General features: G+C 45.0%; 59 protein-coding genes, 1 tRNA gene and 1 rRNA gene (1 of these 61 running past the window's edge). 57 read left to right on the top strand and 4 right to left on the bottom strand.

What is annotated here, in order from left to right:
- The first annotated feature begins 37 nt into the window (after positions 1-37).
- A 5S ribosomal RNA gene (rrf, locus tag MHZ92_RS19065) occupies positions 38-154 on the top strand.
- 275 nt (positions 155-429) lie between these two features.
- Here the strand turns inward: rrf and MHZ92_RS19070 are convergent.
- Positions 430-930: a hypothetical protein gene (locus MHZ92_RS19070; protein ID WP_239433303.1), complete on the bottom strand. Its 501-nt coding sequence runs from the start codon at positions 928-930 to the stop codon at positions 430-432.
- A 424-nt stretch (positions 931-1,354) separates the two neighbouring features.
- On the opposite strand from MHZ92_RS19070, the gene MHZ92_RS19075 reads away from it, so the two are divergent.
- From MHZ92_RS19075 to rsmI, 15 genes are all read left to right on the top strand, one after another.
- The gene (locus MHZ92_RS19075) at positions 1,355-2,563 is read left to right on the top strand and encodes a sensor histidine kinase (RefSeq protein ID WP_239433304.1); all 1,209 of its coding nucleotides are present in this window, start codon (positions 1,355-1,357) and stop codon (positions 2,561-2,563) included.
- A complete protein-coding gene (locus MHZ92_RS19080; protein WP_239433305.1) occupies positions 2,560-3,213 on the top strand; it encodes a response regulator in 654 nt (217 codons plus the stop codon). The genes MHZ92_RS19075 and MHZ92_RS19080 overlap by 4 nt, the downstream gene beginning before the upstream one ends.
- Positions 3,214-3,344: 131 nt before the next feature.
- Positions 3,345-4,277 carry an ABC transporter ATP-binding protein gene (locus MHZ92_RS19085; RefSeq protein WP_239433306.1) on the top strand — a complete coding sequence of 311 codons (933 nt, stop codon included), beginning with the start codon at positions 3,345-3,347 and terminating at the stop codon, positions 4,275-4,277.
- An 11-nt stretch (positions 4,278-4,288) separates the two neighbouring features.
- Positions 4,289-5,476 (top strand): ABC transporter permease, encoded by a 1,188-nt coding sequence (locus tag MHZ92_RS19090; protein ID WP_239433307.1) that lies wholly within the window; start codon positions 4,289-4,291, stop codon positions 5,474-5,476.
- Positions 5,477-5,488: 12 nt separating this feature from the next.
- On the top strand, positions 5,489-6,637 hold the full coding sequence (locus MHZ92_RS19095) for an ABC transporter permease (RefSeq protein ID WP_239433308.1): 1,149 nt from the start codon (positions 5,489-5,491) through the stop codon (positions 6,635-6,637).
- Positions 6,638-6,750: 113 nt separating this feature from the next.
- A complete protein-coding gene (locus MHZ92_RS19100) occupies positions 6,751-8,148 on the top strand; it encodes an aminotransferase class I/II-fold pyridoxal phosphate-dependent enzyme (RefSeq protein WP_370644788.1) in 1,398 nt (465 codons plus the stop codon).
- Between the two features lie 18 nt (positions 8,149-8,166).
- The gene (gene tmk / locus MHZ92_RS19105) at positions 8,167-8,811 is read left to right on the top strand and encodes a dTMP kinase (protein ID WP_239433310.1); all 645 of its coding nucleotides are present in this window, start codon (positions 8,167-8,169) and stop codon (positions 8,809-8,811) included.
- Positions 8,812-9,157: 346 nt separating this feature from the next.
- Positions 9,158-9,487 (top strand): cyclic-di-AMP receptor, encoded by a 330-nt coding sequence (locus MHZ92_RS19110; protein ID WP_060206001.1) that lies wholly within the window; start codon positions 9,158-9,160, stop codon positions 9,485-9,487.
- Positions 9,488-9,508: 21 nt separating this feature from the next.
- Positions 9,509-9,949 (top strand): YaaR family protein, encoded by a 441-nt coding sequence (locus MHZ92_RS19115; RefSeq protein ID WP_239433311.1) that lies wholly within the window; start codon positions 9,509-9,511, stop codon positions 9,947-9,949.
- A 49-nt stretch (positions 9,950-9,998) separates the two neighbouring features.
- On the top strand, positions 9,999-11,003 hold the full coding sequence (gene holB, locus MHZ92_RS19120; protein ID WP_239433312.1) for a DNA polymerase III subunit delta': 1,005 nt from the start codon (positions 9,999-10,001) through the stop codon (positions 11,001-11,003).
- Entirely contained in the window at positions 10,996-11,823 is an 828-nt protein-coding gene (locus tag MHZ92_RS19125; RefSeq protein WP_239433313.1) for a PSP1 domain-containing protein, read from the top strand. The genes holB and MHZ92_RS19125 overlap by 8 nt, the downstream gene beginning before the upstream one ends.
- 13 nt (positions 11,824-11,836) lie before the next feature.
- A complete protein-coding gene (gene yabA / locus MHZ92_RS19130; RefSeq protein WP_255723663.1) occupies positions 11,837-12,196 on the top strand; it encodes a DNA replication initiation control protein YabA in 360 nt (119 codons plus the stop codon).
- Positions 12,197-12,256: 60 nt separating this feature from the next.
- Positions 12,257-13,006 (top strand): tRNA1(Val) (adenine(37)-N6)-methyltransferase, encoded by a 750-nt coding sequence (locus MHZ92_RS19135; protein WP_239433314.1) that lies wholly within the window; start codon positions 12,257-12,259, stop codon positions 13,004-13,006.
- Entirely contained in the window at positions 12,990-13,277 is a 288-nt protein-coding gene (locus MHZ92_RS19140; protein ID WP_239433315.1) for a GIY-YIG nuclease family protein, read from the top strand. Before MHZ92_RS19135 ends, MHZ92_RS19140 begins: the two co-directional genes overlap by 17 nt.
- Positions 13,255-14,133 (top strand): 16S rRNA (cytidine(1402)-2'-O)-methyltransferase, encoded by an 879-nt coding sequence (gene rsmI, locus MHZ92_RS19145; protein ID WP_239433316.1) that lies wholly within the window; start codon positions 13,255-13,257, stop codon positions 14,131-14,133. Before MHZ92_RS19140 ends, rsmI begins: the two co-directional genes overlap by 23 nt.
- A 93-nt stretch (positions 14,134-14,226) precedes the next feature.
- On the opposite strand, the gene MHZ92_RS19150 is transcribed toward rsmI, so the two are convergent.
- Positions 14,227-14,502 carry an AbrB/MazE/SpoVT family DNA-binding domain-containing protein gene (locus MHZ92_RS19150; RefSeq protein ID WP_239433317.1) on the bottom strand — a complete coding sequence of 92 codons (276 nt, stop codon included), beginning with the start codon at positions 14,500-14,502 and terminating at the stop codon, positions 14,227-14,229.
- A 509-nt stretch (positions 14,503-15,011) separates the two neighbouring features.
- On the opposite strand from MHZ92_RS19150, the gene metG reads away from it, so the two are divergent.
- From metG to MHZ92_RS19250, 20 genes are all read left to right on the top strand, one after another.
- Positions 15,012-16,970 (top strand): methionine--tRNA ligase, encoded by a 1,959-nt coding sequence (metG, locus tag MHZ92_RS19155; protein WP_239433318.1) that lies wholly within the window; start codon positions 15,012-15,014, stop codon positions 16,968-16,970.
- A 121-nt stretch (positions 16,971-17,091) separates the two neighbouring features.
- Positions 17,092-17,862 carry a TatD family hydrolase gene (locus tag MHZ92_RS19160; protein ID WP_239433319.1) on the top strand — a complete coding sequence of 257 codons (771 nt, stop codon included), beginning with the start codon at positions 17,092-17,094 and terminating at the stop codon, positions 17,860-17,862.
- Between the two features lie 131 nt (positions 17,863-17,993).
- Positions 17,994-19,226 carry a G5 and 3D domain-containing protein gene (locus MHZ92_RS19165; RefSeq protein WP_239433320.1) on the top strand — a complete coding sequence of 411 codons (1,233 nt, stop codon included), beginning with the start codon at positions 17,994-17,996 and terminating at the stop codon, positions 19,224-19,226.
- 596 nt (positions 19,227-19,822) lie between these two features.
- Positions 19,823-20,383, top strand: coding sequence for a ribonuclease M5 (gene rnmV, locus MHZ92_RS19170; RefSeq protein ID WP_239433321.1), 561 nt, complete (start codon positions 19,823-19,825; stop codon positions 20,381-20,383).
- On the top strand, positions 20,376-21,260 hold the full coding sequence (gene rsmA, locus MHZ92_RS19175; RefSeq protein WP_239433322.1) for a 16S rRNA (adenine(1518)-N(6)/adenine(1519)-N(6))-dimethyltransferase RsmA: 885 nt from the start codon (positions 20,376-20,378) through the stop codon (positions 21,258-21,260). The genes rnmV and rsmA overlap by 8 nt, the downstream gene beginning before the upstream one ends.
- 142 nt (positions 21,261-21,402) lie before the next feature.
- The gene (veg, locus tag MHZ92_RS19180) at positions 21,403-21,669 is read left to right on the top strand and encodes a biofilm formation stimulator Veg (protein ID WP_239433323.1); all 267 of its coding nucleotides are present in this window, start codon (positions 21,403-21,405) and stop codon (positions 21,667-21,669) included.
- 125 nt (positions 21,670-21,794) lie between these two features.
- Positions 21,795-21,980 carry a small, acid-soluble spore protein, alpha/beta type gene (locus MHZ92_RS19185; RefSeq protein ID WP_239433324.1) on the top strand — a complete coding sequence of 62 codons (186 nt, stop codon included), beginning with the start codon at positions 21,795-21,797 and terminating at the stop codon, positions 21,978-21,980.
- A 414-nt stretch (positions 21,981-22,394) separates the two neighbouring features.
- Positions 22,395-23,261, top strand: coding sequence for a 4-(cytidine 5'-diphospho)-2-C-methyl-D-erythritol kinase (gene ispE, locus MHZ92_RS19190; protein ID WP_239433325.1), 867 nt, complete (start codon positions 22,395-22,397; stop codon positions 23,259-23,261).
- Between the two features lie 57 nt (positions 23,262-23,318).
- A complete protein-coding gene (gene purR, locus MHZ92_RS19195) occupies positions 23,319-24,152 on the top strand; it encodes a pur operon repressor (RefSeq protein WP_239433326.1) in 834 nt (277 codons plus the stop codon).
- The gene (locus tag MHZ92_RS19200) at positions 24,149-24,526 is read left to right on the top strand and encodes a RidA family protein (protein WP_239433327.1); all 378 of its coding nucleotides are present in this window, start codon (positions 24,149-24,151) and stop codon (positions 24,524-24,526) included. The genes purR and MHZ92_RS19200 overlap by 4 nt, the downstream gene beginning before the upstream one ends.
- Positions 24,527-24,726: 200 nt before the next feature.
- A complete protein-coding gene (gene spoVG / locus MHZ92_RS19205; protein WP_239433328.1) occupies positions 24,727-25,011 on the top strand; it encodes a septation regulator SpoVG in 285 nt (94 codons plus the stop codon).
- 190 nt (positions 25,012-25,201) lie between these two features.
- Positions 25,202-26,572 (top strand): bifunctional UDP-N-acetylglucosamine diphosphorylase/glucosamine-1-phosphate N-acetyltransferase GlmU, encoded by a 1,371-nt coding sequence (gene glmU / locus MHZ92_RS19210; protein ID WP_239433363.1) that lies wholly within the window; start codon positions 25,202-25,204, stop codon positions 26,570-26,572.
- A 14-nt stretch (positions 26,573-26,586) separates the two neighbouring features.
- The gene (locus tag MHZ92_RS19215) at positions 26,587-27,546 is read left to right on the top strand and encodes a ribose-phosphate diphosphokinase (protein ID WP_239433329.1); all 960 of its coding nucleotides are present in this window, start codon (positions 26,587-26,589) and stop codon (positions 27,544-27,546) included.
- A gap of 81 nt (positions 27,547-27,627) precedes the next feature.
- Positions 27,628-28,266, top strand: coding sequence for a 50S ribosomal protein L25/general stress protein Ctc (locus tag MHZ92_RS19220; RefSeq protein ID WP_239433330.1), 639 nt, complete (start codon positions 27,628-27,630; stop codon positions 28,264-28,266).
- Positions 28,267-28,341: 75 nt separating this feature from the next.
- Entirely contained in the window at positions 28,342-28,905 is a 564-nt protein-coding gene (pth, locus tag MHZ92_RS19225) for an aminoacyl-tRNA hydrolase (protein WP_239433331.1), read from the top strand.
- 56 nt (positions 28,906-28,961) lie between these two features.
- Positions 28,962-29,201 carry an anti-sigma-F factor Fin gene (locus MHZ92_RS19230; protein ID WP_239433332.1) on the top strand — a complete coding sequence of 80 codons (240 nt, stop codon included), beginning with the start codon at positions 28,962-28,964 and terminating at the stop codon, positions 29,199-29,201.
- A gap of 72 nt (positions 29,202-29,273) precedes the next feature.
- Positions 29,274-32,807: a transcription-repair coupling factor gene (gene mfd, locus MHZ92_RS19235; protein WP_239433333.1), complete on the top strand. Its 3,534-nt coding sequence runs from the start codon at positions 29,274-29,276 to the stop codon at positions 32,805-32,807.
- 88 nt (positions 32,808-32,895) lie between these two features.
- On the top strand, positions 32,896-33,432 hold the full coding sequence (gene spoVT / locus MHZ92_RS19240) for a stage V sporulation protein T (protein WP_239433334.1): 537 nt from the start codon (positions 32,896-32,898) through the stop codon (positions 33,430-33,432).
- Positions 33,433-33,481: 49 nt separating this feature from the next.
- On the top strand, positions 33,482-34,105 hold the full coding sequence (locus MHZ92_RS19245; protein WP_239433335.1) for an RNA polymerase sigma factor: 624 nt from the start codon (positions 33,482-33,484) through the stop codon (positions 34,103-34,105).
- Complete coding sequence (locus MHZ92_RS19250) at positions 34,098-35,282, top strand: hypothetical protein (RefSeq protein ID WP_239433336.1); 1,185 nt, start codon at positions 34,098-34,100, stop codon at positions 35,280-35,282. The genes MHZ92_RS19245 and MHZ92_RS19250 overlap by 8 nt, the downstream gene beginning before the upstream one ends.
- An 80-nt stretch (positions 35,283-35,362) precedes the next feature.
- On the opposite strand, the gene MHZ92_RS19255 is transcribed toward MHZ92_RS19250, so the two are convergent.
- A complete protein-coding gene (locus tag MHZ92_RS19255; RefSeq protein WP_239433337.1) occupies positions 35,363-36,610 on the bottom strand; it encodes an MFS transporter in 1,248 nt (415 codons plus the stop codon).
- 194 nt (positions 36,611-36,804) lie between these two features.
- On the opposite strand from MHZ92_RS19255, the gene MHZ92_RS19260 reads away from it, so the two are divergent.
- The 12 genes from MHZ92_RS19260 to MHZ92_RS19315 all read left to right on the top strand — a co-directional run bounded on the left by MHZ92_RS19260 (position 36,805) and on the right by MHZ92_RS19315 (position 45,244).
- Positions 36,805-38,028, top strand: coding sequence for a helix-turn-helix domain-containing protein (locus MHZ92_RS19260; protein WP_239433338.1), 1,224 nt, complete (start codon positions 36,805-36,807; stop codon positions 38,026-38,028).
- A gap of 9 nt (positions 38,029-38,037) precedes the next feature.
- Entirely contained in the window at positions 38,038-38,553 is a 516-nt protein-coding gene (mntA, locus tag MHZ92_RS19265) for a type VII toxin-antitoxin system MntA family adenylyltransferase antitoxin (protein WP_239433339.1), read from the top strand.
- Positions 38,554-38,578: 25 nt separating this feature from the next.
- Entirely contained in the window at positions 38,579-38,893 is a 315-nt protein-coding gene (hepT, locus tag MHZ92_RS19270; protein ID WP_239433364.1) for a type VII toxin-antitoxin system HepT family RNase toxin, read from the top strand.
- Between the two features lie 157 nt (positions 38,894-39,050).
- Complete coding sequence (locus tag MHZ92_RS19275) at positions 39,051-40,643, top strand: putative polysaccharide biosynthesis protein (protein WP_239433340.1); 1,593 nt, start codon at positions 39,051-39,053, stop codon at positions 40,641-40,643.
- Positions 40,644-40,647: 4 nt separating this feature from the next.
- Positions 40,648-42,105, top strand: coding sequence for a nucleoside triphosphate pyrophosphohydrolase (gene mazG / locus MHZ92_RS19280; RefSeq protein ID WP_239433341.1), 1,458 nt, complete (start codon positions 40,648-40,650; stop codon positions 42,103-42,105).
- Entirely contained in the window at positions 42,102-42,392 is a 291-nt protein-coding gene (locus MHZ92_RS19285) for an RNA-binding S4 domain-containing protein (RefSeq protein WP_239433342.1), read from the top strand. The genes mazG and MHZ92_RS19285 overlap by 4 nt, the downstream gene beginning before the upstream one ends.
- Positions 42,393-42,463: 71 nt before the next feature.
- Positions 42,464-42,706 (top strand): hypothetical protein, encoded by a 243-nt coding sequence (locus MHZ92_RS19290; RefSeq protein WP_239433343.1) that lies wholly within the window; start codon positions 42,464-42,466, stop codon positions 42,704-42,706.
- A gap of 142 nt (positions 42,707-42,848) precedes the next feature.
- A complete protein-coding gene (gene yabP / locus MHZ92_RS19295) occupies positions 42,849-43,145 on the top strand; it encodes a sporulation protein YabP (protein WP_239433344.1) in 297 nt (98 codons plus the stop codon).
- Complete coding sequence (yabQ, locus tag MHZ92_RS19300) at positions 43,142-43,609, top strand: spore cortex biosynthesis protein YabQ (RefSeq protein WP_370644789.1); 468 nt, start codon at positions 43,142-43,144, stop codon at positions 43,607-43,609. The genes yabP and yabQ overlap by 4 nt, the downstream gene beginning before the upstream one ends.
- Before the next feature lie 54 nt (positions 43,610-43,663).
- Complete coding sequence (locus tag MHZ92_RS19305) at positions 43,664-44,080, top strand: FtsB family cell division protein (RefSeq protein WP_239433346.1); 417 nt, start codon at positions 43,664-43,666, stop codon at positions 44,078-44,080.
- A gap of 126 nt (positions 44,081-44,206) precedes the next feature.
- Positions 44,207-44,626, top strand: coding sequence for a S1 domain-containing RNA-binding protein (locus MHZ92_RS19310; RefSeq protein ID WP_239433347.1), 420 nt, complete (start codon positions 44,207-44,209; stop codon positions 44,624-44,626).
- Positions 44,627-44,794: 168 nt separating this feature from the next.
- A complete protein-coding gene (locus MHZ92_RS19315) occupies positions 44,795-45,244 on the top strand; it encodes a DinB family protein (RefSeq protein ID WP_239433348.1) in 450 nt (149 codons plus the stop codon).
- 314 nt (positions 45,245-45,558) lie between these two features.
- Here MHZ92_RS19315 and MHZ92_RS19320 read toward each other — a convergent pair.
- Positions 45,559-45,632, bottom strand: a tRNA-Met gene (locus MHZ92_RS19320).
- A gap of 195 nt (positions 45,633-45,827) precedes the next feature.
- Between MHZ92_RS19320 and MHZ92_RS19325 the strand changes: the two genes are divergently transcribed.
- The 9 genes from MHZ92_RS19325 to MHZ92_RS19365 all read left to right on the top strand — a co-directional run.
- Positions 45,828-48,239 (top strand): SpoIIE family protein phosphatase, encoded by a 2,412-nt coding sequence (locus MHZ92_RS19325; RefSeq protein ID WP_239433349.1) that lies wholly within the window; start codon positions 45,828-45,830, stop codon positions 48,237-48,239.
- Between the two features lie 39 nt (positions 48,240-48,278).
- Positions 48,279-49,658 (top strand): tRNA lysidine(34) synthetase TilS, encoded by a 1,380-nt coding sequence (tilS, locus tag MHZ92_RS19330; RefSeq protein WP_239433350.1) that lies wholly within the window; start codon positions 48,279-48,281, stop codon positions 49,656-49,658.
- A 22-nt stretch (positions 49,659-49,680) separates the two neighbouring features.
- Positions 49,681-50,223: a hypoxanthine phosphoribosyltransferase gene (gene hpt, locus MHZ92_RS19335; RefSeq protein ID WP_239433351.1), complete on the top strand. Its 543-nt coding sequence runs from the start codon at positions 49,681-49,683 to the stop codon at positions 50,221-50,223.
- A gap of 225 nt (positions 50,224-50,448) precedes the next feature.
- Positions 50,449-52,473: an ATP-dependent zinc metalloprotease FtsH gene (ftsH, locus tag MHZ92_RS19340; RefSeq protein ID WP_239433352.1), complete on the top strand. Its 2,025-nt coding sequence runs from the start codon at positions 50,449-50,451 to the stop codon at positions 52,471-52,473.
- Positions 52,474-52,599: 126 nt separating this feature from the next.
- On the top strand, positions 52,600-53,364 hold the full coding sequence (locus tag MHZ92_RS19345) for a type III pantothenate kinase (protein ID WP_239433365.1): 765 nt from the start codon (positions 52,600-52,602) through the stop codon (positions 53,362-53,364).
- A gap of 14 nt (positions 53,365-53,378) precedes the next feature.
- A complete protein-coding gene (gene hslO / locus MHZ92_RS19350; RefSeq protein ID WP_239433353.1) occupies positions 53,379-54,266 on the top strand; it encodes an Hsp33 family molecular chaperone HslO in 888 nt (295 codons plus the stop codon).
- The gene (locus MHZ92_RS19355) at positions 54,244-55,167 is read left to right on the top strand and encodes a peptidyl-prolyl cis-trans isomerase (protein WP_239433354.1); all 924 of its coding nucleotides are present in this window, start codon (positions 54,244-54,246) and stop codon (positions 55,165-55,167) included. Before hslO ends, MHZ92_RS19355 begins: the two co-directional genes overlap by 23 nt.
- 179 nt (positions 55,168-55,346) lie before the next feature.
- A complete protein-coding gene (gene cysK / locus MHZ92_RS19360; protein WP_239433355.1) occupies positions 55,347-56,273 on the top strand; it encodes a cysteine synthase A in 927 nt (308 codons plus the stop codon).
- A 118-nt stretch (positions 56,274-56,391) separates the two neighbouring features.
- A protein-coding gene (locus MHZ92_RS19365) for an anthranilate synthase component I family protein (RefSeq protein WP_239433356.1) crosses the window boundary here: on the top strand, positions 56,392-57,671 show its 5' portion. Its footprint extends 145 nt past the window's final position; 1,280 of the gene's 1,425 nt are visible here — the first part of the coding sequence; its start codon is at positions 56,392-56,394; the stop codon falls past the right edge of the window.

The following is a 57,671-nucleotide window of genomic DNA, read 5'->3' on the forward strand; positions in this document are numbered from 1 at the left end:
TATCCGGTTTTGAACGAACAAGATCGTTCATACATAGTCTGGTGACGACGGCGAAGAGGTCACACCCGTTCCCATCCCGAACACGGAAGTTAAGCTCTTCAGCGCCGATGGTAGTAGGGGGGCTTCCTCCTGTGAGAGTAGGACGTCGCCGGGCAAAGACCATCTCCTGTGGGGGGTGGTTTTTTTTTATGTTTAAAAGGAAGTGCTTAAATTGTCAAATGCATTTGGCTCGATTCAGTTTAGGTGAGGTAAATCGGTATTTTTCTACGTTCCACGTTCAATAAGTAATGAATCGCGTCCAAAGAGTACTGTTCCGCGTCCAAAGCAATCCCATACGCTTACAAATAGCACCAATCCGTGTCCAAAGTAGCCACATCCCCGCTAAAGAAACCTCCAATTGACTTGAATAAATCCCCTCAAGCATACTCCTCATTCATTAATTTCATAGATCAAGACATCAAATAATTCTCCATCCGTATATAATAATATTGCCCATTCCCCTGCCTGAGGTATCTGTACATTCGAAGGTATGTGAGCATCTGCACCATTATTCGCTCCTCCAAGACCTGTCGTCCAACCTGTTGTCAAAATTGGATGGACAGTACCTGTGTCTCGGTGAAACCCAACGACGGTTAGATTGGTTGTTGCGGGATTTTCAATCCCCCAAAGATGCCACATCCACTTTTGTTTTGTCGTAATGCTTGGCATGTTAGCACCGATCACACCTGATTTGTTTTCATTACCGATGATATTGCGGTTGAATGTAACGGCTTTATTCTCCCAATCAATTTGTTCAAAATCACTTTCTGTAACGAAGTCTGGAATGTTTTCAGGAAATTGAAGATTACTTTCAACCGATTCATTTCTTGAGCAAGCACTGGCGAGAAGAAGTAAACCGAAAACAATAAAACTTAACGTTTTTACCTTCAAAAAAACACCTCCTATTTAGATAAAAGCCCTATCTCTATATCAATTATATCAACATTCAGACACTTTGGTTAACTAATATGCAGTCACTAAAAGGATTGTGCGGGATTCAGGCTGGTTCAACGAGTTACGCAGCCTGTAGAGAAAAAAGCCTGGATGGACTGCTCTATTTATCCGTGTTTATTTTAATTTATAAGCTTCTATATCCATTTATGCGTATTTGAAATGGCTTATGCGTGGTTGTTAGACTTTATGCGCTTGTGCACTGATTTATGCGCGAGTATTAGAATTTATGCGTATCTCTAGGTCAATGGCAGACATACAAGCAATTTTAATCCCAAATTACTCTTGGAAGTCAAAATACTAATCACTATTGCTTAAAAAATATGAGTAGTTCATGATTAGAATGATAGAACGGAGGAGTGGTATGAAAAGTTTCTCTTTGTTTTTATTTTCATTAGTACGCATAACTATGTTAGTCATTTTGAGCGTTTACTTTTTACAAAATGCGGATGGGATGGGTGATTCCCGAACGCTCTATATCATTGTTGCGATCCCTATATTTATTGCCAGTCATTTTATTCAAATGGGCAACGTCAGAGAGAAGAGCAGGATTCTTTGTTCATCGATCGATTTTCTTGTCGTTACCGGCTTCGGTTTTTTATTTCCGGAAAGCGGTTATTTGTATTTGATCTTTTTTGGTGTCCTGTCAACGACTGTTTTCATACTGTTTGGTCATAAGAGACTCCTTGGATTTTTCTCAGGGCTGTTCGTTGCCGTATGGATTATGACCAGCTTCTGGATCTATGCACAAACCGGTGAATATTCACTCTCAAACAATATTATAAATGCGATGTTCGTTTTTTATGGCGCTTTTGTCGGGAGTCTTATTCGTAATTTCCATAATGCGAAGGAGACGATATCTAATCAATATGGGCAATTAAATGAATCACACGACGCATTGCAGGCTGCGCATAGGCAGTTGCGTGAGTATGCAGAGCAAGTAGAGCAGTTGACGGTCATTCGGGAGCGGAATGAGATCGCGCGGGAAATTCACGATACGGTCGGACATAAAATGACGGCATTGATCGTCCAATTGCAGGTTGCACGTGAGATGGTCGAAAGGGACGCGGAAAAAGCGAAAGAGGTGATTGCCGTCTGTGCGCAGCTGACAAGGGATTCACTTCACGAGCTTCGGGTGTCTGTCAGAACGTTGAAAGAGGATGACCGGGGGTTGTCGTTCGTTGAGGTGTTGCAGGAGCTGCTGGATGAGTTTTCTGCCATGACGCAAATGCAAACAACTCTTTCCTTGGAGGGGGATTCATCCGCCATTCCTTCTTCCTTACAGCCGACAATTAAAAGGGTTGTCCAGGAAGGATTGACGAATGCGAAGAAGCATGGGAATGCCCGTACTTGCTTAGTGGAAATTCAGATAGGGGAAAAGGAGATCCTTCTGACGATCAAAGACGATGGCATGGGGCAGAAGAATATCCTTCCTAATTTCGGGTTGATTAACATGAAAGAACGTGTCGAGGAGCATGGAGGCTTATTTGAGATCCGAAGTGTTGAAGGAGAAGGCTTTGGAATCTATATTACCTTTCCATTTCAACAGAAATTGATGGAGGTGACAGTATGATAAAAATCATGATTGTTGACGACCAGCCATTGGTACGTGAAGGGCTTGGTACATTGTTAGGCTTACGGCAAGAAATCGAAGTCGTCGGTATGGCAGTGGATGGATCGGATGCATTAAACAAGGCGTTGCAGCTTCAACCGGATATTGTGTTAATGGATATAAGGATGCCGAAAACGAACGGTGTTGAAGGGACAAAGTTGATAAAAGAAAAATTGCCAGACGTGAAAGTATTGATATTGACGACATTCAATGACAGTTCATTTGTTTTCGACGCGCTCGAGGAAGGGGCGAGCGGCTATTTGTTAAAGGATATGCCGACGGACACGATTGCCCAAGCTATCCTGACCGTCCATCATGGTGGCGTCGTTCTACCGAAGGAATTCACGTCACAAGTATTACCTGAGCTAAGAATGAGAAATCATGATAGGCCTGCTGCTTTGCCGGAAGGGCTTGGGGAGTTATCAGAGCGTGAAAAGGAAGTACTCATGCATTTGGGGCAAGGGTTGAATAATAAGGAAATTGCGGACGCGTTGTTCATTACCGAAGGGACAGTTAAGAATCATGTATCGAACGTCATTCAGAAGCTTGGGCTTCGAGATCGTACGCAAGCTGCCATTTTTGCCGTACGCTACGGTGTTACGACTTTTTGACATTACTTTTTACATAGAGACCATGCATAACGGCACATCGGTGTCGTTTTTTTTATGTCCAAAAATCTATCGCGCGCTCGATGTAAGAAAGACGGCAGGAACGTAGGATGAGAGTAGAAGGAGGGGCTGTCATGCTTACAGTTACGGACGTGAAAAAGAGCTTTCAATCTAATGAGGTGATTAAAGGGGTTACGCTTACCGTCAAAAAAGGGGAGTCGTTCGGCTTGCTCGGTCCGAATGGCGCAGGGAAGTCGACGCTCATTTCCATGATATGCGGGCTCATTCCGTACGAAGGCGGGGAGATTCTCATTAATGGCAAGCTTGTCGGCAAACATCATAAGGAAACGAAACAGATGATAGGAGTCGTCCCGCAAGATATAGCACTCTATCCGACGATGTCTGCGTTGGATAATCTTCTGTTTTGGGGAAAGATGTACGGTCTATCGGGGAAAGCAGCTAAGACAAGAGCAAAGGAAGTGTTGGAGTTAGTGGGGTTAACTGGACGGGCGAAAGAACGTATCGAAACGTTTTCAGGCGGGATGAAGCGGCGGATCAATATCGGGGCCGCTCTTATGCATGAGCCACAGCTTCTCATTATGGATGAACCGACAGTCGGCATCGACCCCCAATCGAGGAATCATATTTTAGAGACGGTGAAATCATTGAATGAACAAGGAATGACCGTCATTTACACGAGTCACTACATGGAAGAAGTGGAGTACCTTTGCAGAAGGATTGCCATTATGGACGAGGGGAAATTAATTGCAAGCGGGACAAAGAAGGATTTAGCTAACAGATTGGCGGGCGGTACCGTATTAAAGATAGCCGTAGACACTGTACGCCCACAATTTATTGAGCAGTTGAAGGCAATGGACGGCGTTGAAAAAGTGATTGTCCTGCCAGAAAATGAGATCGATGTGCATATGGAGTCTAAAATGGAAACCGTCTCGGACGTCATCCTGCTCGCTAGCCGGTCAAGCGTGGCCATCCACAATATGCAATTGCAAGAAGCCAATTTGGAAACATTGTTTCTGCAATTGACAGGACGCTCTTTGCGTGAATAGGAGGGATTGCAATGAAAAGCCTTTTAATCGCCGTTAAAGACGCGAAAATCCATTTAACGGATCGAAAAGCCATCCTCATGATGATTCTCATGCCGATTCTGTTGACCGTCATTTTAGGGTCAGCCTTAAAAGGGGTCATGGGAGGAGGAAACATGCCGGAAACGATTGTAGGCGTCTACTCACCCGAATCGAACGTAATGACCGATAGTCTCCTCCAGACAATGGGAGAAGAAGGGCTTGCCATCACGGTCAAACGGGCAGAGTCGGGGAAACAGCTTACGGATTGGGTGGAGGACCGGGAAGTGCATGTAGGTGTACATTTTCCGGATGGATGGCATCCCGATACAGACAGAGCTGTCATTACGCCAATCTCCGGACAGGAAACGGCAGCGACCGTCATTCAACAGATGATCGAAACATTCGCTCAAACGTCTCTTGCGATTACAACTTCGACAACTGCAATTATGACGGAGGCGTCTGTATTGTCTGCTAATGGCGGCTCAATTGATATGGATGCCATCCAACATGAGCTTGCCTCATCCATTGAGACTGTCATGAATGAACAAAGGTCGTATATAAGTGAGTCGCCGGAAGAAGAAACGGTCAGTTCCATGCAGTACTATGCCGCGGCAATGGCAGCGATGTTCCTTTTATTCAACGCGATGGCAGGCGGAAAGTCTTTTCAACAGGAGAGGCGGAGTGAAACATTGTCACGATTGATGATGACACCAACTTCCGTCCGTTCGATCCTCGTTGGCAAATTCATCGGTGCATTTCTTTTTGCATGGATTCAATTTTTGATATTCATTGGAGCTACGCATTTCTTGTTGAAGGTGGACTGGGGGCCGTCCATCATGCAAATCCTCTTCATCACCTTCTTTTATATCTTTTCAGTAGCAGGATTGGCAATGGTTGTAGCTGCGTTTACGACAAATGAAAAAATGGCGGATATTGTTGGAAGTATGGGGGTTCAATTATTGGCATTGCTCGGCGGATCGATGTTGCCCCTTGCTTTATTCCCCGAAATCATGCGAAAAATTGCAATGGCGACGCCGAATTCATGGGCATTGACGAGCTACACATCCATCATGACAGGAGCTCCATGGTCCACGTTATGGCTGCCTGCAGGCGTTTTGCTCGGTATTGGGGTTGCGTCCATTTTCATCAGTTCCCTCCGGCTTAGACGCCGGATGACATAGGAGGTGTGCGGAATGAAGAAAATCTTATCCATTTGCCTTTTTGAAATTAAACGGACATTCAAGAAGAAATCTTCGATTGTCGTAATGCTCGGTATGCCGTTGCTATTCACTTTTCTATTCGGAACTGTTTTCGGATCAGACGCAGATGTAAGTTTCCGCATAGCGTTGGTCGACGAGGAGCAATCAACTCTATCCAAGTATATTGCTCAGCAACTGATGAAGGATGAAATGATTATCTATGAACTCGTCTCTGCAGATGTTGCGGAGGAGCAATTGAGCGGAAATGAAGTGCAAGGCACCATGACAATTGAAAAGGGAATCACTGAAAAGCTCAGGGACAATGAGCCAGTAATCCATTTTCAACCGACTGCAGGGCTTGCCACTGCCCCTCTCGTTGAACAACAAGTGAATCAGGCGATACAAGGCGTAGACATTTACGTTGCAGCAGCACAAGTAGGAAGCTCCTATTTAGATGAAAGTTGGGAGTCCGTCTTTGGCAGGCTTATTGAGAATGAAGTCAAGATCCAAGTATGGACTGAACAAAAAACAGGTATATCTACGGGAAATCCGATGATGGGCGTCTCTTATAGCTCCGCAGGATTCTCAATCATGTTCGTTATGATCATGATGCTTTCGATGACAGGTACGTTGATTGAAGCGAGGCAGGTCGGAATCTGGTCGAGATTGTTTACGACGCCCGTCACACGTTTCCAAGTGCTGCTAGGCTATTTCCTTTCGTTCTTCATTGTCGGATGGATTCAGTTCTTTCTTCTTATTTTGCTATCGTCTACCCTGTTTGGCGTCTACTGGGGGCCTCCGGGAGCATTGCTTCTTCTTATCACGTCCTTGCTCCTGTGTGTCGTAGGCCTCGGAATGGCGATTGCAAGCTTCGTGAAAACAGTTGAGCAGCAGAATGCGATTGGAACATTGGTGATCATTTCGACATGCATGCTCGGCGGCGTTTATTGGCCGATCAGTATGGTGCCGGACGTAATGCAGAAAATCGCCAACTTCGTACCGCAAACGTGGGCGATGGAAGGCTTCACGACGCTTATTACGGAAGGCGGCACTGCAGGGGATATTATGATGCCTCTCTTCGTATTATTAGGGTTTGCAGTTGTATTTCTTTCAATAGGATTATCAAGAATGAAATACGCGTGACACCATCACAACAGGTGTCACGCGTATTTCATTTCTTAGTTAACGCACTTCCTCTATAATAGAAATAGATAAAGGAAGTGTAACGTTAGATGAATCAAACTACTCGCCCGCTAGTGCAGGCATTACAATATTTTAAGGAACAAAATCCGGTTTCATTTCACGTGCCCGGACATAAGAATGGCCTACTTTCCAGCTTGCCAAGGGAAATGCAGGCTTCTCTGGCGTATGACTTCACCGAGCTTACGGGGTTAGATGACCTCCATGAAGCAGAAGGGGTTATACGGGAAGCTGAAAGACTGCTTTCCTCTCTTTATCAGTCGAGCAGGAGTTTTTTCCTCGTTAATGGCTCCACGGTTGGAAACTTGGCGATGATTTTTGCGACATGTAAAGCCGATGACATGATCATCGTACAGCGCAACGCCCATAAATCTGTTTTCAACGCAATCGAAATGACGGGAGCCCGTCCTGTATTGCTTTCCCCACCATGGGATGCGCATACACAGACACCGGGTGTACTGACGGCGGAGCTCGTAGAGGAGGCACTCGCTGCATACCCTGAAGCGAAAGCTGTCGTTCTAACGTACCCGACGTATTATGGAGTGGCGGGTGAAGGCCTTCAGGAGATTATTAATTTGTGCCATGCCCGCTCCATCCCTGTCCTTGTCGATGAAGCCCATGGTGCACATTTTATCGTCGGCGAGCCGTTTCCTCGATCCGCTATTGAGTTAGGGGCGGACGTTGTCGTTCATTCCGCCCACAAGACGTTGCCCGCAATGACGATGGGCTCGTTCTTGCATGTTCGGTCGGAATTAGTCTCCGAGCAGAAAATTGCGCATTTTTTACAAATGCTGCAGTCAAGCAGCCCATCATACATGATTATGGCGTCCCTCGATGATGCGAGAGCATATGTTGCTTCATACAAAGACAGCGATAAAAATCAATTCCTAGAGCTGCGCAATTCGTTCATCCGGGAACTGACGAGTATTCCTATCCTCAAAATTGTGGAGACGGATGATCCGTTAAAGCTGTTGATCCGTGCTGAAGGGCATACCGGCTTTGCCTTACAGGCATCTCTCGAATCAAAAGGATTTTACGCAGAGCTCGCAGATCCATACCAAGTGTTATTCGTGCTTCCGTTATGGAATGTACAATCTACCCCTCCCTTGCAAGCTTGGAATGAAAAAATTGTTGCGGCCATAACGACATTGGGTAAAGTAGAAGAGAACCCTATTTTGCCGGATATGGATGCTTGGCCCGCTGGAATTTCCATGCTCGCCTTCCCACCACCTTTGTTAACAGACGTGGAGACAGAATGGATCGCATTGGATGAAGCCGCGGGACGAGTCGCCGCCGGCTCAATTATCCCGTATCCTCCAGGCATTCCATTGCTGATCAAAGGAGAACAAATTACGGAAGGCCATATTCGGGCATTGTCGGCATTAATAAGAGCTGGCGCAAGATTTCAAGGCGCTGTTCAACTTGCCGAAAAGAAGTTGTATGTAATGAAATGAAGGTCGGAGGAATCAAGCATGCATAAAGGAATATTTATCACATTCGAAGGCCCTGAAGGTGCAGGAAAAACGACTGTGATTGCAGAAATATATAAGAGATTAGTGGCGGAAGGAAAAAAAGCGATCCTAACCCGTGAACCGGGAGGCATCCGCATTTCAGAAAAGATCCGTAATATCATCCTCGACAACGAGCACCAGGAAATGGACGGTAGGACGGAGGCGCTTCTATATGCAGCTGCCCGACGCCAACACCTCGTCGAGAAAATTATCCCGGCATTGGAAGAAGGAAATATCGTCCTTTGCGACCGATTCGTCGACAGCTCCCTCGCCTACCAAGGCTATGCACGCGGGCTAGGCATGGACGAAGTCATGTCCATCAACGCATTTGCAATCGACAATACGATGCCGGATAGGACCGTGTACTTCGATATCACGCCGGAAGAAGGGTTGCGAAGAATTTCAAAAAACGACGAACGCGAACAAAATCGATTGGACAATGAAACATTGCAATTCCATCATAAAGTTCACGAAGGCTACCAATTATTGATCGAAAAATTCCCAGATCGCATCGTCAGCACAGACGCCAGCCAGCCATTATCTGAAGTAACTGAAAATGTTTGGAAAATTATAAGTTCTCAACTCATTTCCAATAAGAATTCATGATATAATATATAAGAGGACTTATAGCCTCATGATTTGGTATATGTTCTGTTATTAATAGGTATGTTAAGTTGATTGAAACGTAGGGCGGCGACTCCAGCGAAAGCCGTCACGAAGAACGGCTTTTGCGAGTAAAAGCGCAGCGTTACGAGCAATGTGTTTTGCGACCTTAAGGGAGCAGGGATTAGTTAATGGCTGCCTTAATTTCTGCAAAAGGCGCAGAAATTAAGGCAAATCGAACCCTTCGCTGTTCGATTGGCTGAAGCCGTGCCCGCGGAAAGCGTCCGCCCGGAGTGGAAATCAACTGTATTCGCAATATCATATAAAAAAGCTAAAAGGAGAGGGTACCGTGAAATTGATTGTGGCAGTTGTACAGGACCAAGATAGCAACCGCTTATCTGCGGCTTTAACGAAAAATGATTTTCGCGCTACGAAACTAGCCAGTACTGGAGGGTTTCTGCGGTCGGGGAATACGACTTTCCTCATCGGAACGGATGACAGCCTCGTTCCGAAAGCTTTAGAATTGATTCGGGAAAATTGCCGATCTCGTGACCAAATGGTTGCGCCCGTATCACCAATGGGCGGCAATGCCGACTCCTACATCCCCTATCCGGTCGAGGTAGAAGTGGGCGGCGCAACAGTATTCGTCTTACCAATTGAACAATTTCATCATTTCTGATGAAATGAGGTGATGTAAAAAATGAAAGTGAATGGAGAGTACCGGACCGGGCCTGACAAATTCAGAAATGAGCCGTTGCGTCCAACGCAAGGGAATGCCCGGTTCGGCCAAATGGTTCTCCAACAGGAAGAAAAACTGCACGGGGAACAAATCACAAGGCTGCTTGGCGACATCTCCTCGGCAGGGGACCGTCTAGCCCGTTCACGGAATTTAAGAGATATGGCAAAATTCAAGATGCTTGTCCGCCGTTTCCTGAAGGAATCGGTTGAATCCGGAATGGGATTAAAACAATCTCATACGTGGAATCAATTCGGCGAAGGGCGCAGATTGAAAATTGTCCAGACGATCGATGAAAAGCTCATTGAATTGGCGGAAGCCTTATTGAATGAAGAGCAGACATCTGTCGAGTTATTAGGGAAAATCGGAGAAATTAAAGGACTTCTCATTAATTTATATAGATGACCCGTGTTCCTAACACGGTTTTTTTGAACCAAGGAGGTACAAGCAAAGCATGGAAGGCGTTGAAAACGGCATCAGGAAGAGGCAAAAGGCTGTCATCGATAGACTGGAAGCGACATTCCGCAATCACCGGATTGGGCACGCCTATCTATTTGACGGCGAGACAGGCACTGGAAAAGAAGAGGCGGCCATCCATTTTGCGAAGCTTTTGCTTTGCGAGCAGCCCGAAAATGCTGTTCCATGTGAAACATGTCGGGCTTGCAAACGCGTTGCATCAGGAAATCACCCGAATGTGACGAAAATTGAGCCGGACGGACAAGACATTAAAAAAGAACAGATGTCTTCGTTAATTATGAAAATGACGAGAAAAGGATATGAACCCGGGCGTAAAATCTATATCATATCCCGCGCGGATCGGATGAATGTAGCTGCCGCCAATACGCTGCTTAAATTCCTGGAGGAACCGGAAGGAGAAGTGACGGCAATCCTTCTAACCGATTCTTACCAGTCGATCCTACCGACCATCCAATCGAGATGTCAGCGTGTCAGCTTCCTCCCACCACGGCGGGAAGAGATGATTGCAAAGTTGGTCGATACAGGGATTACTGCGTCGATGGCAGCAACGGTTACGATGATGACAGCGGATATCGGGCAAGCAAAAGAGCTTGCTGAGAATGATCAATTTGCACACATGCGAAAAACAGTGTTAAAATTGATAGAAGCATCAGATCGCAATGTAAATGAAGCGCTTCTATTCGTCCAATCGGAATGGTTGCCGGCAATGAAAGAGAAGGAAGACGTTGAACGAGGTCTTGATATGCTTCTCTATGCGTACCGTGATATCGTCTCATTGAAATCCGGATTGCAATCGGAATTAACGTTTCCCGATCAGCAGGAGTTTTTCCGGGGACTTTCAATGAAGATGACATACAGTCGTCTATCGGCGAATATGGAAGCGATTTTACAAGCGAAGAAAAAGCTATACGGCAACATGAACCGTACACTTTTAATGGAACAACTGGTGCTCAATTTGCAGGAGGGGTTAATGCTTGTATAAAGTTGTAGGAGTCCGCTTCAAAAAGGCGGGTAAAATATATTACTTCGATCCTCTCGATTATCCGCTCGCTGTCGGTGATTATGTCATCGTTGAAACAGCCCGAGGCATCGAGTACGGAAAAGTTGCTAGTCCTGTGAGGGAAGTCGGTGAAAATGACGTCGTCTTGCCACTTAAGAAGATCATCCGTAAAGCTCTTGAAGAAGACCAAATCCAGGTAGAAGAAAACCGGATGGATGCAGAGCAGGCTTTTGGCAAATGTGTCGAAAAAATACGGGAGCATGAGCTGGAAATGAAGCTCGTCGACGTGGAATATACATTTGATCGCAATAAGATCGTCTTTTATTTTACAGCAGAAGGACGGGTCGATTTCCGAAATCTTGTAAAAGATCTCGCTGCCATTTTCCGGACGCGAATCGAACTGCGTCAAATTGGTGTCCGTGATGAGGCGAAAATGCTCGGAGGCATCGGGCCGTGCGGCAGAATGCTTTGCTGTTCAACTTTCTTAGGTGATTTTGAACCTGTATCGATCAAGATGGCGAAGGATCAAAACCTTTCGCTTAACCCATCCAAGATTTCGGGGTTATGCGGTCGCCTTATGTGTTGCCTGAAATACGAAAATGATGAATATGAAGAGGCAAAAGCCTTGATGCCCGACATCGGTGAACGGGTGCAAACGCCTGAAGGGCCGGGGAAAGTGGTCGGCTTGAACTTGCTGGAGCGGATTTTGCAAGTGAACTTGGCGGACCAGGAACAGGTCTTGGAATATTCATGGGAAGAAATAGAGAGTCGAACAAGCTCAGTAGCTCAATTGACGAAATGATGGGGTGAACAAGTTGAAAGAAGGGAACTTTCTCGACAGAGTGATGGAGTTTGAGCAGCAGCTCGAAGCCATGCATGATCAATTCCGAGAATTAATTGGATTTGTGGCGAAGATGACGGAAGAGAACCACTCACTTCAACTGGAAAACCATCATCTCCGGACAAGGCTTGAAGAATTGACTGACAAAACTCAATTAGTAGATGAACAACGGCCGCCTGAAAAGCCTCATAAAGTCGATATCGGCGAAGGGGTGGACAACCTGGCCAGGATATATAATGAAGGATACCACGTCTGCAATGTCCATTTCGGTAGCAGTCGTAAAGGGGAAGATTGTTTATTCTGCCTATCCTTCCTGAACAAACAGAATGCTTGAGATGAGCCGATCCTAATCAATTAGGCATCGGCTCTTTTTTCTATTGACGGAGGAGAATATATGGAGAAGTTATTGAAGGAAGATGAAAGACTGGATTATTTATTAGCGGAAAACTTGCGGATCATCCAAAGCCCATCCGTATTTTCCTTTTCTCTTGATGCCGTGCTGCTCGCAAAATTTGCATATGTACCGATCCGCTCGGGTCGAATTGTCGATTTATGCGCAGGCAACGGGGCAATCCCACTTTTCTTAAGCGCCCGAACGAATGCGGATATTATCGCAGTCGAGCTTCAGGAAAGGCTTGCCGATATGGCGCAAAGGAGTGTTACGTACAATGGGTTGGATGAGCGGATTACAATCGTGAACGACGATGTGATCGGAATTGCCGCGAAGCTTGGCTACGAAAAATACGATACCGTCACTTGCAATCCCCCTTATTTCCCTGCTATCGAAGCAAGTGAGAAAAACTTGAAGGAGCATGTCGCCATTGCGAGGCATGAAATCTACCTGACGCTGGAACAAGCTGTACAGTCTGCGAGCGAGCTGTTGAAGCAAGGCGGAAAAGCGGCATTCGTCCATCGACCTGGCAGGCTGCTCGATATTGTGACGGCTATGCGAGCACACAGGTTGGAACCGAAAAGAATCCGTTTTGTGTATCCGAAGGAAGGTAAGGAAGCCAATACGTTATTAATTGAAGGAATTAAGGACGGCAAACCCGATTTGAAAATATTGCCGCCTTTATATGTTTACGGTGAAGATGGGGAGTATACGGAAGAAGTGAGGCAGCTTTTATATGGACAAGCCGAATGAGCATCTGTTCTATGTCCTTGAATGCAACGATGGCTCTTACTACGCAGGCTATACAAATGATTTGGAAAAGCGCATCCGGACCCATAATGAAGGAAAGGGCGCTAAATACACACGCGCTAAATTACCGGTCCGTCTTATTTATCAAGAAAAGTATGAAACAAAGCGGGATGCGATGCGGGCGGAATACCAGTTCAAGCAATTAACACGTTCGGCAAAGGAACGATATATGCGAGAGGGGCAAAGGAACGATGAAATCACAGAAAAGCACTGAAGCAAATGTCGCAAAGTTATTTCTCGTAGGAACGCCAATCGGCAATCTGGAAGATATGACATTTCGAGCGATCCGAATCCTCCAGGAAGCAGATATGATTGCTGCAGAAGATACGAGAAATACGATCAAGCTCTGCAACCACTTCGACATAAAAACACCGCTCATGAGCTATCATGAGCATAATATCGAGAAGGGTGGAGAAAAGATCCTGTCGCTTTTGGCAGAAGGAAAGACAATCGCCTTAGTAAGTGACGCTGGGATGCCTTGCATATCCGATCCCGGGAATGATATTGCAACAAAAGCGATTGAAGAGGGATTTGATGTCGTTCCGGTTCCGGGCGCCAACGCCGCAATCAGTGCATTGGTCGCTTCCGGGCTACAGACACAGCCATTCACTTTCTTTGGATTTCTATCGCGGCAGAAGAAGGATCGCAATGAACAATTGCGGAAGCTAAAGCAAAAAGAGGAGACGTTGCTCTTCTATGAAGCCCCTCATCGCTTAAAGGAAACGTTAAAGGCGCTTTATGAAGCATTTGGCGGCTCTCGCCAAGTCGTTTTAGCAAGAGAATTAACGAAGCGATATGAAGAATTTCTTCGAGGAACGCTTGAGGAAGCCGTCTCTTGGGTGGAAGCAAATGAAATTAGAGGGGAATTTTGTATCGTCGTTGCGGGAAATGAAGATGTAGAAGAAGCATCGGATAATTGGTGGAATGAGATTAGCATAGCAACGCATGTAGAAATGGTGATCGAACAGGAAGGCGTTTCTTCAAAGGACGCGATCAAGTTGGTCGCAACGGAAAGAGGGATGTCCAAAAGGGATGTTTATCAGGCATATCATGTGAATAAAAATGCATAAAAAGAATCCAGAACAAGAAATTGTTCTGGATTCTTCAGCCTGAGGATACTCCTATTTATCGTATTATCCTTAAATACTATTGCTAGGATAATATTATTTTATTTTCTCTTCAATCTCTTTAATAAGTTGTCTAGCACCATCTGGGCTTAAAATTAGCTTTCCATCAATAAGTTGCAAGTTGTTATCTGATACTTCACCTGTAATAGAACAAGTCATATTCGGCATGTATTTCTTCAAGATAATCTTGTCATCATCGACATAAATTTCTAGAGCATCTTTCTGCTCAATTCCTAGTGTGCGGCGAAGTTCGATTGGAATGACGACACGGCCTAGTTCGTCAACTTTTCTAACGATTCCTGTTGATTTCATGACAAGAATTCCTCCTAAACGATTTAAATTTTCGTCAAAATTCGACATATTTCTCTTGTCTACCAAATATCATACCAACTCTTCCAATAAACGTCAATAAATCTAGCTGAATACTATGTCGAGAATAATAGATTGAGGAGAAAAAACGGGACTTTTGATGTTCTGATTTTCTATTGGCGGTGGGGTATTAAGTAACCAAAGGAAAGGGATTATAGGGAAATGGAAGTGAAAGAGTATTTGAGCATTAATAAGGAAATTTAACTTAATTCATCAAAAGTTGAGACTAACTGAACAATGAGTGGTTATTGTGTTTATGCGTATTTGGAGCGGTTTATGAGCATCTGCGAGAATTTATGCGCAAGAAAAAATGTATATGATCATTTCTAGGGTTTTATACGTACATTCGTAAATTTATGCGTGGATTATCAATTTTATGCGTGTCTACATAGCGCTTTTGTTGAAATTTAGATAATATGGTTAGTATAGATTGAAACACAGGAGGTATTTTGGTGGCTGAACAGCAAAAAACATTTTATATTACGACTCCTATTTATTATCCAAGTGGGAAATTTCATATAGGAACTGCATACACGACCGTTGCATCAGACGCGATGGCACGCTATAAAAGACTGCGTGGATTTGACGTGCGTTTCCTGACGGGAATGGACGAGCACGGACAGAAAATCCAAGAGAAAGCGGAAGAGGAAGGACTTCCGCCGCAACAATATGTAGACCGTATTGCAGATATAGCTATAGACCTCTGGAAACTCATGGATATATCGTATGATGATTTGATTCGAACAACGGAAGAACGTCATAAAACGGCAGTCGAGAAAATCTTCCAGAAGTTCCTCGACAATGGCGACATTTACAAAGGCGAGTATGAAGGATGGAAATGTGTCCCTTGTGAATCCTACTTTACCGAGTCGCAGCTCGTTGAGGGCAACTGCCCAGACTGTAATCGTCCAGTCGAAAAAGTTTCGGAGGAATCGTACTTCTTCAATATGCAGAAATATGCGGACAGGCTTCTAAAATATTATGAAGACAATCCGAAATTCATCGAACCCGAATCCCGTAAGAATGAAATGATCAATAACTTCATTAAACCGGGTCTTGAAGACTTATCCGTCTCCCGTATGTCATTCGACTGGGGCATTAAAGTGCCGGGAGATCCGAAACATGTCATTTACGTCTGGGTCGATGCGTTAACGAATTACATTACCGCGCTCGGCTACGGCTCTGATGACGACTCGCTATTCAAGAAATACTGGCCTGCTGACGTGCATGTCGTCGGGAAGGATATTGTTCGTTTCCATACAATCTACTGGCCAATTTTCCTTATGGCGCTCGATCTTCCGTTGCCGAAAAAAGTGTTTGCCCACGGCTTCATCATGATGAAGGATGGAAAAATGTCGAAATCGAAAGGAAATGTCGTCTACCCTGAAATGCTTGTGGAGCGCTACGGGCTTGACGCTACGCGCTATTTCCTTCTTCGGGAATTACCGTTCGGACAAGATGGTAAATTCTCCCCTGAATCATTCGTAGAGCGGACAAATTACGATTTAGCCAATGACTTAGGAAACTTGTTAAATCGAACGGTTTCCATGATCAATAAATATTTCGGCGGTGTCATACCGACGACAGGGCTTGAACCGACTGAATACGATCAAGTATTGCGTGACTTTACAGCAAGCGCAATCGAGAAATATGAAACTGCTATGGAGAACATGCAATTTAGCGTCGTCCTTTCAGAGCTATGGACGATCATTTCACGGACAAATAAATATATCGACGAAACAGCTCCTTGGGTTCTTGCAAAAGAAGAGGCGGATAAAGGGAAATTGGCATCCGTCATGGCTCATCTTGCCGCATCGCTCCAACAGATTGCTGTTCTCTTGCAGCCTTTCATGACGAAAGCGCCGATTCAAATTATGGAACAGCTCGGACTCGATGAGACGATGCTTGCATGGGATAGCTTAGGTAATTACGATGCAATTCCTGAAGGAACGAAAGTAGTGGAAAAAGGAGTTCCGATTTTCCCTCGCCTCGATCCTGAAGTGGAAATCGTTTATATCCGCGACCAAATGGCAGTTACAGCTCCGAAGGAAAAGAAGGAGGAAGCACCTGCTGAAATCGAAGGACCGGAAGAAATCACAATCGATGATTTCGCGAAGATTGATCTGCGGGTTGCAACCGTACTTGAATGTGAGCGAATCCCGAAAGCGGACAAGTTGTTGAAGTTTCAACTCGATTTAGGCTATGAACAACGCCAAGTCATCTCAGGCATCGCTGAGTATTATGAACCGGAACAATTGATTGGCGAGAAAGTGATTGTTGTTGCCAACTTGAAGCCGGTCAAATTACGAGGTGAAATCTCTGAAGGAATGATTTTATCTGGTGAGTCCAACGGCGTTTTGAAATTGGCAACCGTCGACCCATCATTGGAAAACGGAGCAAAAGTGAAGTGAATTGTAACAGGCGGCGTTTCGTAAAGAGGCGCCGTCTTTATTTTTTAACAGGTTTGTCACTATACTGTAACGAAAGTCATAATTCGTTGGAATAGAATGAACTTTATGAGGAGAGACGCAAATGTATATCGATACACATGTCCATTTAAATGCAGACCAATACGAAGAAGATGTCCAAGAAGTCATCCAACGCGCGATTGATGCGGGAGTCCATAAAATGGTCGTTGTCGGCTTTGATCGGAAGACGATCGAGAAAGCGATGGACTTAGTTGAACAATATCCATTCATTTACGCGGTCATTGGATGGCATCCTGTGGACGCTATTGATTGCACCGATGAAGATTTGGAATGGATCGAGTCCCTTGCGGCACATCCTAAGGTCGTCGGCATCGGAGAGACCGGCCTGGATTATTATTGGGATAAATCGCCGAAAGACGTTCAGCAAGAATTGTTTAGAAAACAAATCCGGCTTGCGCAAAAACTGGATCTTCCAATCATTATCCATAATCGCGATGCAACAGGCGATGTTGTTAAAATTTTAAAGGAGGAGGAAGCCGGAATTACGGGCGGTATCATGCACTGCTATGGCGGCAGCGTCGAAACAGCAAAAGAGTGCATCAACATGAATTTCCTCATTTCCCTAGGTGGCCCCGTCACCTTTAAAAATGCAAAAATGCCGAAGCAAGTTGCAACAGACATTTCATTGGATCATTTGTTAATTGAAACAGACGCTCCTTACCTTGCTCCACATCCTCATCGCGGAAAACGGAATGAGCCGGCGCTCGTTACACTTGTGGCGGAGGAAATCGCCCGTCTGAAGGATATTCCGGTTGAAGAAGTGGCAAAAAGAACGACCGAAAATGCATTAAAGATCTTCCGTATTTCGAAATAACTTATAAAGTGATTATATCGCTTCCTACTTGTATTCATCCATACATAGGGGAAGAATTTGAAGTTCCAATGAGTTGACACGTCGAAAAGGAAGCATTATAATCAGCCGAGTGATAAAGGAGGAGTTTTTTCATGCCAAAAAGCACCATGAAAAATCTGTTCTCGATGTCATTGAGGAGTAAACAAATAGCATTAGTAACTTTTGCATTTACGCTATTTGTTTCAATCATTTCACTTGTTCTTTACGAAGGATCTAAGAAATCGGTCACATTACTTGTGAACGGTGAGCAAATTGAAATAAAAACATCTGCACATACAGTTGGGCAACTTCTATCAAGCGAAGATTTCGAAGTTGCCGAACATGACTTAGTAACACCCTCAGTGAATACACCGATCGAAGAAGGATTATCGGTCAGGTGGGAACAGGCAAAGCAAGTAGAGATTCATACAGGCAAGGAAGTACAAAAGATTTGGACGACTGAACGGAACGTCGGCGATATTTTAGCCGCTGCCGGTGTTACCCTTTTAGAGCACGACAAGGTTCTGCCAAATCCGAATGAAAACCTTGGGGAAGATCTACGCATCAATGTTCAAAAAGCGTTCCAATTGACGCTTATCGATGGCGGGAATGAGAAACAAGTGTGGTCAACTTCGACTACGGTCGCTGACTTTTTAAAGAGAGAGAACATTCAATTGAATGAACACGACAAGCTGAACCGGAAGGCGGACGGATTGGTCAAGCCGGGTTCCATAGTTGAAGTCGTGCGTGTGGAAAAGGTCACCGATGTAGTGGAAGAGCCAACGAACTTTGCGGTCGTAACGAAGAGTGATGCCGAATTGCTGAAAGGACGCGAAAAGGTCGTCCAAGAAGGCAAGAAGGGATCTGTCGAGCGCAAGTTTGAAGTTGTCAAAGAAAATGGCAAAGAAGTATCTCGTACGTTATTGAGTGAAAAGGTCATTAAGGAACCGCAAAAGAAAATTGTTGCGGTCGGTTCCAAAAAGATGGTGGCAAGCGCCAACACTAGTAAACCTAAAACGATTGTATCGCGTGGCAGCTCGGCTGCACCATCCGGAGGGAAAGAATTTTACGTCACCGCTACAGCCTATACGGCGCACTGTAACGGCTGCACAGGAACAACGGCTACAGGCATCGACTTAAGAGCCAATCCGAATTTGAAGGTCGTTGCCGTAGACCCTAAAGTCATCCCGCTAGGTTCCAAAGTGTGGGTGGAAGGATACGGATACGCAATCGCTGGGGATACCGGCGGGGCAATCAAAGGAAATCGAATCGACCTCCATGTACCGACAAAACAGGCAGCGTACAATTTCGGACGTCGTACCGTGAAAATTAAAGTGATCGACTAAATCCATAGCAATCATTTTAAATCCACATCTACCCGTGGGGCTAATCCAGTCCCACGGTTTTTTATAATTTATATATATTTAATAGCCGTTTATATGGATAGGATTGAAGTGGAAGGCGGCGAACGCCGTAACGAAGAACGGCGTTTGCGAGTAAAAGCGAAGCGTTACGAGCACATCATTGCTCTGCCGTAACGAAGAACGGCGTTTGCGAGTAAAAGCGAAGCGTTAGGAGCACATCATTGCTCTGCCGTAACGAAGAACGGCGTTTGCGAGTAAAAGCGAAGCGTTAGGAGCACATCATTGCTCTGCCGTTACGAAGAACGGCATTTGCGAGTAAAAGCGAAGCGTTACGAGCACATCTTAACTCTACCGTTACGGGGAACGTCTTCTGCGACCTTAAGGGAGCAGGATACGGCTGCCTTAATTTCTGCAAAATACGCAGAAATACGGCAAATCGAACCCTTCGCTGTTCGATTGGAAAGCGTCCGCCTGGAACGGAAATCCAGAGTGACCCTTTGAGTAAGGACTCACCTGTACAACAGACGCTTCAACACGTAAAATTAAACAAACGCAATGAAACGAAATGAGGGTATCGGTTGAACATAAAGGAAATAATCGTCGTAGAAGGCAAATCCGATACGATTGCGATCAAAAGGGCAACAGGAGCTGACACGATCGAGACAAACGGGTCGGCAATCGATGAAAAGACATTGGATCGGATACGTCTCGCTCAGGAAACCCGTGGAGTCATCGTTTTTACGGACCCCGACTTCCCAGGCAGGAGAATCCGCTCCATCATCGAAGAACGGATACCCGGCGTAAAACACGCGTTTTTGCATAAGTCGAAAACAATTGCCAAAAACGGGCAAGGACTCGGCATCGAACATGCAAAAGACGAGGATATCCAAAAAGCCCTGGAGGCGGTCTATTCCGTCGATACCGAGCCTATCGAAGAGATTCCTTTTGAAATCCTTCTGGCGGAAAGGCTTATTGGACATCCTGATGCGAAAAGACGACGTGATCGGCTCAGTGAAATTCTTCAAATCGGACAAGTGAACGGCAAAGGATTGAAAAAGAGACTTGAAATGTTCCGGATTGGGCAACATCAATTCGTGGAGGCATTGAAAGTCCTGCACGAGGAGGATGGCCATGAATAAAGATATTGCAACGCCAGTCAGAACGAAAGAGATTTTAGAGAAGCACGGGTTCTCCTTCAAAAAGAGCTTAGGTCAAAACTTCTTGATCGACCCGAATATATTACGTAATATCGTTTCGCACGCCGACTTGACGGACAAAACAGGCGTGATTGAAATCGGTCCTGGCATCGGGGCTTTGACCGAGCATTTGGCTAGGAATGCAGGGAAAGTTGTCGCATTTGAAATTGACCAACGTTTGCTGCCCGTGTTAGAAGATACGTTATCGCCGTATGACAATGTTACGATCATTAACCAAGACGTCCTTGAAGCGGATTTGAATAAAGTCGTCGAGGAGCAGTTTAGCGACTTTGACGATATAGTCGTCGTTGCCAATCTCCCTTATTATGTAACCACACCGATCATTATGAAATTCCTTCTTGGCAAAGTTCGGATTCGCGGCATGGTAATCATGATGCAAAAGGAAGTGGCTGATCGCATCACGGCATCTCCTAGTACAAAAGCGTATGGATCATTGTCGATAGCCGTCCAATATTACATGGATGCCGAAGTTTCGATGATTGTGCCGAAGACAGTTTTCATCCCGCAGCCGAATGTCGAATCTGCTGTGTTAAAGCTGACAAAAAAAGCGGAGCCGCCAGTAGAAGTGATCGACGAAGACTTTCTGTTTGAGGTAGCAAGGGGTTCATTCGTCCAGAGAAGAAAGACGTTGTTGAACAACTTACAGTCCTCTTTGCCAGAAGGGAAGATGAAGAAGGAGCAAATTCTTAGGGCATTTGAGCGGATTGACATAGATCCGGGCAGAAGAGGTGAGACATTGTCAATCGAGGAGTTCGGTAAATTGTCGAATGCTCTATACAGTGAGTTCAAAAATTTGTGACAATCAAGTAATTGCTCGGGTAATTTGTCTAAAAAAGCGAAAAAAGAATTGACAGCGATAAGGTTTTATTGATAAAATTCTCATTTTAATTGACAGAACTTTTTAAAAGTGTTATACTTATATCCAGTGAGGTGTAAGCGACGTGCCAAAAACATTAGCGGACATTAAGAAATCATTGGATGCTCACTTAGGGAAACGTTTGCACTTAAGAGCAAACGGTGGCCGTAAGAAAACGATTGAACGTGCTGGAGTCCTTCGTGAGACGTATCGGGCAGTTTTTGTTGTAGAACTGGACCAGGATGAAAATGCTTTTGAAAGGGTATCTTACAGCTACGCGGATATTTTGACTGAAGCAGTCGAAATAACAGTTCTGGATGACGGAGACGCCACTGCGTTTGTCGTCAAATAGTCTTCATAGCAATCATGTATTGTTTTTATTAAAATACCTATGCACTTCTATTCTGAAGCGCATAGGTGTTTTTTTATGGCCCTAGCCCATACTAGAATTGTCAGTCGAAAAGGAGGAAAAACCTAATGGCGAGAAGACGGAGTATAATGTCTGAGCACTTGAAGGAAGAAATTGCGAAAGAGCTTGGCTTTTACGATGTTGTTCAGCGGGAAGGTTGGGGAGGCATCAAATCACGTGACGCCGGTAACATGGTGAAGTATGCCATTCAAATGGCCGAACGTGGACTGGCGGAAAAACGAAACAACAGCTAAGATCCACCCATCTCATAAACGACTGACAAAGGAAGAGTTGCATGGATGTCGTATTAGACGCCATGCAGCTCTTTTATTTTCTAGAAAACATGTTATCGTCTAGACTCCGGGTGCTGGAAGGCTGCCTTAATTTCTGCAAAGACCGCAGAAATACGGCAAATCGAACACTTCGCTGTTCGACTTGCTCGGGTCATTAGTCAGATCTGCTGCACGGCAAAGTGCGCCGTTACGCAGATCCGCCTTATGCCTGTCGCAGTGAAAGCCGTCACGAAGAACGGCTTTTGCGAGTAAAAGCGTAGCGTTAGGAGCACCGGTCCCGCCACCCTCCGCTTTTGTGAAAAATTTTCAGGGGTGCAATCCAATTACCTATGGTAAAATAGGGGACAATGACAAGCTTGGAATGGAGGGGGCTGAATGTTATATGAGAAAGCACCTGCAAAAATCAACCTGACACTTGATGTCTTACATAAACGCCCCGATGGTTTTCATGAAGTGGAAATGATCATGACGACGGTCGATTTGGCTGACCGGGTCTGGCTTCGTCCTTCAAATGACGGGCACATCAACATTAAAGTATCCGAGCGTTTCGTGCCAAATGACCGGAAAAATCTTGCCTATCAGGCAGCCGATCTGTTGAAACGGAAATACGGCGTCCGAGAAGGAGTCGATATTACACTCGATAAAAAAATTCCCGTAGCCGCGGGTCTTGCAGGCGGAAGTTCAGACGCAGCTGCAACACTACGTGGATTAAACAGACTTTGGAAGTTGCAGCTGAGCGCAGACGAATTGGCTGAGATCGGTTCAAAGATCGGTTCAGATGTGTCGTTCTGTGTTTACGGAGGAACGGCACTCGCAAAAGGCCGTGGGGAGAAGATACAGCATTTGCCGGCTCCACCTAACTGCTGGGTCATCCTCGCAAAACCTTCAATCTCCGTTTCTACAGCGGATATTTATCGGAATCTTCATGTCGATTCTATCGTCCACCCTGACACGGAAGCCATGCTCGAAGCATTGCATTCAGGAGATTACGACAAAATGTGCGCGTCTTTAGGCAATGTCCTTGAGCCGGTGACTATGAAACTGCATCCTCAGGTCGTCGTCTTAAAAGAGAAAATGGAACAGTTCGGGGCTGATGCAGTTTTGATGAGTGGAAGCGGTCCAACCGTTTTCGGTTTCGTTAGGCAAGAAGCTAGAGTTTCAAGGATCTACAATGGATTGAAAGGCTTCTGTAAGGAAGTTCATGCTGTTCGAATGACAGGAGAGCGTTTCTTGCTTGATTAAAAACGTATAATTATGATAATCTACGGATAAAACATTCGGGTCTAGGGGTTGTTATTGATGAAGTGGAAAAGGAGCGGGCGACTTGTCGATATGACGCGTCACCTATTGGAAAATCCTCATACACTCATACCGCTAACTTTCTTTTCCGAGCGCTATCAAGCTGCGAAGTCTTCCATTAGTGAAGACTTGGCAATTATCAAGGAGACGTTTGAAGAGAATGGAACTGGCAAACTGATGACGGTATCAGGTGCTGCCGGCGGAGTGAAATATATTCCGCATGTCTCTGAAACGGAAGTCCGTGAAGTGATGGCCCTTATTAAGGAAAGTCTCGGACGGTCAGATCGTCTGCTGCCCGGCGGTTATTTATATATGACGGATTTTTTAGGGGAACCAAAAATTATGGATCGGATCGGTAAAGTATTTGCCTCCGCATTCGCAGAAACAGAGATCGATGTGATCATGACAGTCGCTACGAAAGGCATTTCGATTGCCCAAGCGATTGCCCGCCATTTGAATGTCCCGGTCGTCATCGTTCGAAGGGACAGCAAAGTGACAGAAGGATCAACGGTCAGCATCAATTACGTGTCCGGTTCAACTCGCCGTATTCAAACAATGGTTCTATCAAAAAGAAGCATGAAGAGCGGTAGAAAGGTATTGATTACAGATGACTTCATGAAAGCGGGCGGAACGATGGCCGGCATGAAGAATCTATTGGAGGAATTCGACTGTGAGCTTGCTGGGGCTGCCGTCCTCGTAGAGGCGGAACATACTGAGGAAGTGCTCGTAGACGATTATCTTTCATTAGTGAAACTCCGTGCAGTAAATGAGAAGGACCGCATCATTGAATTGGAAGAAGGAAACTATTTCACGAAGGGTGGAAAAACGGAATGAATTACGTAGCTACAGAAAACGCTCCGAAAGCAATCGGACCATATGCACAAGCCGTTAAAGTGAATGGATTGGTTTATACATCAGGTCAACTACCAATGACGCCGGACGGGCTGCTCGTCGAAGGTACAATCGAAGAGCAGACGAACCAAGTTTTCGCCAACTTGAAAGCTGTTTTGGCAGAGGCAGGCTCTTCCCTTGATCAAGTCATCAAAGTGACTGTGTTCCTTAAGGACATGAACCAATTTGCCGCATTGAACGATGTATATGCCCAACATTTCGGCTCGCACACTCCCGCACGCTCGACGGTGGAAGTGGCAAGGTTGCCGAAGGATGCACCAGTCGAAATCGAAGTAATCGCGCTTGCAGGGGAATAAAAAAAACAGATGGCGGTCCGTTCTAAAATGAGCGGGCCGCCATATTTATTTGAAAAAAACTGATATAAAAATTTTTTAGAAAAACTTCGAAAAAATAAAAGGGAAATGCTTACTTTTGTAGAATATAGTCGTTGTGGACTATAAACCGAAGCGAAGGGTACACCTGAGCTAGAAGAAACAACAAAGGGAGTGGGGAGTTAATGGAAGTTACTGATGTTAGACTGAGGAAGGTTGAGACGGACGGCCGCATGAGGGCGATCGCATCGATTACCTTGGATGGTGAATTTGTCGTACATGATATTCGTGTCATTGAGGGGAATGACGGCTTGTTCGTTGCGATGCCAAGCAAACGTACTCCGGAAGGGGAATTCCGCGATGTGGCACATCCTATCAATACCGCGGCAAGGATGAAAGTCCAAGAGGCGGTCCTGACAGCTTATCACACAGTCGAGGAAAAAGGGGTATTGGAAGAAGCCGGCGCGTGAGCTTCCGAATAAATAGAAAAATGAAGCACAGAATCGGTGTTGAAACTACACATCGATTCTGTGCTTTTTATAAGGAAAAATGAAAACAACAATATTAAAAGAATTACATGCCGTTGTCAAGGGGGGATAGTTGAAATTAATATTAATTTCAGCTATAGTCAATAATGAAATTATGGATGGAGGCCAGCAAATGACGAATACATATGCCATCGTCCTAGCTGCAGGGCAAGGGACGCGGATGAAGTCCGATTTATATAAAGTATTGCATCCTGTCTGTGGAAAACCGATGGTCGAACACGTTGTCGACCATATCCGTGGCATCGGAGCAGAAAAGATCGTAACGATCGTCGGCCACGGTGCGGAAAAGGTAGAAGAAACACTTGGTACGAAAAGTGAATATGCCCTTCAGGCTGAACAGCTTGGAACAGCTCATGCAGTTCAACAGGCTGAGGATCAGCTAGGTGAATTGGAAGGGACTACGCTTGTCGTCTGTGGAGATACACCGCTTATCACTTCGGAAACGATGCAAGCATTGATTGCGCATCATATCGAAACGAAGGCGAAAGCAACAATTCTGACCACTCACGCCGACGACCCTACAGGCTACGGCCGTATTATCCGAGATAAGCAAGGAAACGTCCTTCGCAATATCGAACATAAGGATGCAACGCCTGAAGAACGCAAAGTGACTGAAATCAATACAGGCACATACTGTTTTGATAACCGTGCACTGTTCGAAGCGTTGAAAAAAGTGAAGAATGACAACGCACAAGGCGAATATTATTTGCCCGACGTCATCGGCATATTGAAATCCGAACAGTCTTTGATTTCCGCTTATGTAACCGATGATTTTAGTGAAACGATCGGTATTAACGACCGGGTCATCTTGTCGGAAGCGGAAAAAGTGATGCGTCGACGGATCGCAGAATTCCATATGCGAAACGGCGTTACAATTATCGACCCAAGCAACACGTATATTAGCGCAGATGCTAAAATCGGCCGGGATGCAGTTCTTCAACCAGGCACGATGATCGAAGGACAGACGGTCATCGGGGAAAAGTGTATCATTGGACCGAATAGTCATATCGCCAATTGTGAAATTGGCGAGTCTACAACCATCCATTCGTCAGTTGTACGGGACAGCAAGATCGGGTCCGGTACGACAGTAGGCCCGTTCGCACATATCCGTCCGGAATCCAATCTCAGCGACAATGTAAAAATCGGCAATTTTGTCGAAGTGAAAAAGTCAAGGTTAGGAGAAGGAAGCAAGGTTTCTCACCTCAGCTATATCGGAGATGCTGAGGTCGGCACCCATGTCAACATCGGCTGCGGAACGATCACGGTGAATTACGATGGAAAGAACAAGCATCAGACAACGATTGAAGATGACGCGTTTGTCGGCTGCAACTCCAATCTGGTGGCACCTGTAAAAATTGGAAAAGGCGCTTATGTAGCGGCTGGATCAACGATTACAAAAGATGTACCAGAAAGTTCACTTGCAATTGGGCGCGCGCGACAGGAGAATAAAGAAGGATACGCAACAAAATTAAAACTTAACTAACCAGGGGGACCATGATGGCTAATCATTATCCTAATGATAAACTGAAGATATTCTCTTTAAATTCCAACCAAACACTTGCACAAGAAGTAGCGGACGAAATCGGACGCCCACTCGGCAAGTGCTCCGTCAAACGTTTCAGCGACGGAGAAATTCAAATTAATATCGAAGAAAGTATCCGAGGCTGTGATGTCTTTGTCATCCAGTCAACCTCCAATCCAGTCAATGATAACCTGATGGAGCTCCTTATTATGATAGACGCATTGATGCGTGCTTCTGCACGTACAATTAATGTTGTCATGCCTTATTACGGCTACGCGCGACAAGACCGCAAAGCACGCTCCCGTGAACCGATCACGGCGAAGCTTGTGGCGAACTTGCTTGAAAAAGCGGGTGCAACCCGCGTGATCGCCATTGATTTGCACGCACCACAAATCCAAGGCTTCTTTGACATTCCGATCGACCACCTCGTAGCAGAGCCGATTTTGACGGAATACTTCAAAGGAAAAGGCTTGGAAGGCAGTGAACTCGTCATTGTATCTCCGGATCATGGCGGTGTTACACGTGCACGAAAAATGGCGGACCGCATGAAAGCACCAATCGCGATTATCGATAAACGCCGCCCACGTCCGAACGTTGCAGAAGTGATGAGCATCGTAGGGAACGTCGAAGGGAAAACAGCTATCTTGATCGATGATATTATCGACACTGCCGGAACGATTACAATCGCAGCGAACGCGATAATCGAGAATGGCGCGAAGGAAGTGTACGCTTGCTGTACGCATCCGGTATTATCCGGCCCTGCAATCGAGCGGATCGACAATTCGCAAATTAAAGAATTGGTCATTACGAATTCAATCGAATTACCGGAAAGCAAAAAGTCCCTGAAAATCAAGCAATTATCGATTGCCAAGCTTTTGGGCGAAGCAGTAATCCGTGTATTTGAGAAAAAATCTGTCAGCACATTATTTGAATAAGCAATTTAGTTAGTTTCATGTCGTCTGATTTTGGGTATTTCAAGAGATAGATAACTTTTTTTAGGAAAGGTGACTACGCAAATGAGTACAGCAATTCAGTCGAAAACAAGAGAAACAAAAACGAGATCAGCATTAACAGCACTTAGAAATGAAGGGTATATCCCATCAGTCGTTTATGGTTATAATACAGAAAACACACCGATTGCCGTAAAAGAGGGCGACTTGTTGAAAACATTGCGTGAAGTAGGGCGCAATGGCGTCATTAAGCTTGAGCTCGACGGCAAGAAATTAAACGTCGTCTTGAACGAATTCCAAGAAGATGCTTTGAAAGGCGAGATCCGTCACGCGGACTTCCTTTCAATCGATATGTCTGAAGAGCTGGAAGTCGATGTCACAGTACAACTTGTCGGCGAATCGGTCGGCGAGAAGGAAGGCGGCGTCGTACAGCAGCCGAACCGCGAAGTGAAAATCAAAGTCAAGCCTACGGATATTCCGGAGTCGTTTGAAGTCGATGTTTCTGCATTGCAAATTGGAGAGACAATCACTGTCGCGGACGTGCGTGAGAATTCGAAATTCGAAATTTTGAATGAAGATGACCATGCACTTGTGACCATCTCTGCTCCACGTTCCGAAGAGGAATTGGACGGAGATAACCTTCCGGATGCTGAAGCCGAACCTGAACTTGTCGGAGAAAATCAGGGAGACAAGGGAGAAGAATAATAATAACTCAATTTAGGAGCGCACGTGCAAAGCGTGCGCCCTTTTTATAATTTATTCAAAAGGAAGATACGCCTTATGAAAATGATAATCGGCCTCGGAAATCCGGGGAGGCAATATGAAAAGACCCGGCATAACGTAGGATTCCAGGCAATCGATGAATTAGCAGATCGCTTAGACACACCCGCGATGCAAATGAAATTCAATGGTGCCTATACGATCATTCATCGTCCAGAAGGAAAAGTGATGCTCGTCAAACCGTTGACGTATATGAACCTTTCCGGAGAATGTGTTGCTCCTCTCATGGATTATTATGACGTAGAGCTCGAAGATATCGTTGTTTTATATGATGATCTTGACCTCGCTCCTGGCAAACTGCGATTGCGTCAAAAGGGCAGTGCCGGCGGCCATAATGGCATGAAATCATTAATTGCTCATCTTGGTTCCGACTCCTTCAACAGAATACGCATCGGCATCGGCCGTCCGACAGGCGGCATGAAAGTATCCGATTACGTATTAGCTCCATTCAGCAAAGAAGAACAGCCCCTCATTGAAGAAATGGTGGAAAAAAGCGCTTCTGCTTGTATCGATTGGCTAAAAAGCCCATTTTTAGAGGTAATGAATAACTATAATGGCGCATAAGGAATAATCATCTGCTCCCTAGCCTATACTTTGATAAAAAGGGGCAGATGAAACTGATGAAACCATCGAAGATACGATATTCTTGCAGGCATTGCAATACAGAGGTCGGCAGCATCCCGTTCTCATCCGCCGAGGAAATTATCCGGGAACTTGAAAAGGCGGAGCAAGGACAGGATGAGCAATTTTTGGAATATGATAAAAACGGTTCAGTGACCGTACGTTGCATTTGTGAGCAATGCGAACAGTCACTTCGTCAGAATCCGGATTACTATGCATTACGGAAATGGCTACAATAATTTTATGCTTTGGCGTATCGTGCGCACAAAGCTTTTTTCACTTCAATTACAGCAAAGCGAGGAAAATGATCATTGGATGCGCTCATAGATTTATTTCTACAAGACAAAGAGATTACTAAGGTAATTGAGGAATTGAAAACAGGACAGGACCGTCAATTATTGGCGGGCCTATCAGGCGGTGCAAAAGCTGTCTTCTTCAAGACGGTACAGCAGTCAGCTGAGAAGCCAATCCTCATTATCACACCCAATATGCTGCAAGCACAGCGTACATACGAAGACCTTGTGAAGATGCTCGGTGATTCACTCGTTCACTTGTATCCGGCAGAGGAATTAATCGCTGCCGATTTTTCCGTGTCCAGTTATGAGCTGCGCGCGAGTCGTATCGACACACTTGATCATATGGCGCGCATCGGCAAAGGGATCTATATCACACCGGTTGCGGGGATGAAAAAGCTCCTTCCGCCAAAAGAGAAATGGCTAGATATCTCCTTGTCCGTCAATCTGGATGACACGATCGATGTGGACGAATGGATCCGGAAGCTTGTGGAAATGGGCTATGGAAGACAGGAAATGGTAACCGCGCCGGGCGATTTCGCTCTTAGGGGCGGTATTTTGGACGTGTATCCATTACATATGGAAAACCCGATCCGGATTGAACTGTTCGACACGGATGTCGACTCCATTCGAGCATTTTCCGCGGATGATCAGCGCTCGACCGACAAGTTGACGGAAGTGACGATTCTTCCTGCGACGGAATATGTTTGGGATGCAGCCGAATTATCACAAATCGCATCGAACTTGGAGGGAGCCTTAAGCGCAAGCTTGAAGCGGATGAAAAATGAAGAGACAAAAGAATCCCTTACGATGAATATTACCCGAGACATCGGCCTTTTACGGGATGGCATCACTCCGGAAGGGTTGATGAAATATGTATCATTCTCGGAAAATACACCATCCTATCTCGGCGATTATTTTCCGGAAGATGGCATTGTCCTATTCGATGAAATCGGACGGATTCTTGAAGTGTCCTCCTCTTTAGAAAGCGAAGAGAAGGAATGGTTCCTGACGCTTCTTGAAGACGGAAAAATCGTCCATGACGCAAAACTCTCTTTTTCATTCGAAGAGATGCACAAAATGCTTGATCAGCCAAAATCATACTTATCCTTGTTCGTCCGGGCAGTACCAGGTATCGTTCTGAAAAAGACGGTGTCGTTCTCCTGCAAGCCGATGCAGGAATTCCATGGGCAGATGAACTTGTTGAAAAATGAAATGGAACGTTGGCAGCAAGGGAAATACAATGTCTTCATCATTGCGGATGGTGAAGAACGGATGAAAAAAGTTCAATCCATTCTAAGAGATTACGAGATGGAAGCAGCACTGAACGGCAAGCAGACGGACGCAGGAAGCATCTCCATCATTGAAGGAGATTTGTCTGCGGGCTTCGAATTGCCATTCCAACGTCTTGCGGTCATAACCGATGCGGAGCTGTTCAAAGGAAAGCCGAAGCGCAAAGCCCGTCCACAGAAAATGACGAATGCAGAGCGCATTAAAAGCTATTCAGAAATCAAGCCTGGTGACCATATCGTTCACGTCCATCACGGTATCGGGAAGTATTATGGCGTTGTCACGCTTGAAGTGAACGGCATCCATAAAGACTATCTCGATATTCGCTATCGTGGGGAGGACAAACTTTTCGTCCCTGCGGATCAGATCGATCTCATCCAAAAATATGTCGCTTCCGGTGAAAAAGAGCCGAAACTTCATAAACTCGGCGGCGCTGAATGGAAGAAGACAAAAAGTAAAGTGTCTTCAGCAGTCAAAGACATTGCAGATGATCTGATCAAACTTTATGCAAAGCGCGAATCAGAAAAAGGATATGCGTTTTCTCCAGACGATGATTTACAGAGGTCCTTTGAGAATGCCTTCCCGTATGACGAGACGGAAGACCAACTTCGTTCCATTCTAGAAGTGAAACGTGATATGGAGAAAGAGCGTCCGATGGATCGGCTTCTTTGTGGCGATGTTGGCTACGGGAAGACGGAAGTCGCGATTCGGGCTGCGTTCAAAGCGGTCGCGGATGGCAAGCAAGTCGCATTCCTCGTCCCTACAACAATACTTGCTCAACAGCATTACGAGACGATGAAAGAGCGGTTCTCCGGTTTTCCGGTGGAAGTGTCCCTATTGAACCGTTTCCGCACACGGAAAGAACAGACGGAAACGTTGAAAGGGTTGAAGGCCGGTACGATTGATGTCGTCGTTGGTACCCACCGTCTTCTTTCGAAGGACGTCGTCTATAAAGATCTAGGCCTGCTCCTCGTCGATGAAGAGCAGCGATTTGGTGTATCACATAAAGAAAAGCTAAAACAGCTGAAAACGAATGTAGACGTCCTCACATTGACGGCGACGCCAATACCGCGGACGCTGCATATGTCGATGCTAGGTGTTCGGGACTTGTCCGTCATTGAAACTCCTCCAGCGAACCGTTTCCCGGTCCAGACGTATGTCATGGAGCATAACTTCGGTCTTGTAAGAGAAGCGGTTGAGCGGGAATTGGGAAGAGGCGGCCAAGTGTTTTATCTATACAACCGCGTCGAGGACATGACACGTAAAGTAGATGAAATTAAACAACTTGTACCGGAAGCGCGCGTCGCCTTTGCCCATGGGCAAATGACCGAGTCAACACTTGAATCGGTAATCTTGAGCTTCCTAGAAGGCGAATATGACGTCCTCGTCACGACGACAATCATCGAGACAGGAATTGATATTCCGAACGTCAACACGCTTATCGTCCATGATGCGGACCGTATGGGCTTGTCACAGCTATATCAGCTGCGCGGTCGGGTCGGACGGTCCAACCGTGTCGCGTACGCGTATTTCCTCTATCAGCGGGACAAAGTGCTAACAGAGGTGGCGGAAAACCGCCTGCAGGCAATCAAGGAATTTACGGAGCTCGGGTCTGGGTTCAAAATTGCGATGCGGGACTTGTCGATCCGCGGAGCAGGGAACTTACTCGGTTCCCAGCAGCACGGCTTTATTGATTCTGTCGGCTTCGACCTTTATTCACAAATGCTACAGGACGCTATCGAAGAGAAGCAGACAGGTATCGTAAAATCAGAAATTCCTGATGTCGAAATCTCCTTGCCGATCAATGCGTATTTGCCGGATTCGTATATTAAAGACGGTTTCCAGAAGATTCAAATGTATAAACGGGTGAAAGCGATTGAAAACGAGGAGGATTACTCCGAACTCGTCGATGAAATGACAGACCGCTTCGGCGACTTGCCATTTGAGGCAGATCTGTTGCTGCGTGTCGGAAGGATCAAAGCTTGGGGCCGCATGGCAGGTGTCGAATCGATCAAAAAACAACGTTCCATCATCGAAATCCGCCTAACCGAAGAAGGGACGGCGAAGACGGATGGAGCTAAAATTGTTGCAGACTCCATTGCACTTGGTCGAGCGGTTGGATTTACGATGGAGGACGGCCGGCTCATCATCACAGTGGATGAGCGCCATGCAGGGAAAAAGACAGAATTCGATGTCCTTGAGGAGATGATGAGGATTTTGAAATCGTCGATGAAAGAAACCTCGCCAGTCGATTCCGTCTAAAGGAATTATTGCATAAAATGTCCAAGCATGATGCATACTATATCCGAACGGAAAACGGTTTTAATTTTTGGAAAGTGAGGCATCATGCATGAAAGCAACAGGAATCGTGCGCAGAATTGATGATCTAGGGAGGGTGGTTATCCCGAAAGAGATCAGACGGACGCTTCGCATACGTGAAGGAGATCCGCTTGAAATCTTTACCGACAGGGATGGCGAGGTCATTTTAAAGAAGTATTCCCCTATATCCGAGCTCGGTCAATTTGCGAAAGAGTACGCAGAAACACTATACGAAACCCTCGGAACACCAGCCCTGATCAGTGACAGAGATGAAATGATCGCCGTATCCGGATTATCGAAAAAAGATTATTTGAACCGCCAATTGGCTCCGGACGTGGAGGATATTTTAAAGGGCCGCACCATGGTAACGGAAAAACTTGAAAAGGCAGTGGAATGGGTGCCGGGACAAGTCGAGCAAGTGAAGTCCTATTGTATCGCTCCGATCGTAGCGGGCGGAGATACAATTGGCGCAGTATATTTACTATCGAAAGTCCATTTCATCGGAGAAGCTGAACAAAAAGCAGCAGAAACCGCCGCGCATTTTTTGGCGAAACAGATGGAACAATAAAAAACAGCCTACACGTACCGGAAAGAAGCGGTGCGGGTGGGCTGTTTTTTTGTTTGACGGTTATATTTCCGAATATAACATTTTGAACAATTCTAAAAAAACAAACCTTAGCAGTTTAAGAATCGTTTACTATATAGGGAAAGGGGTTGAAGCTGTGACAGGCACGAATCAATTAAAAGAATTAATGTTTCAATACACGGAGTATTTAATACGGCTTGCCTATTATTACGTGAAAGATCTCCAAGCGGCAGAGGACATTGTACAGGAAGTATTCATAAAGTTTTACGACGGCCAACATTCTTACGAAGAACAAGGCAAAGTGAAGGCCTATTTAACGAAAATGACGATTAATAAAAGCAAGGATTATTTGAAAAGCTGGACCTACAGAAAAATCCAACTACAGAACAAATTTTTTTCATCTTCCGGTAAAGAAAATGTAGACGAGTTGGTGAGAAATGACGAGAAAGCTATTATTGGAGAAGCAATTTTAAAATTGCCCTTAAAACAGCGGGAAGTTCTCATACATTTTTATTTTAATGAGTTGGCGGTTTTGGAAATTGCACATATTTTATCCATTCCGGAAAGTACAGTAAAAACCCGTTTAAGCCGAGGGAGAGAACTATTAAGAAATCAGTTGAAAGGAATTGAATGGGAGGTGCTGTTAAATGGATAAATCCATTCCTACTGAAGTGAAAGATGTAACCGAAAGTAAAAAAAGGGTTATGCGAAACGTTCTGAACGAAATCCAAAACAGATCAAAAAGACCAAAACATCATTGGAGATATGTCGTAATTGCCGCTGTAATATCAATGAGCGCAATGCTTTTTGTCATAAATGAAGTATTGACTGATAATGAACCGTCTGTAGCAGAACAACCGTCTCCAACGGAACTACACATGGATTTATCAAAACCTACATTCTCCGAAGAACAAGGATTATTTTTTCTTGAAGGCGTAACGTTAGATGACTCTCAATCAAAAGTAATCGAAGTCTTCGGTGAGAATTTTACAATAGTGCAAGAGGATGACAGTGAAGAGGACGGTAGTGAGGCAGACGTTATAATGGATTATTATGGTCAGGCGAAATTCTCTTTTATTGAAGATAAATTAGATTCAATCACATTCATGAATGTAGATGAAGATTACGTTGATAAATTATTTAATGACTACGGTGGATTTAAATTTGTATTTCATTGGGATCTTGATGATGATAATCGTTTATTCTACTCCAAGGAAACTTCCCAAATACTGCGTGCATCAACAACGATGTCTATGGATGGGAATCTATACTTATCCCTATTTCGTGCTGGACTGGATCACTGGGGGAAAAAAGCAGAATATCTATACATGACGCAACAGAATATTAAAAGTCAACACCCTTCTCCAACCAACACGGATGTAGATTTCGCTAAACCCACGTTCTCTGAAAAAGAAGGTTACCTATATCTAAATGGATTGACGTTAGGTAATTCACCATCAAAAGTAATTGAACGATTGGGTGATAATTTTATAATCGAGCAGGCTGATGTAAGTGAATCTGATTTCTACCTAGATTATGGAGGGGTAGCGAGTTTCGGTTTTTATAACGATAAAGTAAATTCGATTGTATTCAGAAAAGTAGATAAAGATTTTATTGATGGATTATTTAATGATTACGATGGATTTAAAATTATTTCTTCATGGCATGAAGATGATAACGATCGTTTTATCTACTCAGAGGAGACGTATCAAGTAATGAAAGCATCATCACAAACACCTAATAATGACCTTTATTTATATATCGGTTATCCTGGCCCGGAGTTCTGGGAACATCCAGAAATGCAAGATATTCCGAATCCTTGGAAACAATAAATTCATACCTGAAAAACAGAGCACGTAGACAATTCGGCTATTGCTCTGTTTTTGTGGTTGTTGGTAAAGTGAGGAAAAACCTATTGAGTATACTCTATAGCGCTTTTCGCCACTATGAATGGTTTTAAGGTAAGGAATACGACTGCTAAAATGATAATTGAGGAAAATAAGTTGACCGGAAAATAGATGCCTTTTTCGTATAAAGCGCCATAAAAGATTGTTCCTATCGGCATAAGAATCATGCCTAATGTGCCGTTGATTGAAAATACTCTGCCCTTATACTCGTCGGGAATCGTCTTTTGCATATACGATGACATTGGAATCGATATGAACTGAAAAACAAGTGCCATCGATAAACCAATTAACCCGATGTAAGCCATTGATATGAACGTATTCATCTCGACATAAACAGGCAATGTAAATGAGAGCAAGAACACAGCAACGACAATGAAAGCATACTTCACCACGTTAAGAGGATTTGTAATTTTCCTTTTTAATAATAGTAGACTTCCCACAAGTGCTCCAACGACAAAGATGGTGTTTACGATTCCGACCTGTGGCGGGGTGAACTTCAATTCTTTAATCATGATGGTGTCCGGCAGAACGCTAAAACTTGCAGCCCCTACAGCGTTAATTACCGCCGATAACATCAGTAGATGTTTTAACACATCCGATTGCAAGATAAATCGATAGCCAAAGCCAATTTTGTCCCAAAAATTTTTGAACCAGTTTCCAAAGCTTTCTCGCTCATTAACCGCTTCAAATTTTTGTTCACTAAATTTCAAGAAGAAGTTTGAAAACAAAGATATCAGCTGCATGATAAAGAAAACAAGAATCATTGATTGTAATGTTAAGAAACCATAAATGACTCCCGCTATTATCGGTCCTAAAAGCATGATGGTCGTTTTATACATTGAGATCTTACCAAGCGTCTTTTGAATGTTTTCTTTATCGAATAACTGTGTCATGCTCGCGTCGAAAGCATTGAATATAACGGGAGTGATAATTGATCGAACTGCCGTGATCATGAAAAGCGCGTAAATATTAAAGCCGAAAATGGCAATATACAAAAATAGTAGAAGTAACGTCAATGCAGATAGCGCCTCAAAAGAAAGGACAATCTTCTTCCTGTTCATGCTATCTACCATTACTCCGGAAATTGGTAAAGCGATAATGGCCCCAATACTTATAATTGCAGTATTGATGGAAAAGTACAGCGCAGATCCTGTCTCCTGTAAAATAAAATACGAAATTGCAAATGTATAAACCATACCACCTAGCGATACAACAATTGTGCTAAGAATATAAATGAAATAATTTCTCCCCATACAAATCTCCCCTTTGTAGTTATTTCAGCCCCATTCGTACACTCTTCTCCTTCTCATTTAATAATTAAAAGAGTCTCAAAACATACCTCCTCACCGAAAGTTAAATTTAATTTAACAAGATAATAGCACGCATTTACTTTCGTTACAAGAAAAAGTTAAGTATAATTTAACTTAGATAACAAAGAGGGGTGTTCATGTTGAGTACTTTAGGTGAACGGATCAGGGCGATACGAAAACAGAGGAAGATGACATTGGACGCTTTGGCGGGAGAACAGATGACGAAGGCAATGATGAGTTATATTGAGAACAATAAAGCGAATCCATCGATGGAAAGCCTCAGTTACATTGCGGAGCGTCTTGGGGTCAAAGTGTCTGAGCTACTGGAAGATGTAAATCCACAGGAGTTACGGGATTTATTGAAGACAGTGGAAAATATCTTTACTGGTGAATCGGAGGATAAATATAAGCAAATCATTGATGCTGTCGATTCGTATAAGGAGAGGTTGGACCAGGGGTATGAAGCTGCAAGATTGTTGGAGTTGTATGGACGTTCCCTTTATTATGCTAAGAAGGACGGCTGGAATGAGTGGATAGATAAGGCGGCTAACCTTTATGAGCAACTAAACCTAACGAGTCGCCTTGCTGCAATTGGCATTTTCCAGTCTATCGTGAAGTACACTAAGCGTGAGTATGATGCTTCCCTTACATTGCTTTTGGAGGAACGTTCTAAAATCGAAGCGAGGAATGGGCTTATTGAACCTATTACTCGTCTCGACTTCGATTATTGGGAGTCGCTTCTTCACTTTGCAGTCGGCAATTCCGAAGAGGCTGTCCGAATCATGAATGAAGGGATAAAGTTTTCTAAGGAGCAACAGATCTTCTATCGCATCGCTCACTTATATCAGTTGGCAATTGTGAATGCGATGATGAATAAAGATGTAAGCTCCATACAGTATTATGAGCGTAAAATTCTGCACTACGGAGAATTTGCCGACGATCGGGATGCAATTCCTTTTACAAACTTCGTGAAGATTCATTACTTAACTACTTATGAAAAGGACTATGTGAAAGCGTTAAGGCTCATCCAAGATCATCATGGTAAACATGGCATTGACGAATCGCACACTTCTTATTCCTTTTTGCAAGAGAAAGGCAAGGCGCTTTATGGTCTTGGAAGATATGAGGAAGCGCTGGCTTGTTTTGATAAAGTGAAAATACCAGATTACGCACATCATCCATTTGATTTATCAATTCTTTACGAGAAAGACGCTTACGCCGCTCTTTGCCATATGACTTTAGGGAATAAAACGGAAGCTAACCGTTCGATTGAAACAGCGGTAGACAATATTTCAAGCATGCCACGAACCCCTTATAAGGATTTCATAATGAAGACCTATAAAATGATACAAAGACCATGAAGATAAAATATGAATAGTAAACTACTACTTGTCATTGTGAGGGTCATGCAGTTTTATGAGTGTCGTGCAGTTTTTTCCATAAACACTTATACTATTGATAAGGCGGTGATACGTTTGCTAACAAATGAAATAAAAGAACAACTTATTGAAAAGTTAAAGCAAGAAGTAAATCCAGCTTTCATCATTCTCTTTGGCTCTTTTGCAAAAGATGCTGTACGCAAAGAGAGTGATATCGATCTTGCTTATTTTAGCAACAAGCAACTATCATCTTACGATCGTTTTCTCCTAATAAATGAGCTTGCCATAATAGGCGGGCGAGAAGTGGATTTAATTGATATTAAAGAAATTGATACGGTTTTTACGATGCAAATCTTTGCACAAGGTATTCCAATCTATATACAGGATGAAAATGAATTTATCCGTCAAAGAATGAGAGCTTTTAGTATGTACGCAACTTTAAATGAGCAACGTGCGAGAATTATTAATGACATTAAAGAAAGGGGAAGTGTATTTGGGGATGAATGACGTCATTTAAAACAAAACGACAACGATTGAGCGCTGTTTGAAACGTATTCATGAGGTGTATGAAGGTAACCCTGAAAATTTAAGAGATTTCACGAAGCAAGATAGTATCGTTTTGAACATCCAACGTGCTTGTGAGGCAAGTATTGACTTGGCTATGCATGTAGTGAGTGAACGTAAATTAGGAGTTCCAAAAACGAGTCGCGAAGCATTTAAGCTATTACATGAAGCAGATTTGATTGATCAAAACCTTTCAAAAACATTAATGAATACGGTTGGCTTCCGCAATATCGCTGTTCATGAATATCAAGCGCTAGAACTTGATATTTTAGAATCGATTTAAATAAACATATAGAAACAGTTCACAAAGGTATTTTTACAGTTGGATGATAATTAAATGAATGAAACAGCCACACCTTCGTATGTAACGGAGCGTGTGGCTGTTTTAAAGTTAATGGTATATTATAGTATACCTATTAAACATCGAAAGAGGCGCAGTTATGTCGAGAGCGGATTGGAATATGAAAACATTCATGAAAGGCGCGTCGATTCTGACGATATCGGCCATCATCGTCAAATTGCTTGCGGCGGTATACCGGATTCCGTTCCAAAACCTTGTCGGGGATAAAGGCTTTTTCATTTACCAGCAAGTGTATCCGTTCATCGGCATCTTTATCGTGTGGACATCGTACGGTTTTGCGGTGGCGGTTTCGAAGCTCCTTGCAGGAAGTTCAAACGATGGCGAGGCGAAGGCGATCAAGCGGGTTGCCTTTCTCTATTTGGCCGGATTATCTATATTGTTTTTCATCATTCTCATGACGTTTGCTCCGTTTTTCGCACAGGCCATGGGAGATCCCGAACTTGCCTCACTTCTTCGTGCAGGTGCTTATATCGTGCTCGTCATGCCGATGCTAGCTGTATTGAAAGGTTCATTCCAATCGGAAGGGCAGATGACGCCTGTCGCGTTTTCAAATGTCGGTGAGCAGGTGTTCCGTGTTGCCGTCATCCTCATCGGAACTTGGGTGGCGGTACGTGCAGGAGCTTCGCTATACACAGCCGGCGAAGTGGCGATGTGGGGGGCGGTAGTCGGGGAGACGGCGGGAGTCGTCATACTGGCGCTCTATTACCGGAATGCATTCAAGGGGCCAATGGAGAAGATTGATACATGGCGGGTCGTAAAAGATATGACGTTCGTCAGTATCAGTGTCAGTGCAAGTTCGCTCATCCTGCTGTTCTTCCAGCTTGCCGATTCGTTTACCGTTTATAATATTCTGCTTGCGAAAGGATTCATGGCTGACACCGCAATGGAACTGAAAGGTGTGTATGACCGTGGGCAGCCGCTCGTTCAAATGGGGATTCTAATCGCTTCTACACTGGCGCTGGCAATCGTTCCGCTTATTGCACATCATGCGGCGAAAAAGGAAGGGCGAGGTGCGGAGCCATTCATCCAGCTCACGTTCCGGACGGCGGTTTTATTCGGATGGGCGGCTGCAGTTGGGCTTGCATTCGTCCTGCCATATGTGAATGAAATGCTGTTTGAGACGCGAGATGGGTCTGTCGCACTGATCATATTTGCGTTTCAGATCTTTTGGCTGTCGCTCATTTTGCCGTTGACTGCGATTTTGCAAGGGGCGGGAAAAGTGAAAATCCCGACGCTTTTCCTTCTTGGCGGCCTCGTCTTGAAAATCATTGCGAATCAATTTTTAGTCCCGCTATTAGATGTGACAGGCGCAGCAATTGCTGGAAATGTCGGCTTTGCAGCGATTACATTCGGACTGCTGCTTTATTTCAAATCCGTTTGGCCAATTAGACTGGCTCCTATCCGTTTTTACGGTTGGCTCCTACTTGCAACGCTAGCAATGGCAGCGGTCATCTTCCCGTGGATGCTTACAGCGGATCAATTATTATTCGATAATCTATCATCTCGGGTTGGAGCGACGTTGACAGCTCTGACTTCTGTTGCTTTAGGTGCGGGCGTTTTCCTACTTGTCGTCATGAAATCACGTATAATGGCGGAGAAGGAATGGTATTTGCTGCCGTTTGGAAGAAGATTAGCACGTGTACAAATGATTCTTACTAAAAATAGAAGGTGAATGGATGAATACAATTACGATTATCGGCCTTGGCGCAGGAGATCTTGACCAGCTAGCCCTTGGTACATATAAAAAGCTGAAGGAGGCTGAGTTCGTCGTTGCTAGGACGGACCAGCACCCTGCTATTGCAGAATTAAGGGCGGAAGGTATGGCAATAGAGAGTTTCGATGACATCTATATTGAAAACGATGCTTTCGAGCAAGTGTATGAGGAAATTACGGAGAAATTAGTTTCGATGGCAAAAGAGAGGGCGGTTACGTATGTCGTCCCAGGACACCCTCTCGTTGCTGAACGTACGGTGCAATTGTTGATTGAAAAAGAACGAGAAGGCGTTGCACAACTTGAAATTGCAGGAGGCAACAGCTTCTTGGATCCGATTTTTGCAGCGCTCCGCATTGATCCAATTGAAGGGTTCCAGTTGCTCGATGGCACGGATATGAAGCGTGACGACGTAATGATGACGCAGCATGTTTTAATCGGCCAAGTGTATGATTCGTTCATCGCTTCTGAAGTGAAGCTGTCGCTCATGGAGAAGTATGCGTATGATCATCCGGTGACGATCGTTACGGCGGCGGGCTCTTCATTGGAAAAGCTTCGAACTGTGCCGTTATTCGAGTTGGATCGTGAGACGGAAATCGACAATTTGACGACGGTATATGTCCCGCCTGTTATAGAGCAGGAAGGGCGTTTGAAGGAATGGTCGACTTTCCGTGAAATCATTGCCGCATTGCGCGCTCCTGATGGCTGCCCGTGGGATCGGGAGCAGACGCATGAATCGTTGAAACGTTATTTGATCGAGGAAGCGCATGAGTTGCTCGAAGCGATTGACCAGGAGGATGATGAAGGAATCATCGAGGAGCTGGGCGATGTGCTCTTGCAAGTGTTCTTGCATGCGCAGATCGGCGAGGACGATGGCTATTTTGCAATGGAAGACGTCCTACAGGCAGTCGGGGATAAAATGATCCGCCGCCATCCGCATGTGTTCGGCGATCGCAACGTAGAAAATTCGGATGAAGTCTTGAAGAATTGGCAGGAAATTAAGAAGACAGAGAGGCCGCAAGCTGAATCGCTCTTGGATGGACAAGCGCGTCATAGTTCGTCACTGCTAACTTCATTTAATTACCAAAAAGAGGCGGCGAAGGTCGGATTCGATTGGCCGGATATTACAGGGGCTTTCGATAAATTCGAGGAAGAATGGCAGGAATTCAAGGACGAAGTGGCGAAAGGAACGAAGCAGAGTCAGACAGATGAGCTTGGGGATGTTTTATTCACACTCGTTAACTTATCGAGGTTTTTGAAGCTGTCTCCAGAGGAAGCGATGGCTCATGCGAATGAGAAATTTAAAAGACGCTTTTCATTCGTCGAACAGAGCGTAAGGAATGGCAGAGGTGAATTCTCCGCTTATACGCTAGACGAACTGGATGCGTTTTGGCAGGAAGCGAAAGGAAGGGAAAAGAAATGAGATTAGATAAATTTTTAAAAGTGTCCCGTTTGATCAAAAGACGTACGTTAGCGAAACAAGTGGCGGACCAAGGCCGTATTACGATCAACGGAAAAGTGTCAAAAGCATCGTCGGTCGTAAAACCCGGCGACGAGCTAGCTATTCGATTTGGGCAAAAGATCGTTACAGCAAAGGTTGAAATGTTGAAGGAATCCACAAAAAAAGAAGACGCTGCGTCAATGTACACGATTGTAAAAGAAGAGAAATTGGACAAGGTGGAACCTGAGTTTATTGATGATGAAGATTGAGGATATCTCTTGCGGTAAGGCGTTAGAGGGTGATGATTATATCGAGTTCTTACAAACGTTGCGTTAAGAAAATGAAAGAATTTATTCAGACTGATGAATTGAATAAAGCAGATAAAGAGTATTTAGAAAGTATTCCTTCACAAAACCCATTTGGTTTGATTTCTATGGTTTTAGGGGGAGCTTCATTTACATTTGGACCCATCTATGGTTTTTTACCCGTAATTTCATTGGTATTTTGCGTCGTAATGTACAGAAAGTTTGATAAGGAGAAAGAAGATAATCCTTGGACGTTTTATATAGGTTTCATTCTTTGATAGGATTGATCATGTATCTTCGTGGAGTCACACATCAATTAATTGTGTAATTTATAAAAGACATGACAGGAATTTTTCCTGTCATGTTTTTTTATGCCCCGGCATAAGATGGCAGTGAACGTACAAGCAAAGGAGGAATAGTATGCAAATCCAAACGGATAACCCATCATACGCTATCCCATCAGGTGATCATGTCGTCACGATGAGGAACCGAAAACGAATGGATCTGACATCTGTAAAAACAATCGACCGGTTTGACCAAGAGGAGTTCATCATTCGAACATCTCAAGGAGTATTAGTTATTCGCGGGGAGGAGCTGCGCATCGTCCATTTGGATGTAGACAAAGGGCTTCTTACGTTGGAAGGCACGATCAGCACGATGCAATATGACGAAGAAGATGCAAGTTCACGTGGTTTCCTCCATAAATTATTTGGATGAGTCTCTCTGTCCAGTTTCTTAGTCTTCTTGCAATGATTGGGACAGGCATCGGGGCCGGTGTTCTCATGGATTTGATCGGAACTGGCGTGGATGCGACCGGTAAGAAATCGATCATCCGGAGATACGCGGTCCCTATCGAAGTAATCGGATGGATTTTAATAGGATGCGCTACATTTTACGTACTCTTCATCGTCCGGGACGGGGCATGGAGGATGTATGATCCGGTAGCTCAAATTTGCGGCTTGCTTCTATACGCATCGATTTTCCACAGGCCTTTCAGGTTTCTCGGGAGAATTCTGAACATGTTGATCATCAAACCAATTTGGTTCATCATCACACTCGTCGTAAAGATCATCTATCAACTGTATAAGCTGGTCGTCAAAATTGTAAGTATTCTTCTTTCTCCATTTATATTTCTTTACAATAAAGTCTCTGAATCTCTCTTTAAATCCGATAAGAAATGATGTATAATTACTAGACTTATCGGATTTCGTATTGTAATGAGAGGGAGTGCAGACATGGAGCAAAGGAAAAGGAAACCATCCGCAACCGTTGCATCGATTGAAACTGAATATGTCCGCTCGTTGCGTAAAAAAGAAATTTGGAGAAACAAGCAGAAAAAGCGACTCCGAAAGAAGCTGTTCATCTATGCGGTGATCGCGTTCGTAACACTCGGCGGGTTGACGAATATGTATATTCAACAACAACAGACACTGCAGGAGAAGGAACAGCAAAAAGAGGAAACGCTCGCCAAGCTGAATGAAGTGAAAGAAGAGCAGGAACTTCTTAAAAAACAGCTTGTGAAATTGGATGATGATGATTATATTGCGAAGCTCGCACGAAAAGAGTACTTCTTATCTGATAAAAATGAAATCATCTTTTCAGTACCTCAAAACAAGAAGAAAAAAGACGAAAAAGATGACGGAAAAGAGTAGTCTTATTGACACTCTTTTTTTGTTGGCTATAATGAAAGTAAGGATCCTGCACTTGCAGGACTCGCCATATGGTAAAAAGGCTTTTGAAAAAGGGCCGTTTAAATCTTAAGGAGGAGCATTTTTTTTATGTCAATTGAAGTAGGCAGCAAGTTACAGGGGAAAGTTACAGGGATCACAAACTTCGGTGCGTTCGTTGAACTACCGAACGGTTCAACTGGTCTGGTCCATATTAGTGAAGTAGCAGACAATTATGTAAAGGATATCAATGACCACCTAAAAGTAGGCGATATGGTTGAAGTGAAAGTGATGAATGTCGGCACTGACGGAAAAATCGGTTTATCCATCAGAAAAGCGAAACCGGAAGCTGAACGTCCTCAACGCCCTCAACGTCCTCGTCACAGCGGTGGCCGTCCTAGCCATAATGACCGTCCAGAGAATTTTGAGCAAAAGATGGCTAAATTCATGAAAGACAGTGAAGAACGCCTTTCAACTTTGAAAAGAGCAACAGAATCTAAACGCGGTGGCCGTGGCGCAAGAAGAGGGTAACTTGCTGGCTGTTTCAATTAGTGGAAAAGAATCTCTTATAGGCGACCTGGTATCTAGTAAGATACCGGGTCGCTTTTTTGTTATTTGGAGTGAGAACTATCTAATACAGAAATAGAGGAATTGGGATAGATTCATCGAATAGAAACTAGTAGAAAAGGGAGTGATGAAATGAGGAAACATGAAATACTGAAAGACTTTGGATTGTACATTGACTGGATTGAATCGTTGCGAACGTTGACGGAGCAACAGGTGAATACACCTTATCAGGAGGGGAAATGGTCGCCAAAAGAGATTGTGATGCATATGGCGGAATGGGATCGATTTACGTTAGAGCAGCGGCTCCCGAACATGAAAGAATCCGAGAAGCTTGAAGATGTGCCATGGGAATCGTTCAATGAGCAGGCTGCAAAACTTGCAAATGACTATACGTTCGAAGAGATCCTGGAATTGGCGAAAGGCTATCGCCGGCAGCTACTTGAACGTCTTGAAGCGATCGACGAGGCGGAATGGACGAAGTCTTTCTACATTGGCGAGCATGTTTTGACATTGGAGGAGTATTTCTCGGATTTTGTTTGGCATGATACGCATCATAAGGAACAAATCGAGTCGATTCGATAAGATGGATGGTAGAGTTTATGCGTGATTGATGGATTTTATGCGCAATTCGAAGCGTTTATGCGTATCTGTAGGGGGTTATGCGTGAGTGAATGAATTAATGCGTGTTTGAATGAAGTTATGCGTATTTAGTAGAGTTTATGCGTATTTAGCATAAAAAAGCGTCCTGTCAAAAAGACAGGACGCTTCCTTATTGTCCAGCTCCGGCGGCCAGATGCTCGGGGTCATAAGAAAACCCGGCTGAGTGGCAAAAAGCGCCACACGCCGGGATTTCTTATGCCTGTCGCATCTAAACAGGCCGCCTACGCATTTCTATATAGCGGCGGAGGGGGTCGAACCCACGACCTTACGGGTATGAACCGTACGCTCTAGCCAGCTGAGCTACGCCGCCGTGTTGTCGGTTGTGTACCGAACGACAATAATCATAATACAACGGTCGACGGTGTCTGTCAACCTCTCGTTGGAAAATAGAAAAACACTTCGGAACGAGTCGAAAGATTTATTGGTCCCCTTGTCAGGAACAGACAAATTCTTTTGCTTGACCTATGTATACTCAGGAACAAGTAAACATAGGGGGAATGTAGAGATGAAGATGACAGGGAATCTCGAAAGACCGGTAGGCCAGCAGATTCGTCAGATGTTCGATACGGTGGGCAAGCGGAAGATGTACGTCTTATTGGCAGCTTTCTTTTTATTGAGTACGTTTTTCTTGTCGCAAGCTGTTCTGTTTGATGCAGCGGTCCCATTTTTCTTGCCAGTTTGGGCACTGGCGCAGATGCGATTTAGGAATCATCTCATTTATGTATTCATCGGTGGAATTGCCGGGGGCGCTTTTCTAGGATTGGGACAAGCTGTTATTCATTTATTGCAATTGCTGTTGTTCCATGTCGTGAGCAAGCATCCTTTTATGCGGAAGTCCATTCCGTTGACGGTTGCGGGGACGATCGTCGTCGTTCAGCTTCTTTGGCAGTTCGTCATGTATGGCGGACAGACGCCTGTCGATGTACAATTGACGATTGGTTTCGAAGCGGTGTTGGCGCTCTTCATGACGTTTTTCCTGTTTGTCGCTTTTCCGCATCGAGAGCGTATCTTTTTTGGACAGTGGACGCCGGAACGTCTCGGTGCCGTTTGCATTGTCGGCATTATGGCGACAACTGGAATGGGGGATCTGATGGTCGGTCCGATTTCAATTTCAGGCTTGTTGCTTCATCTGACGATTTTGCTTGCGGCGCTTGCCGGAGGCTTGCCGTTTTCCACGACGATCGCCATGATGATTGCTGCGATTGCTGGAATTGCGGAGCTGTCATTTACCGGGATGATGGCCGTATATGGAATGACCGGTTTTTTCGCGGGGGCTCTCCGTCGTCTTGGAAAATTGGGCATCGCGACAGGTGGATTTGCGGTATCCGTTTTTTTCCTCATGTATGATTTTACTTTACCGCTCGATACTTCCCATTTCATGACAATCGGATTGGCGACGCTTCTGTTTTTCTTCGTTCCGGCAAAGAAAGTCGAGCCGCTTAGCCGTGTCATCACGCCGAGCGGACAACAGGACATTTCCGTGAAACGACAACAATGGCTGACCGATCGTCTTGATGGACAATTGTCCGACTTTCAGCAGTTCGCGGAATTCATGTCTAACCTCGTCAATGACCGCTTTTCTTCGGATGAGGGGAATGCGACGCAGCATATCCCTTCGATATGCCAGTCTTGCTTTAGATATTCGAAATGTTGGGAGGGGAATGAAGATGGCATGGCTCGTCTCCTTTATGAATGGGAAGGGACGTATTCCGCGACGAAGAAAGCTGCACGCCATCGCGTTGAAGAGAGGATCAAATATAAGTGCATTCGGTCTGCAGGTTTGATTTCTGAGCTAGAGGAGCAGGCCTCCAACCATCTTCTTATGGGGCAGCTCCAACATGGAAGGAAAATGCTGGCACTCCAATTAAGGGATATGAGTAATCATTTGGAAAAAATCATGAAAGATATAAAAGGGGAGTTAAAGGTAAATCATCTTGCAGAGGAGGAATTGGGGAAACATTTAGAAGCGCAAGGAATCGAGTACTATCAGATTGATATTTTATCCGAGGAGAAGGGTGCTTACCGAATTGTCATCTCCACTCCTGAGAGGCGTTCGGATTTCGAAACCGATACGACGGTCGCGGAACGTCTCATACTGCCATTGCTCGAAGAAGTGTATCGAGAGCCGTTTAAGGTGGAGAAGACCGTTTCGCTGCAAGACCCTTTCCCGCATCTACAAATAATGTTCTCCTCGGCAGTCCGTTTTTCATTAGAATATGGAATTATGGCGACGGCTGGAGGAGGGGCGTTCCATGCGGGGGATGCTTATGAAGTGTTCCCAATTCACGACGGACTTACAGCGGTTCTTCTGTCTGATGGAATGGGACATGATTTGAATGCCTATCGGGAGAGCCGGAAAGTAATCCGCCTTATGCGGGAATGTTTGGACCGGAAGATGGATCCGGAAACGGCGATGCATACATTGCATTATATGATGTCATTAAACGGACTGGACGATATGTACGCGACGCTCGATCTAGGTTTGATCGACCTGCAGGACGGTCGTCTATGGTCTTGGAAGGCGGGGTCCATGAGTACGTATATAAAACGGGGCCAGGATTTCCTCCGACTCGATAGTAAGTCGGTTCCGGTCGGATTCTTGCCGACATTTTCTGTAGAAGCGACAAATGAAGAATTGAAGTCCGGAGATGTTATCGTCATGTTAACGGATGGTGTATTCAATGGATCGGTGACAATTGAGAAGCAGGAAGAGGCGATCTATGGAATATTGGAAAAGTACGAGCACCTTTCCTGTGAGCCGTTAGCTGACCGTATAATGTCGGAAATGGAAAGGAAATTTGGGTTAGTTGCAGATGACCGCACTGTGTTAGTCATGAAAGTTGAACACGTCTTACCGAAGTGGGTGACAATAAAACCGACAAATCGATTTATTTCCCGGGAAAAAGTTATGGGGTAGAATAGGGGGAGTGTGAAAAACGACACGGAGGGACATGAAATGCAGGCATTTGAAAAGAAAATCCTTGATTTCATTCATAAAGAAACGTTGGTGGCACAAGGTCAACGTGTCTTGGTCGCGTGCTCGGGTGGAGTCGATTCAGTAGCATTATTGCTATTCATGGCGTTATCTCGGGAAAAACTGCGAATTGAATTGGCTGCCGTCCATGTCGACCATATGCTTAGAGGTAAAGAATCTGCTGACGATGGTAAGTTTGTGAAGGGAATTTGCGATGGGCTCGGAATTCCCTTCTACGGCGGCAATGTGCCTGTCCCTTCCATCCTCCACGAGGAAGGGGGAAATGTGCAGGATATTTGCCGAACTGGCAGGTACACATTTTTCAATGAAGTGATGCGTACGGAGAACTATGATGTGCTCGCAACTGCCCATCATGCCGAAGATCAATTGGAGACTGTACTTATGCAATTGTCAAAAGGAAGCGTCCCTCTCGGCATTCCAGTGAAGCGGGAGACGGATTACGGTACGGTAATCAGGCCGTTTCTTCCTGCGATGAAGGACGAGCTTATTTCGTATGTGAAAGAACAAGGTGCTCATTTTCGGGAGGACCCGAGCAACGAAAGTGACGCCTATTTGCGGAACCGGCTCCGCCATCATGTCGCACCTATCATTTTATCGGAAAATCCATCCGCAGCCGTGAATGTCGTCAAAATGACTGCAGGATTACAGGAGGATGGAGCGCTGTTGGATAGCTTGGCGAAAGAACATTTTTCGTCGATCGTGACCTTCGACGAGGATGGGCTTCCGTCCTTTCCTACAAATAGGTTTTCAAGCATGCACACTGCTTTACAAAAGCGCTTCATTCCACTACTATTGAAGTATATTTACTACGGGGAAGGTATACCTGTAGAGTACAATGCGGCTCTTCTGAATCAAATGCATCACCACCTATCCACTAGTGAAGGAAATGTCACAATCTCCCTGCCGAAAGGATTCCGGTTCGTGAGGGAATACGGAACAGTGTCGATTGTGAAAAATGTCCAGAATCCGGATATTTCCCCTAAAATGCTCCGAAAAGGCGAATGGACAAGCTGGGGGCAAATGTTGCTATGTTGGGATGACGCGGACACTGAGGATGGGGAAGCGACCGAGCGGATGTATTTTGATTTGCCTGATTCCGATTTGCCTCTTTACGTTAGGGGCAGAATGGAAGGAGATCGTATATTGCTTCCAGGTATGGTTCAACCGAAACGTTTGTCGAGATTGTTCATTGACGAAAAAATAGGGGCCGAAAAACGGTGTACATTGCCGGTGGTCACGACCGCCCAAGGCGAAATTTGCGCCATCCCAGGCGTGCGATATGGCATCCAGTTCAAGAAATCGGAACGGGAAACGTACATATTCAAAGTGAAAGATAAGTAAAATGAAGAAGAGAGGGTAACTGATGTTACAAAAAGATATTGAAGAAGTGCTCATTACCGAAGAGCAAATCCAGGAGAAAGTCGCTGAGCTTGGTGCTGTGTTGACGGAGGATTATCAAGATAAGTTCCCCCTCGCAATCGGCGTTCTAAAGGGAGCGCTTCCGTTCATGAGTGATTTGATCAAACGGATTGACGCCTATGTTGAACTCGATTTCATGGATGTATCGAGTTATGGAAATGCAACTGTCTCGTCTGGCGAAGTGAAGATCGTCAAGGACTTGAACACAAGCGTAGAGGGCCGAGATGTATTGATTATTGAAGATATTATTGATAGCGGTAAGACGTTGAATTACTTAGTGGAACTTTTCAAATACCGGAAAGCGAAATCCATTAAAATTGTAACGTTGCTTGACAAACCAACTGGACGAAAAGTGGATTTGAAAGCGGATTATGTCGGATTCCTAGTACCTGATGCTTTCGTTGTCGGTTACGGGCTTGATTACGCAGAAAAATATAGAAATTTGCCTTATATCGGTGTATTGAAAAAGGAAATCTACTCTTTCTGAAAGCTTTTCAACAAACCTTTACAAGGGGCGGTGGAAAGCTTTTTCCATATTCGTTCGAAAGTTTGACATACTATCATCTTTGTAATTGATGCTGTAAGCATAGGCGGTAAGCGAACAATTCCGTTTTATGGACCTCGACAAGTAAGGCATTTCCTTTGTAGATTGAATCTGTTATATGATAAGATTTACAATAGTTTTCTGTTGAAAGAAATGAGGAGGCTTGGGATGAATCGTATACTTCGATACTTTCTATTATACGGATTGATCTTCCTTGCAATTATGGGGATTTTCAGTTCACTAAATAACCCGAATCCAAAGACAAAAGAGATTCGGTATGATGAATTTTATACAGCTTTGGAAAAAGGCGAGATTGAAACGATGTCGTTTCAACCGGTTCGCGACGTTCTAACCGTTGAAGGTACGATGAAAGGCTACGAAGAGGGCGAGAAATTCACGACGAATGTCCTCATGAACGATAATGCCGTCATTAATGTCATTAGTGAACTACGTACGGTTGGAGAAACAAATAACCCTCAGATCCAAATCCTGCCTGCACCAGAAACGAGTGCATGGGTAGCTTTCTTTACAGGGTTGGTTCCCTTCATCATTATCATCATCCTATTCTTCTTCCTATTGAATCAAGCGCAAGGCGGCGGTGGCGGCCGGGTAATGAACTTTGGGAAAAGCAAGGCGAAGCTCCATTCGGACGATCGCAAGAAAGTCAGATTTAATGATGTTGCAGGTGCTGATGAAGAGAAAGCCGAGCTTGAAGAAGTTGTGCATTTCTTGAAAGATTCACGTAAGTTTGCCGAACTTGGGGCACGTATTCCAAAAGGGATTCTTTTAGTTGGGCCTCCAGGAACAGGGAAGACGCTTTTGGCACGTGCTGTTGCGGGAGAAGCGGGCGTACCATTCTTCTCGATCTCCGGTTCGGATTTCGTTGAAATGTTCGTAGGGGTCGGGGCATCCCGTGTCCGCGACTTGTTTGAAAATGCGAAAAAGAATGCGCCATGTATCATCTTCATCGATGAAATTGACGCAGTCGGACGTCAACGGGGCGCTGGTCTCGGTGGTGGACATGATGAGCGCGAGCAGACATTGAACCAGCTATTAGTTGAAATGGATGGATTCGACGGAAACGAAGGAATCATTATCGTTGCCGCAACGAACCGCCCGGACATTCTTGACCCAGCACTTCTTCGTCCAGGACGTTTCGACCGTCAGATCACAGTCGGCCGTCCAGATGTCAAAGGCCGTGAAGCAGTTCTAAAAGTACATGCGCGTAATAAGCCGCTTGACGAATCAGTCAATATGAAAGCTTTGGCACAACGTACTCCAGGATTCTCCGGTGCAGACCTAGAGAACTTATTGAATGAAGCAGCTTTGGTCGCTGCTAGACGCGGCAAAGCGAAAATAGACATGGCGGATATCGATGAAGCGACGGACCGCGTAATTGCGGGACCAGCTAAAACGAGCCGTGTCATTTCCGAAAAAGAAAGAAACATCGTCGCATTCCATGAAGCGGGTCACGTCGTTGTCGGACTTATGTTGGATGACGCTGAAATTGTCCATAAAGTGACAATCGTCCCTCGCGGCCAGGCCGGCGGATACGCAGTCATGTTGCCGAAAGAGGACCGTTACTTCATGACGAAGCCTGAACTTCTCGACAAGATTGCGGGACTTCTTGGTGGACGTGTGGCGGAAGAAATCGTTCTTGGCGAAGTATCTACAGGAGCCCATAACGACTTCCAACGTGCTACAGGCATTGCGCGCTCGATGGTGACGGAATACGGAATGAGCGATAAGCTCGGACCGATGCAATTCGGTCAGGCGCAAGGCGGAAATGTCTTCCTGGGCAGAGACTTCAATTCGGAGCAGAACTACTCCGAATCGATTGCTTATGAAATTGATCAGGAAATGCAGCGCATTATCAAGGAACAATATGAGCGCACAACGAAAATCCTGACAGAGAACCGCAATTTGCTCGACTTGATTGCAACCACGCTTCTTGAAGTGGAAACGTTGGATGCGGAGCAAATCAATCACTTGAAAGACCATGGCACATTGCCGGATCGTCCGTATGATCAAAATGGAAATGGCTCTGACAAGAAAGCGGATGACGATACTGAAAAGGACACAGTACATTCAGATTCGACCGGCGCACCTTCAGATCCGTCCGTCGGAGATCTTCCGAAAGAGAACGGTGGAGATCAATCCCTTCCTCCGATCGATGAACATAGAAGAGATTGACGGTATCTCACAACTTTGAAGGATAACATTCCAGTCGACTGCTTTTTAAGGCAGTCGACTGTTTTTATTTCCCTTTGTTATGGTATGATATTTTGGAAAATGACGAATGTTAGCGAGGAAAAGATTATGATCTTAGTATTGGATACAGGAAATACGAATATTGTCCTTGGCGTCTATGATAAAGGTGAATTGAAACACCATTGGCGTATGGAAACGTATAGGCAAAAAACGGAAGATGAATACGCGATGTCTGTCAAAACGTTGTTTGCCCATGTTGGACTAGAGTTTGAAGATATTAACGGCATCATCATCTCATCTGTCGTTCCGCCGGTCATGTTCCCGCTTGAACAGATGTGCAGGAAGTATTTTAATTTACGCCCGCTGATTGTTGGACCTGGCGTCAAAACAGGGTTGAACATAAAATATGAAAATCCACGGGAAGTGGGTGCTGATCGTATTGTCAATGCTGTTGCAGCTATTCACGATTACGGTTCTCCGCTCATTGTTGTTGATTTTGGAACCGCTACGACATTCTGTTATGTGAATGAAAAAAGTGAATATATGGGTGGGTCGATCGCACCTGGCATTGGCATTTCTATGGAGGCTTTATTCGACAGGGCTTCCAAATTGCCGCGTGTTGAATTGACGCGGCCTGAACATATTATTGGCAAGAACACTGTCTCCGCGATGCAGGCAGGGATTGTTTATGGATATGTTGGACTCGTCGAGGGTATTGTTGAAAGGATGAAAGCACAGAGTAAGGTAGAGCCGACTGTCATCGCGACGGGTGGACTCGCTGAATTGATCGCGAGTGAGACGAAAGTGATTGATATCGTAGATAACTTCCTTACGTTGAAAGGGCTACATCTGATTTACGAAAGAAATGCTTGAAGGGAGCAAGAATGATGACTGATTATTTGATAAAAGCATTAGCTTTTGAAGGAACGATTCGCGCGTATGCGGTGAATTCGACAAACGCGGTGGCTGAGGCACAAAGAAAGCACCACGTTTGGCCAACAGCGACAGCTGCTTTAGGCAGAACGATGACAGCTGGACTTATGATGGGTGCGATGCTGAAAGGTGACGACAAACTGACAGTGAAAATCGAAGGGAACGGCCCGGCTGGACCTATCGTTATCGATGCGGATGCCAATGGGGATGTAAGAGGATACATTACTCATCCACATACCCATTTTGACTTGAATGAAAAAGGGAAACTGGATGTCCGACGGGCTGTCGGTACGGAAGGAATGTTGACGGTTGTTAAAGACCTTGGCTTACGGGACTTTTTCACAGGGCAAGTTCCGATTGTTTCCGGTGAAATCGCAGAAGACTTCACCCAATATTTCGTTGTATCTGAACAAGTTCCTTCAGCAGTTGCATTAGGTGTACTTGTCAATCCTGATAATACTGTTAAAGCTGCAGGAGGCTTCATCATTCAAGTGATGCCGGGAGCTACAGAAGAGACAATTAGCCTTCTTGAGAAAAAACTTGCGAACGTTGAACCGATTTCCAGTATGATTGATCGAGGCTTGACGCCGGAAGAAGTGCTCGGTGAAGTGTTAGGAAAAGAAAACGTCGAAATTCTTGAGAAAATGGATGTTGCATTCCGTTGCAATTGCTCAAAAGAGCGTTTCGGCAAAGCGATTGTCGGTCTTGGCGAGCAGGAAATCCGGGAAATGATCGATGAGGATGGCCAGGCGGAAGCACAATGTCACTTCTGCCTCGAGAAGTATGTTTTCCCAAAAGAAGAACTTGAAGGATTCATCGATGAAATACGGTCAAGGTCGTAACGTCCAAGAGACGCTTCCACAAAAACGGAGATTGAAGGCGAAGCCCCTTCTCATCCTAATCGGTATCCTTTTTGCTTGTAATGTTCTATGGTTCATCGGATGGCTCATCCCCGACAAATCGAAACAGCCTGACGAAGAGGTTGCAACGGTCGCGGGTGAGCCGATTACGAGAGCGCAATGGATGACTGCCATGGAAAAGGAAGTCGGAAGAGAAGTGCTTTTAGATCTCGTTAATAACAAAGTGATGGAAACGGCAGCAAAGAAATACGGCATCGAAGTGACGGACGAGGAAATTGAACTTGAACTTGCGCTGATCACTTCGGTGGATGGCCGTTCGCATTCGGGTTTGGATATTGAGCAAACTCGCCAAAAAATCCGGGCTAACTTGATTTTGGAAAAGGTATTATCAAATGATGTCGTCATTGACGATGCAACGGTGAAGTCTTTTTATGAGGAAAATGAATCGCTCTACAATATATTGACGGCCTATCGGACCTCGGTCATCATCGTTCCGACGAAGCAAGAGGCGGAACAGGCGATAGATGAGTTATCGAAGGGATCAAGCTTCGATGCGTTAGCAAAGGAGTTATCAATCGATCTCGCATCTGCTAGTCTCGGAGGCGATATCGGCTATATTAACGCCACGACAGAGACCGTCGATCCTGCAATCTATAAGGCAGCATCCAAACTAAAAGAAGGCAAAGTTGGGGATGCTGTTCAACTGCAGGACGGTACATATGCTATTATCCTAGTGAATGAAGTGGTGGAAGGAAGAACCTTCTCCTTTGACGAAGTGAAGGATCATATTAAGCGTGAGCTGGCAATTGAACAGCTTCCCCAAACCGTCAATCCAGAAGCGTTCTGGAAAGAATTCGATGCAACATGGTTTTATGGGAAATGAAAAAGAGCCGTCCGAAAGACCCGAAGTTTCATAGGGTTTTTCGGGCGGCTTTTAGGATTACATAGGTATAAATAGGGGAAGGATAAAATAGACATTATTGATTGACAATTATCACAATGTGGGTGTACTATTAATACAATAAAACATATCAAATAAGTAGGGATTAGGAGTGGGTAAGAATGAGTATCGTTGGAAACTCAATTGCGGACCTCGTTGGGAGAACACCACTTGTCAAGTTGAACAGACTGGCGAAACCAGACAGCGCGGACATTTATTTGAAACTAGAATACTTCAATCCAGGTTCGAGTGTTAAAGACAGAATCGCCCTCGCGATGATCGAAGCGGCGGAAAAATCCGGAGATTTGAAAGAAGGCAGCACGATCATTGAGCCGACAAGCGGAAATACGGGCATCGGTCTTGCGATGATTGCGGCCGCGAAAGGATATAAGGCAGTCCTCGTGATGCCGGATACGATGAGTTTAGAGCGTCGGAATTTGTTGCGTGCTTACGGGGCAGACCTTGTCCTTACTCCTGGTGCGGAAGGGATGAAAGGGGCTATCGGAAAAGCAGAAGAACTTGCTGAGGAGAATGGCTGGTTCATGCCGCAGCAATTCAATAACGAAGCGAATCCTGAAGTGCACCGTTTGACGACGGGACCCGAAATTGCCGATGCCCTTGATCGGGTTGACGCATTCGTTTCGGGTATTGGTACGGGTGGTACAATTACGGGAGCAGGCAGCGTATTGAAAGAGCGCTTCCCGGAAGTACAGATTATCGCGGTAGAACCAACTGATTCACCAGTCCTTTCAGGTGGGCAGCCTGGACCACATAAAATCCAAGGAATCGGAGCTGGCTTCGTCCCGAAAGTACTCGATACGGATATTTACAATGAAATCATCCAAGTGACGAATGACGAGGCATATGAGACGGCAAGAAGAGCTGCTCGGGAAGAGGGCATCTTGGGCGGAGTCTCCTCAGGAGCAGCGATTTTCGCAGCGCTTCAAGTGGCTGAAAGACTTGGGAAAGGCAAAAAAGTAGTTGCCGTTCTACCATCAAACGGCGAACGCTACTTAAGTACCCCGCTTTATCAGTTTGAAGAGGATTAAGAGAATAATTGTTTGAGGAGGGAGCTGATGAGGCTCTCTTTTTTGTTTCTATTAGTAGCGTGAATGGCACTTTACACGTTAAGATAACTATATTATCTACGAGTTGGGGGAAAACGAAATGGATAGATTGCATCCTACTTATACGAAAACAAGCATGACGAAGGAGCAATTTTTTTACGCATATAAAGAGCTTGCAAAGACTACGGAACAGCATGTTTTGCTTGAAAGCGGGCGCACAGGGAAGCTATGCATCGCGGGAATCGACCCACTTGTGACGCTGACTAGCAAGAAGGATCACTCATTGGAAATTGAATGGCGTGACGGTACGAAGGAAGTGAAGGAAGGCGATCCTCTGGAACTTGTATCTGCATTCGTCCAATCGATGGAAATGGAAAATATGGAGGAGCTGCCGGACTTCCAAGGGGGAGCTATCGGCTTTATCAGCTATGATTACTCACGGTCGTACGAGCCCATTCCTGAAATAGCTGTGGATGACTTGGAGACGCCGGACATTTTCTTTTATTTGTTTGATCGTTGGGCAGTCCTTGATCTGGAGACTGAAACGGCCTATTTCATGACACTTCCTAGACGTGGGCTTGATGCGGCAGATGTGGAAAAGGAATGGATGGAAGAAGCTGAAGTCGGTATCGGGAAGCGTGTCCATTCGCCAGGTGACAGCGCAATTGATTATACAAGACCTGAAAATGTCGAAGTATCCGTGACCGGTCCGCAATTCGAACAGATGGTGCGCGATGTCCAGCGTTATATAGCGAATGGGGATGTCAACCAAGTCAACCTAACCGTGAGGCAATCGAAGGAACTATCCGCTGACCCGCTGTCGATGTACGAAGCATTGCGATCTTTTAATCCATCACCCTATATGGCATCAATTGGAGCAAAGGAATTCGCTGTCGTTTCTGGCTCTCCCGAACTACTCCTGAAAAAGCGGGGAACGGAATTGAGTACGCGTCCGATCGGCGGAACGAGGCCGAGAGGGGTAACAGAACATGAGGATCAAGCGCTTGAGACGGAATTGCTCTCCAATGAAAAGGAGAAAGGCGAGCATATCATGCTTGTCGAACAGGAACTAGAGGATTTTGGACATGTGTGTATCCCTGAAACGGTGGAAACAGATGAATTCATGGTCATAGAGAAGTATTCGCACGTCATGCACCTCGTTTCAAACGTAAGAGGGACAGCTTCCCCCGAGTTATCGAATGCTGCCATTATTAAAGGAGTGTTCCCGGGCGGTTCGATTACAGGTTCCCCGAAACTGCGTACGATGGAAATCATTGAAGAATTAGAGCCGACACGGAGAGGACTATATACGGGATCGATCGGATGGATCGGCTTCAACGGCGATATGGAATTGAATATCGTCATTCGAACAGCCTATAT

The sequence above is a fragment of the Sporosarcina sp. ACRSL genome (assembly GCF_022346605.1).
GTDB lineage: Bacteria > Bacillota > Bacilli > Bacillales_A > Planococcaceae > Sporosarcina.

Bases quoted from the DNA above. Each gene is read 5' to 3' on its own strand.
- MHZ92_RS19075 (WP_239433304.1), top strand. From the start codon at position 1,355: ATGAAAAGTTTCTCTTTGTTTTTATTTTCATTAGTACGCATAACTATG.
- MHZ92_RS19080 (WP_239433305.1), top strand. From the start codon at position 2,560: ATGATAAAAATCATGATTGTTGACGACCAGCCATTGGTACGTGAAGGG.
- MHZ92_RS19085 (WP_239433306.1), top strand. From the start codon at position 3,345: ATGCTTACAGTTACGGACGTGAAAAAGAGCTTTCAATCTAATGAGGTG.
- MHZ92_RS19090 (WP_239433307.1), top strand. From the start codon at position 4,289: ATGAAAAGCCTTTTAATCGCCGTTAAAGACGCGAAAATCCATTTAACG.
- MHZ92_RS19095 (WP_239433308.1), top strand. From the start codon at position 5,489: ATGAAGAAAATCTTATCCATTTGCCTTTTTGAAATTAAACGGACATTC.
- tmk (WP_239433310.1), top strand. From the start codon at position 8,167: ATGCATAAAGGAATATTTATCACATTCGAAGGCCCTGAAGGTGCAGGA.
- MHZ92_RS19115 (WP_239433311.1), top strand. From the start codon at position 9,509: ATGAAAGTGAATGGAGAGTACCGGACCGGGCCTGACAAATTCAGAAAT.
- holB (WP_239433312.1), top strand. From the start codon at position 9,999: ATGGAAGGCGTTGAAAACGGCATCAGGAAGAGGCAAAAGGCTGTCATC.
- MHZ92_RS19135 (WP_239433314.1), top strand. From the start codon at position 12,257: ATGGAGAAGTTATTGAAGGAAGATGAAAGACTGGATTATTTATTAGCG.
- MHZ92_RS19140 (WP_239433315.1), top strand. From the start codon at position 12,990: ATGGACAAGCCGAATGAGCATCTGTTCTATGTCCTTGAATGCAACGAT.
- rsmI (WP_239433316.1), top strand. From the start codon at position 13,255: ATGAAATCACAGAAAAGCACTGAAGCAAATGTCGCAAAGTTATTTCTC.
- MHZ92_RS19150 (WP_239433317.1), bottom strand. From the start codon at position 14,502: ATGAAATCAACAGGAATCGTTAGAAAAGTTGACGAACTAGGCCGTGTC.
- MHZ92_RS19160 (WP_239433319.1), top strand. From the start codon at position 17,092: ATGTATATCGATACACATGTCCATTTAAATGCAGACCAATACGAAGAA.
- MHZ92_RS19165 (WP_239433320.1), top strand. From the start codon at position 17,994: ATGCCAAAAAGCACCATGAAAAATCTGTTCTCGATGTCATTGAGGAGT.
- rsmA (WP_239433322.1), top strand. From the start codon at position 20,376: ATGAATAAAGATATTGCAACGCCAGTCAGAACGAAAGAGATTTTAGAG.
- MHZ92_RS19185 (WP_239433324.1), top strand. From the start codon at position 21,795: ATGGCGAGAAGACGGAGTATAATGTCTGAGCACTTGAAGGAAGAAATT.
- ispE (WP_239433325.1), top strand. From the start codon at position 22,395: ATGTTATATGAGAAAGCACCTGCAAAAATCAACCTGACACTTGATGTC.
- purR (WP_239433326.1), top strand. From the start codon at position 23,319: ATGAAGTGGAAAAGGAGCGGGCGACTTGTCGATATGACGCGTCACCTA.
- MHZ92_RS19200 (WP_239433327.1), top strand. From the start codon at position 24,149: ATGAATTACGTAGCTACAGAAAACGCTCCGAAAGCAATCGGACCATAT.
- spoVG (WP_239433328.1), top strand. From the start codon at position 24,727: ATGGAAGTTACTGATGTTAGACTGAGGAAGGTTGAGACGGACGGCCGC.
- glmU (WP_239433363.1), top strand. From the start codon at position 25,202: ATGACGAATACATATGCCATCGTCCTAGCTGCAGGGCAAGGGACGCGG.
- MHZ92_RS19215 (WP_239433329.1), top strand. From the start codon at position 26,587: ATGGCTAATCATTATCCTAATGATAAACTGAAGATATTCTCTTTAAAT.
- MHZ92_RS19220 (WP_239433330.1), top strand. From the start codon at position 27,628: ATGAGTACAGCAATTCAGTCGAAAACAAGAGAAACAAAAACGAGATCA.
- pth (WP_239433331.1), top strand. From the start codon at position 28,342: ATGAAAATGATAATCGGCCTCGGAAATCCGGGGAGGCAATATGAAAAG.
- MHZ92_RS19230 (WP_239433332.1), top strand. From the start codon at position 28,962: ATGAAACCATCGAAGATACGATATTCTTGCAGGCATTGCAATACAGAG.
- spoVT (WP_239433334.1), top strand. From the start codon at position 32,896: ATGAAAGCAACAGGAATCGTGCGCAGAATTGATGATCTAGGGAGGGTG.
- MHZ92_RS19250 (WP_239433336.1), top strand. From the start codon at position 34,098: ATGGATAAATCCATTCCTACTGAAGTGAAAGATGTAACCGAAAGTAAA.
- MHZ92_RS19255 (WP_239433337.1), bottom strand. From the start codon at position 36,610: ATGGGGAGAAATTATTTCATTTATATTCTTAGCACAATTGTTGTATCG.
- MHZ92_RS19260 (WP_239433338.1), top strand. From the start codon at position 36,805: ATGTTGAGTACTTTAGGTGAACGGATCAGGGCGATACGAAAACAGAGG.
- mntA (WP_239433339.1), top strand. From the start codon at position 38,038: ATGAATAGTAAACTACTACTTGTCATTGTGAGGGTCATGCAGTTTTAT.
- MHZ92_RS19275 (WP_239433340.1), top strand. From the start codon at position 39,051: ATGTCGAGAGCGGATTGGAATATGAAAACATTCATGAAAGGCGCGTCG.
- mazG (WP_239433341.1), top strand. From the start codon at position 40,648: ATGAATACAATTACGATTATCGGCCTTGGCGCAGGAGATCTTGACCAG.
- MHZ92_RS19285 (WP_239433342.1), top strand. From the start codon at position 42,102: ATGAGATTAGATAAATTTTTAAAAGTGTCCCGTTTGATCAAAAGACGT.
- MHZ92_RS19290 (WP_239433343.1), top strand. From the start codon at position 42,464: ATGAAAGAATTTATTCAGACTGATGAATTGAATAAAGCAGATAAAGAG.
- yabP (WP_239433344.1), top strand. From the start codon at position 42,849: ATGCAAATCCAAACGGATAACCCATCATACGCTATCCCATCAGGTGAT.
- yabQ (WP_370644789.1), top strand. From the start codon at position 43,142: ATGAGTCTCTCTGTCCAGTTTCTTAGTCTTCTTGCAATGATTGGGACA.
- MHZ92_RS19305 (WP_239433346.1), top strand. From the start codon at position 43,664: ATGGAGCAAAGGAAAAGGAAACCATCCGCAACCGTTGCATCGATTGAA.
- MHZ92_RS19310 (WP_239433347.1), top strand. From the start codon at position 44,207: ATGTCAATTGAAGTAGGCAGCAAGTTACAGGGGAAAGTTACAGGGATC.
- MHZ92_RS19315 (WP_239433348.1), top strand. From the start codon at position 44,795: ATGAGGAAACATGAAATACTGAAAGACTTTGGATTGTACATTGACTGG.
- MHZ92_RS19325 (WP_239433349.1), top strand. From the start codon at position 45,828: ATGAAGATGACAGGGAATCTCGAAAGACCGGTAGGCCAGCAGATTCGT.
- tilS (WP_239433350.1), top strand. From the start codon at position 48,279: ATGCAGGCATTTGAAAAGAAAATCCTTGATTTCATTCATAAAGAAACG.
- hpt (WP_239433351.1), top strand. From the start codon at position 49,681: ATGTTACAAAAAGATATTGAAGAAGTGCTCATTACCGAAGAGCAAATC.
- ftsH (WP_239433352.1), top strand. From the start codon at position 50,449: ATGAATCGTATACTTCGATACTTTCTATTATACGGATTGATCTTCCTT.
- MHZ92_RS19345 (WP_239433365.1), top strand. From the start codon at position 52,600: ATGATCTTAGTATTGGATACAGGAAATACGAATATTGTCCTTGGCGTC.
- hslO (WP_239433353.1), top strand. From the start codon at position 53,379: ATGACTGATTATTTGATAAAAGCATTAGCTTTTGAAGGAACGATTCGC.
- MHZ92_RS19355 (WP_239433354.1), top strand. From the start codon at position 54,244: ATGAAATACGGTCAAGGTCGTAACGTCCAAGAGACGCTTCCACAAAAA.
- cysK (WP_239433355.1), top strand. From the start codon at position 55,347: ATGAGTATCGTTGGAAACTCAATTGCGGACCTCGTTGGGAGAACACCA.